The 57,671-nt window shown below is 61.9% G+C and carries 53 protein-coding genes (2 of these 53 cut by a window edge); 40 read left to right on the top strand and 13 right to left on the bottom strand.

From position 1 onward, the window contains the following. A protein-coding gene (locus tag P3C39_RS29065; protein WP_032899521.1) for a LysR family transcriptional regulator crosses the window boundary here: on the bottom strand, positions 1-470 show its 5' portion. Its footprint begins 415 nt before the window's first position; the window shows 470 of its 885 coding nt (coding positions 1-470); the start codon lies at positions 468-470; the stop codon falls past the left edge of the window. Positions 471-732: 262 nt separating this feature from the next. Here P3C39_RS29065 and P3C39_RS29070 point away from each other — a divergent pair, with 262 nt between their 5' ends. After that, entirely contained in the window at positions 733-1,485 is a 753-nt protein-coding gene (locus P3C39_RS29070) for an SDR family NAD(P)-dependent oxidoreductase (protein WP_275954822.1), read from the top strand. Positions 1,486-1,549: 64 nt separating this feature from the next. Next, the gene (locus P3C39_RS29075; RefSeq protein ID WP_275954821.1) at positions 1,550-2,788 is read left to right on the top strand and encodes an amidohydrolase family protein; all 1,239 of its coding nucleotides are present in this window, start codon (positions 1,550-1,552) and stop codon (positions 2,786-2,788) included. 579 nt (positions 2,789-3,367) lie between these two features. On the opposite strand, the gene P3C39_RS29080 is transcribed toward P3C39_RS29075, so the two are convergent. From P3C39_RS29080 to P3C39_RS29105, 6 genes are all read right to left on the bottom strand, one after another. Then, positions 3,368-4,204, bottom strand: coding sequence for an SDR family oxidoreductase (locus P3C39_RS29080; RefSeq protein ID WP_275954820.1), 837 nt, complete (start codon positions 4,202-4,204; stop codon positions 3,368-3,370). Positions 4,205-4,531: 327 nt separating this feature from the next. Further along, positions 4,532-6,031, bottom strand: coding sequence for a tripartite tricarboxylate transporter permease (locus P3C39_RS29085; protein WP_275954819.1), 1,500 nt, complete (start codon positions 6,029-6,031; stop codon positions 4,532-4,534). Between the two features lie 26 nt (positions 6,032-6,057). Continuing rightward, positions 6,058-6,576 (bottom strand): tripartite tricarboxylate transporter TctB family protein, encoded by a 519-nt coding sequence (locus P3C39_RS29090; protein ID WP_081714390.1) that lies wholly within the window; start codon positions 6,574-6,576, stop codon positions 6,058-6,060. A gap of 180 nt (positions 6,577-6,756) precedes the next feature. Then, complete coding sequence (locus P3C39_RS29095) at positions 6,757-7,725, bottom strand: tripartite tricarboxylate transporter substrate binding protein (protein WP_164752848.1); 969 nt, start codon at positions 7,723-7,725, stop codon at positions 6,757-6,759. Between the two features lie 403 nt (positions 7,726-8,128). Beyond that, on the bottom strand, positions 8,129-9,067 hold the full coding sequence (gene trxB, locus P3C39_RS29100) for a thioredoxin-disulfide reductase (RefSeq protein ID WP_275954818.1): 939 nt from the start codon (positions 9,065-9,067) through the stop codon (positions 8,129-8,131). A gap of 157 nt (positions 9,068-9,224) precedes the next feature. Continuing rightward, positions 9,225-9,992, bottom strand: a complete 768-nt coding sequence (locus tag P3C39_RS29105; RefSeq protein WP_275954817.1) for a glutaredoxin domain-containing protein — start codon at positions 9,990-9,992, stop codon at positions 9,225-9,227. Between the two features lie 483 nt (positions 9,993-10,475). Here P3C39_RS29105 and P3C39_RS29110 point away from each other — a divergent pair, with 483 nt between their 5' ends. From P3C39_RS29110 to P3C39_RS29205, 20 genes are all read left to right on the top strand, one after another. Beyond that, positions 10,476-11,222 (top strand): SDR family oxidoreductase, encoded by a 747-nt coding sequence (locus P3C39_RS29110; RefSeq protein WP_024504883.1) that lies wholly within the window; start codon positions 10,476-10,478, stop codon positions 11,220-11,222. Positions 11,223-11,693: 471 nt separating this feature from the next. Next, positions 11,694-13,091: a 3-isopropylmalate dehydratase large subunit gene (leuC, locus tag P3C39_RS29115; RefSeq protein ID WP_245265389.1), complete on the top strand. Its 1,398-nt coding sequence runs from the start codon at positions 11,694-11,696 to the stop codon at positions 13,089-13,091. A 2-nt stretch (positions 13,092-13,093) separates the two neighbouring features. Then, positions 13,094-13,708 carry a 3-isopropylmalate dehydratase small subunit gene (gene leuD, locus P3C39_RS29120; RefSeq protein WP_024504881.1) on the top strand — a complete coding sequence of 205 codons (615 nt, stop codon included), beginning with the start codon at positions 13,094-13,096 and terminating at the stop codon, positions 13,706-13,708. 150 nt (positions 13,709-13,858) lie between these two features. Then, on the top strand, positions 13,859-14,701 hold the full coding sequence (locus P3C39_RS29125; protein ID WP_024504880.1) for a fumarylacetoacetate hydrolase family protein: 843 nt from the start codon (positions 13,859-13,861) through the stop codon (positions 14,699-14,701). 421 nt (positions 14,702-15,122) lie between these two features. After that, positions 15,123-16,016 (top strand): LysR family transcriptional regulator, encoded by an 894-nt coding sequence (locus P3C39_RS29130; protein ID WP_024504879.1) that lies wholly within the window; start codon positions 15,123-15,125, stop codon positions 16,014-16,016. 213 nt (positions 16,017-16,229) lie between these two features. Continuing rightward, positions 16,230-17,333, top strand: coding sequence for an isocitrate/isopropylmalate dehydrogenase family protein (locus tag P3C39_RS29135; protein ID WP_275954815.1), 1,104 nt, complete (start codon positions 16,230-16,232; stop codon positions 17,331-17,333). Positions 17,334-17,357: 24 nt separating this feature from the next. Continuing rightward, complete coding sequence (locus P3C39_RS29140; protein WP_032899540.1) at positions 17,358-18,107, top strand: SDR family oxidoreductase; 750 nt, start codon at positions 17,358-17,360, stop codon at positions 18,105-18,107. Positions 18,108-18,125: 18 nt separating this feature from the next. After that, a complete protein-coding gene (locus P3C39_RS29145; RefSeq protein WP_275954813.1) occupies positions 18,126-18,893 on the top strand; it encodes a hydratase in 768 nt (255 codons plus the stop codon). A gap of 50 nt (positions 18,894-18,943) precedes the next feature. Continuing rightward, a complete protein-coding gene (locus P3C39_RS29150; protein ID WP_024504875.1) occupies positions 18,944-19,999 on the top strand; it encodes an amidohydrolase family protein in 1,056 nt (351 codons plus the stop codon). A gap of 174 nt (positions 20,000-20,173) precedes the next feature. Beyond that, the gene (locus P3C39_RS29155) at positions 20,174-20,845 is read left to right on the top strand and encodes an amino acid ABC transporter permease (RefSeq protein WP_024504874.1); all 672 of its coding nucleotides are present in this window, start codon (positions 20,174-20,176) and stop codon (positions 20,843-20,845) included. 10 nt (positions 20,846-20,855) lie between these two features. Then, entirely contained in the window at positions 20,856-21,512 is a 657-nt protein-coding gene (locus P3C39_RS29160; RefSeq protein WP_275954812.1) for an amino acid ABC transporter permease, read from the top strand. Positions 21,513-21,575: 63 nt separating this feature from the next. Continuing rightward, on the top strand, positions 21,576-22,379 hold the full coding sequence (locus P3C39_RS29165) for a transporter substrate-binding domain-containing protein (protein WP_275954811.1): 804 nt from the start codon (positions 21,576-21,578) through the stop codon (positions 22,377-22,379). 79 nt (positions 22,380-22,458) lie between these two features. After that, entirely contained in the window at positions 22,459-23,175 is a 717-nt protein-coding gene (locus tag P3C39_RS29170; protein ID WP_032899517.1) for an amino acid ABC transporter ATP-binding protein, read from the top strand. Between the two features lie 145 nt (positions 23,176-23,320). Further along, positions 23,321-23,833: an alcohol dehydrogenase catalytic domain-containing protein gene (locus tag P3C39_RS29175; RefSeq protein ID WP_275954810.1), complete on the top strand. Its 513-nt coding sequence runs from the start codon at positions 23,321-23,323 to the stop codon at positions 23,831-23,833. 66 nt (positions 23,834-23,899) lie between these two features. Further along, positions 23,900-24,103 (top strand): hypothetical protein, encoded by a 204-nt coding sequence (locus P3C39_RS32945; protein ID WP_346016458.1) that lies wholly within the window; start codon positions 23,900-23,902, stop codon positions 24,101-24,103. A 280-nt stretch (positions 24,104-24,383) separates the two neighbouring features. Next, positions 24,384-25,097: an HAD-IA family hydrolase gene (locus P3C39_RS29185; protein ID WP_024504868.1), complete on the top strand. Its 714-nt coding sequence runs from the start codon at positions 24,384-24,386 to the stop codon at positions 25,095-25,097. A 426-nt stretch (positions 25,098-25,523) separates the two neighbouring features. Beyond that, positions 25,524-26,765, top strand: coding sequence for a sugar ABC transporter substrate-binding protein (locus tag P3C39_RS29190; protein ID WP_024504867.1), 1,242 nt, complete (start codon positions 25,524-25,526; stop codon positions 26,763-26,765). An 84-nt stretch (positions 26,766-26,849) separates the two neighbouring features. Next, positions 26,850-28,403 (top strand): sugar ABC transporter ATP-binding protein, encoded by a 1,554-nt coding sequence (locus P3C39_RS29195; RefSeq protein WP_024504866.1) that lies wholly within the window; start codon positions 26,850-26,852, stop codon positions 28,401-28,403. Beyond that, entirely contained in the window at positions 28,400-29,383 is a 984-nt protein-coding gene (locus tag P3C39_RS29200) for an ABC transporter permease (RefSeq protein ID WP_024504865.1), read from the top strand. The genes P3C39_RS29195 and P3C39_RS29200 overlap by 4 nt, the downstream gene beginning before the upstream one ends. Before the next feature lie 24 nt (positions 29,384-29,407). Beyond that, the gene (locus P3C39_RS29205; protein WP_275954808.1) at positions 29,408-30,418 is read left to right on the top strand and encodes an ABC transporter permease; all 1,011 of its coding nucleotides are present in this window, start codon (positions 29,408-29,410) and stop codon (positions 30,416-30,418) included. A gap of 148 nt (positions 30,419-30,566) precedes the next feature. Here P3C39_RS29205 and P3C39_RS29210 read toward each other — a convergent pair whose 3' ends face one another. The 3 genes from P3C39_RS29210 to P3C39_RS29220 form a co-directional block, all read right to left on the bottom strand. Continuing rightward, the gene (locus P3C39_RS29210) at positions 30,567-31,334 is read right to left on the bottom strand and encodes an SDR family NAD(P)-dependent oxidoreductase (protein ID WP_275954807.1); all 768 of its coding nucleotides are present in this window, start codon (positions 31,332-31,334) and stop codon (positions 30,567-30,569) included. A 79-nt stretch (positions 31,335-31,413) separates the two neighbouring features. Further along, positions 31,414-32,415, bottom strand: coding sequence for a LacI family DNA-binding transcriptional regulator (locus tag P3C39_RS29215; protein WP_024505477.1), 1,002 nt, complete (start codon positions 32,413-32,415; stop codon positions 31,414-31,416). Between the two features lie 36 nt (positions 32,416-32,451). Further along, positions 32,452-33,450 carry a 4-hydroxythreonine-4-phosphate dehydrogenase PdxA gene (locus P3C39_RS29220; protein ID WP_275954806.1) on the bottom strand — a complete coding sequence of 333 codons (999 nt, stop codon included), beginning with the start codon at positions 33,448-33,450 and terminating at the stop codon, positions 32,452-32,454. A gap of 86 nt (positions 33,451-33,536) precedes the next feature. On the opposite strand from P3C39_RS29220, the gene P3C39_RS29225 reads away from it, so the two are divergent. From P3C39_RS29225 to P3C39_RS29280, 12 genes are all read left to right on the top strand, one after another. Then, entirely contained in the window at positions 33,537-35,048 is a 1,512-nt protein-coding gene (locus tag P3C39_RS29225; protein ID WP_275954805.1) for an aldehyde dehydrogenase family protein, read from the top strand. A gap of 16 nt (positions 35,049-35,064) precedes the next feature. Then, positions 35,065-35,994, top strand: a complete 930-nt coding sequence (mmsB, locus tag P3C39_RS29230; protein ID WP_082826745.1) for a 3-hydroxyisobutyrate dehydrogenase — start codon at positions 35,065-35,067, stop codon at positions 35,992-35,994. Next, a complete protein-coding gene (hisD, locus tag P3C39_RS29235) occupies positions 35,991-37,298 on the top strand; it encodes a histidinol dehydrogenase (protein ID WP_024505473.1) in 1,308 nt (435 codons plus the stop codon). Before mmsB ends, hisD begins: the two co-directional genes overlap by 4 nt. A 92-nt stretch (positions 37,299-37,390) precedes the next feature. Next, entirely contained in the window at positions 37,391-38,275 is an 885-nt protein-coding gene (locus P3C39_RS29240) for an amidohydrolase family protein (RefSeq protein ID WP_275954859.1), read from the top strand. Next, a complete protein-coding gene (locus P3C39_RS29245) occupies positions 38,262-39,185 on the top strand; it encodes an NAD(P)-dependent oxidoreductase (RefSeq protein ID WP_275954804.1) in 924 nt (307 codons plus the stop codon). The genes P3C39_RS29240 and P3C39_RS29245 overlap by 14 nt, the downstream gene beginning before the upstream one ends. Next, a complete protein-coding gene (locus P3C39_RS29250; RefSeq protein ID WP_275954803.1) occupies positions 39,175-40,089 on the top strand; it encodes an NAD(P)-dependent oxidoreductase in 915 nt (304 codons plus the stop codon). Before P3C39_RS29245 ends, P3C39_RS29250 begins: the two co-directional genes overlap by 11 nt. 23 nt (positions 40,090-40,112) lie before the next feature. Then, positions 40,113-40,862 (top strand): SDR family NAD(P)-dependent oxidoreductase, encoded by a 750-nt coding sequence (locus P3C39_RS29255; RefSeq protein ID WP_275954858.1) that lies wholly within the window; start codon positions 40,113-40,115, stop codon positions 40,860-40,862. A 57-nt stretch (positions 40,863-40,919) separates the two neighbouring features. Further along, complete coding sequence (locus P3C39_RS29260; protein WP_275954802.1) at positions 40,920-41,540, top strand: hypothetical protein; 621 nt, start codon at positions 40,920-40,922, stop codon at positions 41,538-41,540. Between the two features lie 25 nt (positions 41,541-41,565). Further along, a complete protein-coding gene (locus P3C39_RS29265) occupies positions 41,566-42,453 on the top strand; it encodes an N-acyl homoserine lactonase family protein (protein ID WP_024505467.1) in 888 nt (295 codons plus the stop codon). Positions 42,454-42,495: 42 nt separating this feature from the next. Further along, positions 42,496-43,542, top strand: coding sequence for an ABC transporter permease (locus P3C39_RS29270; protein WP_024505466.1), 1,047 nt, complete (start codon positions 42,496-42,498; stop codon positions 43,540-43,542). An 88-nt stretch (positions 43,543-43,630) separates the two neighbouring features. Then, complete coding sequence (locus P3C39_RS29275) at positions 43,631-44,824, top strand: substrate-binding domain-containing protein (protein WP_275954801.1); 1,194 nt, start codon at positions 43,631-43,633, stop codon at positions 44,822-44,824. A gap of 79 nt (positions 44,825-44,903) precedes the next feature. Beyond that, a complete protein-coding gene (locus P3C39_RS29280; RefSeq protein WP_275954800.1) occupies positions 44,904-47,456 on the top strand; it encodes an ATP-binding cassette domain-containing protein in 2,553 nt (850 codons plus the stop codon). Between the two features lie 85 nt (positions 47,457-47,541). On the opposite strand, the gene P3C39_RS29285 is transcribed toward P3C39_RS29280, so the two are convergent. Genes P3C39_RS29285 through P3C39_RS29295 form a run of 3 tightly spaced genes read right to left on the bottom strand, consistent with a single transcriptional unit; the run spans position 47,542 to position 51,300 of the window. Next, the gene (locus P3C39_RS29285) at positions 47,542-48,543 is read right to left on the bottom strand and encodes an ABC transporter permease (RefSeq protein ID WP_275954799.1); all 1,002 of its coding nucleotides are present in this window, start codon (positions 48,541-48,543) and stop codon (positions 47,542-47,544) included. Positions 48,544-48,545: 2 nt separating this feature from the next. Then, positions 48,546-50,192 (bottom strand): sugar ABC transporter ATP-binding protein, encoded by a 1,647-nt coding sequence (locus P3C39_RS29290; protein WP_275954798.1) that lies wholly within the window; start codon positions 50,190-50,192, stop codon positions 48,546-48,548. Further along, positions 50,116-51,300 (bottom strand): ABC transporter substrate-binding protein, encoded by a 1,185-nt coding sequence (locus tag P3C39_RS29295; protein WP_275954797.1) that lies wholly within the window; start codon positions 51,298-51,300, stop codon positions 50,116-50,118. Before P3C39_RS29295 ends, P3C39_RS29290 begins: the two co-directional genes overlap by 77 nt. Positions 51,301-51,513: 213 nt before the next feature. Here P3C39_RS29295 and P3C39_RS29300 point away from each other — a divergent pair, with 213 nt between their 5' ends. The 6 genes from P3C39_RS29300 to P3C39_RS29325 all read left to right on the top strand — a co-directional run. Then, a complete protein-coding gene (locus P3C39_RS29300; RefSeq protein WP_275954796.1) occupies positions 51,514-52,377 on the top strand; it encodes a DeoR/GlpR family DNA-binding transcription regulator in 864 nt (287 codons plus the stop codon). After that, positions 52,364-53,458 (top strand): four-carbon acid sugar kinase family protein, encoded by a 1,095-nt coding sequence (locus P3C39_RS29305; RefSeq protein WP_275954795.1) that lies wholly within the window; start codon positions 52,364-52,366, stop codon positions 53,456-53,458. Before P3C39_RS29300 ends, P3C39_RS29305 begins: the two co-directional genes overlap by 14 nt. Positions 53,459-53,685: 227 nt before the next feature. Further along, complete coding sequence (gene pdxA / locus P3C39_RS29310) at positions 53,686-54,717, top strand: 4-hydroxythreonine-4-phosphate dehydrogenase PdxA (protein WP_196815418.1); 1,032 nt, start codon at positions 53,686-53,688, stop codon at positions 54,715-54,717. A 41-nt stretch (positions 54,718-54,758) separates the two neighbouring features. Next, entirely contained in the window at positions 54,759-56,249 is a 1,491-nt protein-coding gene (gene aldA / locus P3C39_RS29315; RefSeq protein WP_024505181.1) for an aldehyde dehydrogenase, read from the top strand. Positions 56,250-56,325: 76 nt separating this feature from the next. Continuing rightward, positions 56,326-57,468 carry a substrate-binding domain-containing protein gene (locus P3C39_RS29320; protein ID WP_275954794.1) on the top strand — a complete coding sequence of 381 codons (1,143 nt, stop codon included), beginning with the start codon at positions 56,326-56,328 and terminating at the stop codon, positions 57,466-57,468. A 65-nt stretch (positions 57,469-57,533) separates the two neighbouring features. Then, positions 57,534-57,671, top strand: partial view of a sugar ABC transporter ATP-binding protein gene (locus tag P3C39_RS29325; protein ID WP_024505179.1) — the start only. 1,446 nt of this gene lie beyond the right edge of the window; only the first 138 of its 1,584 coding nucleotides appear in the window; it begins with the start codon at positions 57,534-57,536; the stop codon falls past the right edge of the window.

The raw sequence follows: 57,671 nt of genomic DNA on the forward strand, positions 1-57,671 counted from the left end.
AAACCGCGACGGGGCACGACGCCACCGAAGACGCCGATATCCGCAGCGTTCTCGGCCACCGCGTCCACGGCCTGCTGGCTGGTGCCCTCCTCCAGATCGATTCGAATGGCCGAATGCGTCCCCAGAAAGTTGCTCAGATCCGACGGCAGATGCTGGATGATCGTCGAAACACTCGCAAAAATGCGGACCTGCCCGCTGACGCCACTGGCGTGATGGGCAAGCTCAATCTCCATCTGCTTCAAGTCGCGGAGCACGACGCGCGCATGGTGGAGCAGCGCCTGCGCTGCCGCGGTCAGCTCCAGTCCCTTCGAGCTGCGGTGAAACAAAGGCGTACTGAGGCGTATCTCGAGATCGGAAATCCGCTTGCTCACCGCCGATGCCGCGATGTGCTCGCGATCGGCCGCCTTGGCGATACTCTGCTCTTCGCAAACGGCGACAAACAGCTGAAGCGAAAGAAGGTCAAAACGCAATGTAGCTCCCCCTCTCCGGCATATTCCATCCATGCCAGGCCTGCGAAACACGCAGCCAGTCACTGCTAATAGCTGTTGACCGCACGGATGCAACTGTCGCAAGGGCATCATCGCGGATCGCGAAGCAGCCATTCCAAACGAAGTCTTTTGCGAAAGGCCATCGCAGTCAATACGTTCTGGCACGCGCTTGTCGCGAAATCGCCACCGGTTCCCCCGTGGAACATGCTTTAATCAATAATTCAATCAGAGTGCGTCTTCGACCATGAATCGATATGATCTTGAGCAGCGCGTAGCGATTGTCACGGGCGGAGCGCAGGGCATCGGGTTCGCAGTCAGCGAGCGGATGCTGGCATCCGGTGCCAGGATAGCGATTTGGGATCGCGATGGCGCTGCGTTGCAAAAGGCTCTCAATCAGCTTGGACGAACCCGCGACGTGCTTGGGATTGAGACTGACATTGGCGACCTCGCGTCGGTGGAAGCGGGCTTTGCACACACGCTGGAACGGTTTGGCAAGATCGACATACTGATCAACAATGCGGCGTTGGTCGGGCCGAACATGCCGACCTGGGAATATCCACTCGAGGCCTTCGCACAGGTCCTGAGTGTGGGATTGATAGGGACTTTCAACTGCTGCCGCGCCATCGTCCCTCATATGCGGGAGCTTAACTACGGGCGCATCGTCAACCTCAGCTCCATTGCCGGCAAGGAGGGCAACCCCAACGCGGTCGCCTACAGCTCCATGAAGGCAGCCGTGATCGCCTTGACGAAGTCACTGGGCAAGGAACTCGCAGGGCAGAACATCGCAGTCAACTGCGTCACTCCGGCGGTTGCCAAGACGCCTGGGGCAATGGAGCAGTCACCGCAACACATCGAGTACATGCTTGCCAAGATTCCGCGCGGCCGCATGCTCGAACTTGGCGAAGCCGCCTCCATGATCTGCTGGCTAGCGTCAGAGGAGAATTCCTTTACCACCGGCGCGGTGTTCGATCTTTCCGGCGGCAGGGCAACCTACTGACCGTAGCGCCCGTCAAATTCCGCGGCGCACGTGGCGGCGCACCGATCCAACAAGGAGACTGCTGATGCCTTCCTACATATTCGAAAACGCGCGGATCGTTGACGGCTCCAATGAGGACGGCGAGCACGACCGTTTCGTCCGCGTCAGCGGCAATGTTATCGACGAGGTTTCAGACAAGCCGATCCGGGATAGCAACGCGCATCGCTTCGATCTGCGCGGGAAGACTTTGATGCCGGGCCTGATCGATTGCCATGTGCACATCAATTCCGGAGTTGCCGATCCGGCCGAAAACTCGTTTCTGCCAAACGAACTCGTCGCCTATCATTCGGTGCGGATATTGAAGGGCATGCTCAATCGCGGTTTCACCACCGTGCGCGACCTCGGCGGCGCGACTGTGGCTCAGGTCCATGCGATAGAGCAGGGTGTTATCGAAGGTCCTCGCCTGGTCATTTGCGGCAAGGCCATGGTGCAGACCGGCGGCCATTCGGACTATCGGACGCGCTACGACATGATCAGTGGCGACCGTCAACTCGACCAACTCGGCTCGGTAGGACGCATCGTTGACGGCGTCGACGACTGCCGCCGTGCCGCTCGCGACGAGGTTCGCAAGGGTGCCAGATTCATCAAGGTGATGGCCAATGGCGGCGCGGCATCCTCCCATTTTCCTCGGCCATATCTCGGCTATTCGATGGATGAGCTGCGCGCGTTCCAGGACGAAGCCGACAAGGCCAAGATGTATGTGTCGGTGCACACCCACACCGACGAGGCCGTCGCACGTGCACTCGAATGCGGTATTCATTCGATCGAACACGCGACACTTATTACCCCTCAAACCGCTGCCACCGCTGCGAAGCAAGGTGCGATCGTCACGCCGACGATCGCCGCCTATGAAGCGCAGATCCGCGAGGCCGATGCGCTGAAGCTGGATCCCGGCTTTGTGGAACGCCTGAAATGGGTGCGCGCAAGAGGTCCCGAATCGCTGGAGACGATGCGGGCAGCCGGCGTCAAGCTGGCTTACGGCACCGACGTGTTGGGCTCGATGCACAGCTATCAGTCCGAAGAGTTCCTGATCCGCGCGGAGGCGCTGCCGGCGATCGAGGTGATCAAATCGGCAACCCTTACCGCCGCCGAACTCGTCCGTATGGAAGGCAAGGTCGGCACGATCGCGGCAGGCGCCTTTGCCGACCTCCTCGTGGTCGACAAGGATCCCGTGAAGGATCTGTCTGCGCTGGGCAGTCAAGGCCGCTACATGTCCGCCATCATGAAGGATGGTGCATTCGTGAAGAACCAGCTCGCAGCCTAGGCTCACGCTGGGACCAATCACGCCGCCATCCTTTTGCCAGTCTTGAGATGTCCGCTCCGGGGGCGGACCGGCTGTGTCACTTGGATATCGACAAGTCTTCCGCGTTCACGCCTTACATCGTGGAATGCGACGAGGTCCATCCCATCGAAGGCTCTGAGCGCGCGTCCAGCCAACTATCCCAATGCTGAATTCGACCGCCCTGGTGTCCGCGCATCGCTGGAGGTCGCGCATTTGAGCGAAGTTTCAGTAACTGCTGAGTGGAAGGACATAGCTCGTTCGAAGAGGCGACGCCAAAGCTTTGAAGGGCTGCCCTATTTGCTGTTGGCGCCGATCGCCATACTTCTGGTTCTGGTGATCGTTTATCCGCTGGTTGAGGCCGTGCGGTCTGCCATGACGGACGCATCTTTTGCCCAACTGGGCACGCGCCCGCTTCAGCGGTTTTCAGAACTTCATCAAGCCGGTCAACGACCCGGCCTCCCTCGAGGAGAGCTGTCTTGCCGGAAAGAGGCAAATCCCTTGTCTGGCTGGTTGTTCCCCTCCCGCCACGCTGTACATGGGAGGTTAGTCCATGGAGGACATTCACCCCTTCTTCGGCGCCAACGCTGCGAGCGGAGTGGCTAGCTCCGGCCAGGCCGCGGTCCGGTGGGTCTGAAGCTGCGGGTCGCTGATCGTATTGTCCCAATCGACCGCGAGGAAGCGTTTGCCGGTTATTTTGTCGCCCTCGCTGGTCAAGAGCGCCAGAATCATCGGAGCCATCATCTCGGGGCGGATAAGCGTCTCGCGATCAAGGCCATCCCTATCGGGAACCATGGCCGTGTCTACCGGCCCGCCCGGCAACACGACGTTGACGGTGATGCCTGATTCATCGAGTTCGCGCGACAGCATCATCGACCATGCTTCGAGAGCCGCCTTTGACGGTCCGTAGGGGGAAAAGCCCGGCCGCATCATGGTCAAGTAGCTCGTGCTGACGTTAATGATGCGGCCCCATTTCTGCGGACGCAGGCGCGGAACGACCTGGCGCGACATGTTGAACGTGCCGCAGACATTGGTCAGCATGAATTTTTTCCACAGTTCTTCGCTGACGTCTTCGATCTGCAAGGGGAGAGTCTCGTAATGTGGGTGCACGGCGTTCATGCCGAGCGCGGCATTGTTGATGAGGACATGCAATCCACCGAAATGCTCTGCAGCAGCATCCACGCCCCGTTTGCAATTCACCGGATCAGTGATGTCGACCTGCAAGGCAAGGAACTTGTCTTTCCCAACGCGCTGCTCAACCCGGCTCACACCATCCAGATTGATATCCATGCCAGCAACACGCACCCCTTCCTTGACAAGCGCTTCAGCAATGGCAAGGCCGATACCTGCACCGGCCCCCGTTATGATCGCAACCTTCCCCTTGAAATCCGAATACGGCATAAATCCTCCCAATTGCGTGGCTTAGTCCGTCGATCGGGAACGTTCCGATGACAACGGGCCAACTAGTCGCCCAGGAGGCGACGCAGTTCTGATAATGATACGACGGCGTTAGCCCCAGTCGCGATTGGGAAGTGATGCATCGTCTCGGACGATGCCACCAGCGCTCATCCTTGGCCACGGCGTCACTTGCCAATCGCGTCGGTCGACCGTCCGCAATTCGGATAGCTCCCATGCAACTCCGTCAAGACCTGCGCGACACCATTTTTGGAAGGACTCAATCGCTGGCTGAGATGCCTGAGGCGCCGGGTTTTTCCCTCCTACCCGAAGTCACTCCTGAAACGCTTCCTCGCGCTTCGAGCGTATGCTGGGCAACAGCACCAGGACCAACAGTATCGCGGCCAGAACGATCAGCATGAGGCTGCCGGGCCGGGTGAGGAACACGGTCGGGTCGCCACGGGAAAGCACCATTGCCCGCCGCAGGTTCTCCTCCAGCATCGGTCCCAGCACGAAGCCGAGCAGCAGCGGCGCTGGTTCGAAGTCGAGCTTGATCAGGATGTAGCCGACGAGGCCGAACAGGGCCATTGTGTAGATGCTGAACGAGGCGTTGTAGACGCTGTAAGCGCCGATGCAGCAAATCGCAACGATCGCCGGAGCGAGGTAGTGGTACGGCACCATCAGCATCCGCACCCATATGCCAATCAGAGGCAGGTTAAGCAGGACCAGCATCAGATTGCCGACCCACATCGAGGCGATCAGACCCCAGAACAGGGCCGGCTGCTCAGTGGCGACATTCGGGCCAGGTGTAATGCCCTGGATAACCAACGCGCCGATCATCATCGCCATTACCGGATTGGAGGGGATGCCGAGCGTCAGCATCGGGATGAATGAGGTCTGCGCGCCGGCATTGTTGGCGCTTTCTGGCGCCGCGACCCCTTGAATAGCGCCCTTGCCGAACTGCGACCGGTTTTTCGAGACACGGCTCTCGACCGCATAGGCCGCGAACGATGCCAGGACTGCGCCACCGCCGGGCAAGATCCCAAGCACGGTGCCGATGCCAGTCCCTCGCAAGACCGGGGCTATGACGCTCTTGAGCTCCGCAGCCGTCAACATGAGTTTGCTCACCTTGCGAACAATTACGTTGCGCTTCTGCTCATGCTCGATGTTGAAGATGATCTCGTTGATACCGAATACGCCCATGCTGAGCGCGACGAAATCGAGCCCGTCGGCCAAGCTCGGTATGCCGAACGTGTATCGCAGCGTGCCGCTCTCGACATCGGTCCCGACCAGGCCAAGCAGCAGGCCCAGCACGATCATCGCGAACGCCTTGAGCAGCGAACCTGACGCAAGCGTAACTGATGCAACGAGGCCGAGCACCATCAGGGAGAAATACTCTGCCGGGCCGAACTTCAGCGCAAAGCCGGCCAGCACCGGAGCGAACAGCGCCAGGATGAGCGTTGCGACCGTTCCGGCGAAGAACGAACCCAGTGCCGCCACCGCCAACGCCTGACCCGCCCTGCCCTGCTTGGCCATCTCGTAGCCGTCAATCGCGGTCACGATCGAGCCGGCTTCGCCCGGCAGGTTGATCAGGATGGCGGTGGTGGAGCTTCCGTATTGCGCACCGTAGTAGATGCCGGCCAGCATTATCATCGCCGTGTCGGGCGACAGGCTGAAGGTCAGCGGCAGAAGCATGGCAATTGTTGCCACCGGCCCGAGACCCGGCAAGACCCCGACAGCTGTGCCTAGCAGGCAGCCGACGAAGCAGTACAGCAGGTTCCACGGGTTCAGTGCCGTCTGGAAACCAAGTTCAAGATTGGAAAAGAAGTCCATGAAAAATGTTCTTCAGCTGGTGATTTTCACGGGCTGGGGGAAGCCGAAGGCCACCAGTAACCGAAAGATAGCCATTGCCCGATGATCGGGATGGGCAATCCGAGCGCATAGACGAAAAGGAAGGCGCAGACGAGAGACAGCACGAGGGCTAGCGTGATGGAGGGGATCCACTTCGTGTAGCTGCTGGCCATGGTCGTCGCCAGAATGCAGAGCGCCAGCGAGATGAACAGGCCGAGCCCTTTGAGGGTTAGGGCGAAGACCATGATCGAGCCCAGGACGAGGACAAGCGCACGCCAAGGGATCGTCAGCGCCTCGCCTGCCCCGCTTTTTGAACGCAATGCGTTAACGATGATGGCAAGCCCCAGAACGACCATCAGCAGGCTCAGAACGATCGGAAAGTAGCCCGGCCCCATTCGCGAAGCGCTGCCGACCGTCAACCCGCGACCGAAGTAAAGGAACGCTGCACCGGTGGCGAGCACCAGCGTCCCACTGATCACGTCTCTCGGCTTTTCAAGTTGAGATGGCATCGTGAGGACCCGGTGCATAAATCATAGGCCGAAGCAGCAGGAGCCATGGCAGGTCAGAACCTGCCTGGTTCGGGGTGCTTGATGCCGCTTGGCGATATGGGGCTAATGGCGGATTTCGCATCGAAACTCCATTCCGCGAGCAACGTTCATGCCAGACTTAGGGCGGCCCAAAACGAATGAGCCGCCCGCGACGAACCGTCAATCGGTAATCCGGATGTTCTGCTTTTCGGCGATGGTCTTGAACGTGTCGAGTTGCTTGACCACGAAATCCTTGAACTCAGCGCCGGCAAGCGGCGAAGTATACAGGCCAGAGTCAGCCAGACGCTTTGCCACTTCCGGCTTGACCAAGGCGTCGGCGACGGCCTTGCTCAGCTTGTCGGTGACTTCCTTAGGCATGTTCGCGGGACCCATGAGGGCGAACCAGCCCGTGACGGTGGCGTCGCCGAGGCCGGCTTCGGCCAAAGTCGGCACATCCGGCACTACCGGTACGCGCTCGGGAGAGGTCACGGCCAGCAGCTTGATGGTGCCAGTGTTGAGATGGGCGGAGATGTCCTTCACCGTGCCGAACATGCCGTCGATCTGGCCTCCGACGAGGTCGGTCACAGCACCGGCAGCACCTTTGTAGGCGACGTGGGTGATGTCGATGCCTGCCGCCAGGGCCATACGCACACCCTCAATGTGCAGCGAACCGCCAACACCCGAAGAGCCGTAGTTGAACTTGCCGGGATTGGCCTTCGCGTATTCGACGAAATCTTTCATGGCGTTGAGCGGCAGCTTCGTGCTGACAGCGAACACCAGTGGAAACTCGACGACCCGGGAAATGAAGGTCAGGTCGTCCGGGATCTTGTAGGCCACGTCCGGCTTGACGGCCGGCAGTATCGCAATCGCGTCGTTGTTGCCAAACAGAAGCGTATAGCCATCTGGATCCGCGCGCTTGACGGCATCAACGGCGATCGCCGAAGAGGCGCCGGGGCGGTTATTGACGATCACCGGCTGTCCGAGGCTGGTCGACAGTGACTCGGCGAGGACGCGGGCGGCGAAGTCGGTTGCGCCACCGGGGAGGTAGCCGACGATTACTTCGATCGGCTTGTTCGGATAGTCATCAGCCGCCTTGGCGCAGTTGGCGCCAGCGAGCGACAGCAGTACCAGCGACAGCGCTGTCAGCATGGCATGGGCTGATTTTTTGTAGGATCCAATCATTCTTCTCTCCCTTTTTCTTGCTTCTTCGAGGCTTCCATCCCGCAGCGAGACTTTGCTAGCGTCACGTCCCAAAGGAGCCGTAGACAGCGCACCCGAATTCCTGCCGCCAACTAAAAGCCCATCACCGTTCCTCTTGGCCTCCCGCGGCACTTCGCGACGGCATGGCCGACGGCGCAGTACGGCGACCTTATAAAAAGAAACGGCGCAAAAAGGTGAGTCGTAGATTCTTATGCCGGCATCGCACACTGCGAGGATAAGGCTTCTGCTCGGAGCCAGGTGCCGCGGTATGCTTTACCGATAGACGGCGGAGCGGAGAGAATATGGCAAAGCATGGTAGAGCGAGCCAGGCCCGGTTGCGCAGCCGCAAGCATTACGAATGAGGGTGAGCGAGGAACCGTTCCGCTTCGATGGCGGCCATGCAGCCGAGGCCGGCAGCGGTTACCGCCTGCCGATAGACATCGTCGCTTACATCGCCTGCCGCAAAGACGCCCGGAACGCTGGTGCGCGTCGATCCAGGCTCAACCCAGATGTAGCCACCGGGCTTCTGTCGGAGCTGGTCGCCAAAGACCCGGACGGACGGGCTGTGGCCGATCGCGACGAACAGCCCGTCGGCAGGCAGGTTCTGCACAGCAACCGTTCTGGCATGCCTGAGGCGAATGCCTTCGACGGAGAGCGCCGGTTCTTCGTTGCCCAGAACTTCATCCACTACATGCTCCCAGACGACCTCGATTTTCGTGTCGTTGAACAGTCGTTGCTGCAGGATTTTCTCCGCTCGCAAACTGGCACCACGGTGCACGAGCGTGACCTTAGACGCATATTTGCTGAGGAATAGCGCTTCCTCGGCCGCGGTGTTGCCCCCGCCAACCACCACGACGTGCTTGCGGATGAAGAATATGCCGTCGCATGTAGCGCAAGCGGAGACACCGAAGCCGCGGAAACGCTCTTCCGAAGGCAGGCCAAGCCACCTGGCCTGGGCGCCGGTCGCGATGATGAGCGCCTCGGTCTCGTAGCGCTTGCCGGACGACGTGATTACCCTGAACGGCCGCTCGCTGAGATCGGCGGTTTCGACATGGTCAGTGACGATAGTCGCCCCGCAGTGTTCCGCCTGTTTCTGCATCTGCTCCATGAGCCATGGGCCCTGGACGATGTCGGGGAATCCCGGATAGTTCTCGACATCCGTGGTTACCGTCAGCTGTCCACCAGGTTGCGGCCCACAGATCAGCACGGGATTGCACAGCGCGCGTGCCGCATAGATGGCGGCGGTGTAGCCCGCCGGCCCCGACCCGATAATGATGACCCGTGTGCTCATTCGTTCGCCCAGGATTGCTGGTGGGTTTGCCCGGCTCGACGGTATTGCCCGCCCGCCTCGGTTATCCGCTGCCTCGCGCCCGCTCCGAAAAGCAGCGGTCCGACGTAGCCATCAGCTGGCATGGCGGGAGAGGCCGTCGTTGGCAACCGCGGCGGCGCTATTCCCAGAGGGCGACCGGCATCGGCAGACCGTCATAGAGTTTCGCGTCGACAGTCTTGGAGAGAGGAATATCAAAGCCTTCGAGTACCGCCTGCAACTGGCGCGTATGCTGCGCCGAGTGCCAGGTCTGGCGCTCAAGTACCTCCCAGCCCGAACGCACGCCATAATAAGTCCGGACGGTCCATAGGCAGGCGCGGTCCTGCAAGCCATCCCACCAGCCCGTCAGGGTCGCGATCGATGCGTCGGCAAAAGCAAGGATGTCGGCATTGTTCTTCATGTCATCAGGCGCGGGAAGATTGACGTAGTGCGCCCAATCCTCGAATTCTCCCGCGACGTTGCGGACGAACACGTCAGGTATCTGGAAGATGTGATAGGCAAGGCCAAGGACCGTTCGCTCCATGCGGTTCGGAATGGGATGGTGGCCGAGCTTGTCCACCGGAATCTCCACGATCAGTGATCTCGCTACCGCGAGAAATTCCTGCCAGCGCCGATGGAGCTCTTCAGGCGGCAGTCGCTCGACGCCGTCTCGCTTCCTGCCGACGAACTCGGCGACCTGGTCGAGCGACTGGGCAAAGGTGAACTTCTCGCCGCGCGATACTACAGGCAAAGACTTCGCGCCGAGCTTGGCGAGGTCGGCTGCGCCTTGCTCGTTCTCGAGCAGGTTCACGGATTCGAACGGCACGCCGAGACTGGTCAGGAACTCCTTCGTCTTGACGCAGGCCGAGCATCCAGGCACCCAGAAAACCCTGATCGGATCAGTGTACATGTATAAATCTCCTGCTCTTGAACCGAGAATCTTGAAATCCTTCGACTTGCGTGCGGCGCGGCGGACCACGCGATCCCAGTCGGGATCAGCCGGCAAACTGTAGCGTCCCCGGATTGTCTAAAGCGTCGTGGGCAGCAACTGAAGACGCCATTCGGGAAGGGGGGCATCGTGATCGGCGATGTGCCGGGCCGCGGCATCGTCGGGCACGATGCTTTCCTTCCCGTTTGCGACTTTCGATCATGGAAGCCTGCTTTTAAGAGAGGCCGAGACTGGCGCCACGTCCGCGTCGGCGCTCTCGTCTGAACCATGAAGGGGCAAAGAGAGCATTCAATGCCGAGCAGCCGGTCAAACGCTATCAGAGCGGGGCATGCTCCATTTGGCCCGGGGGTGTGCCGGCGAAGATGAGCTGGGCTCCTACCACCCGCCGTTCCCGTAGGTTCTCACCACCAGACGGATGCGGGCGCCAACATTGAGGGATTGTGAATGCGACTTGCGGGTAAGACTGCGCTGATTACCGGCGGAACGAGCGGCATCGGGCTTGCTGCGGCGCGGACATTCGTCCGCGAAGGCGCGCGTGTGGCGCTCTGCGCACGCGACGGCAAGAAAGCCCAGGCGCTGGCAGCCGAGCTGGGTCCGGGCAGTGTCGGCGTCCATATGGACGTCTCCGACCTGGACTCCATCGCGGCTGGTGCGGTGCTTGCCTCGGAAGCGCTCGGAGGCATCGACATCGTCTTCGCCAATGCCGGCATCACCGTGTTCAAGCCGTTCGCCGACTGGACCGGCGAGGATTTCGATAAGCTTTTTGCTGTCAACACCAAGGGCCAGTTCTTCACGGTCCAAAAGGCAGCACCCTTCATGCGCGATTGCGGCGTGGTGATCCTGACGGGGTCGATCGCCGCCAAGACCGGTCAGCCCAATATGGCACTGTACGCGGCTTCGAAGGCTCCGGCCTTGGCCCTAGCCAAGGCGATTTCGGCAGACCTCTTGTCGCGCCGCATCCGTGTCTTCTGCCTGTCGCCAGGACCAACCAAGACCGCCGTGTTCACAAGCGAAGGACCGTTCGCCAACGGCGCCGAAAAGGCGCTGGCGACCGTTCAGGCACGCGTGCCGATCGGCCGCGCCGCCGATCCATCCGAGCAGGCGGAAGTGGCGCTTTTCCTCGCCTCCGACGCCTCGTCCTTCATGCTGGGCACCGAGATCGTCGTTGACGGGGGCAAGAGCCAGCTTTGAGATGACCGCTCGGCGGGCCTGTCCCTTGAAAGAGATGCGGCATCGTTAGGAGCCAGCTAACTGCACTGGCTTCCAAGCCCCAGGGGCCCCCCGTGTTGCTTGAAGAGAAGTAGTTTGGACGGTCTGTTCGGATCGACGCCCGTTGCAGGGAGTCGGGTTGGATGCGCCCGTGGACGAGCGTCGGGAGGGGAAGCTGTCCACCCGACACGCCTTGGCCAGAATCGATGGTGAGCCGATCAACTCGGTGCGACAATCGCCAGTCATCGCGCGTTGCGATGACACCCTTCCCAACAAAGACTCCTTGGGGCGGACGTCACTACGTTAGAAAATGGCCCCGAACGTATCGGCGGGCGCCATGCTACTCACCGGCTGCGGCTGAGCATCACCGCCTTTGGTTGCTTGCTTCGTTTGATCTGCTTCCTATGGGAGAAAAATATGATGAGCTTAGGCCGGCCTCGCGCGGCTCTCACCATGCTGGACAAGATCTGGTCGCAGCACAGCATCCTCGACCGCGCGGACGGTGAGACGCTGCTCTATGTCGACCGGCATCTCATCCACGACGGTTATCAGCCAGCATTCGAGTTCCTGCGGGCGCGCGGCTTGCGCCCGAGAGCTCCTCATCAAATTTTCGGCACGCCCGACCACTACGTGCCGACTGACGTGCGTCAGGTTGCGCGCATTCCCAGCGCCGAGCGCCGCGGCATGGTCGAGTCGCTGATGGAGAACGCCAAGGAGCTCGGCTTCACCGTGTTTGAACTTGCCGACAGCCGGCAGGGCATCGTGCATGTCATCGGCCCCGAGCAGGGCATCAGCCAGCCGGGCATGACCATCGTTTGCGCCGACAGTCATACCTCGACGCACGGCGCGCTGGGCGCTCTGGCGTTCGGCGTCGGCATGACGCAGGCAACGCAGGTGTTGGCCACCCAAACGCTATGGCAGCGCAAACCGAAATCCATGCGGATTTCCGTCGAGGGCGAACTGGGCTTCGGCGTAAGCGCCAAGGACGTCATTCTCGCCATTATCCGTAAGATCGGCGCCGCTGGCGCGGTCGGCTATGTCATCGAATATGCCGGCTCCGCCATCCGTGATCTGACCATGGAAGGCCGCTTGACTGTCTGCAATATGTCGATCGAGGCCGGCGCGCGCGCCGGCATGATCGCGCCAGACCAGGTGACGTTCGACTATGTGAGGGGCCGGCCCTATTCGCCCTCGGGAGAAGCCTGGGACAAGGCGGTCGAGCGCTGGTCGCAGCTCGGCTCGGATCCCGACGCCGTGTTCGACAGGGAAGTCACACTCGACGCGGCCGAGATCGCGCCGATGGTAACCTGGGGCACGAGCCTTGAGGACGTCGCTCCAATCGACGCGCTAGTGCCAGACCCGGATCGCGCCAACACCGCCGAGCGCCGCGAAGCCATGTCGAAGGCGCTTACATATATGGGACTCGAACCCGGCACGTTGCTGGCTGAAATCCCGGTCGACCGGGTATTCATCGGCTCGTGCACCAATGGCCGGATCGAGGACTTGAGATCCGCCGCGGCGGTCGTCAAAGGCCGGACGGTCCATCCGAGAGTCGAAGCTTGGATCGTGCCTGGGTCTGGCCTGGTCAAGGCTCAGGCGGAGGCTGAGGGGCTGGACAGCATCTTCCTCCACGCCGGTTTCGAGTGGCGCGAGGCGGGCTGTTCGCTTTGCCTGGGAACCAATGGCGAGACCGTGGCTTCCGGCAAGCGCTGCGCCTCGACCTCAAATCGTAATTTCGTCGGCCGACAGGGCCGCGGCGCACGTACCCACTTGATGAGCCCGACCATGGCGGCCGCAGCCGCTATCACCGGCCACCTCACCGACGTTCGCCAGTTTCAGCGAGGAGAATGACCATGGAACCGTTCAAGTCGGTCACGGCGACAGCCGTTCCCTTTCCTGGCGTCAATGTCGATACCGACCAGATCCTGCCGGCGCGCTTCCTTTCGAAACCCCGCGCCGAGGGCTTTGCCCAATATCTCTTCCACGATCTGCGCTTCGACGACGGCGGCAAGGAGCGGGAAAATTTTGTACTCAACACGCCACCCTATCGCCACGGCGAGATCTTGGTTGGCGAAGATAACTTCGGTTGCGGCTCGTCGCGCGAAAATGCCGTCTGGGCGGTTGCGGACTATGGTTTCCGGGTTGTCGTCGCGCCAAGCTTTGGCGACATCTTCTTCTCCAACAGCTTGAAGAACGGTCTGCTGCCAGTGGTACTGAAACGCGACGCAATCAGCAGCATCATGATCCAGCTCAAGGAACAACAGGGGGCGACCATTGAGGTCGATCTCGCCGCACAGACTCTGACCGCCCCGAACGGAGCGGTCCATTCCTTCGAGATAGATGAGTTCTCCAAGCACTGCTTGCTAAACGGCATCGACGAACTCGACTACACGCTGTCACAGAAGGACCAAATCGATGCCTTCGAGAAGCGCCACGCGGCCGAGCAGGGCTGGACCGTTCCGGACTGATAAGCGCGAATGCCTTCATCGCCCAAATGGCAGGTTTGGCGTAGCAAGGAACTTGTTGTCTATCGGCCGCGACCTTCCGGCTTTTGCGGCCGCCACGACTGCCGACTACGTCTTTAGAACGAGAAGTCATGTCGAGGAGTGACCCCTAAAATGAAGTTGTTGCATTATGGCCCGTTGGGCCAGGAAAAGCCCGGAATGCTCGATAAGGACGGCCGCATCCGCGACCTATCTGGCAAGGTGGCCAACTTTGCCGGTAGTACGTTGCTTCCGGAAAGTCTTGACGCACTACGCGCCATCGACCCGATGACCTTGCCCTTGATCGAAGGCAACCCGCGCCTCGGTGCCTGCGTTGCCGGCACCGGCAAGTTCATCTGCATCGGCCTGAATTATTCCGACCACGCCGCAGAGACAGGCGCGACGGTGCCGCCGGAGCCGATCATCTTCATGAAGGCCACGTCGGCCATTGTCGGCCCCAACGATCCGGTCGAAATCCCGCGTGGATCACTCAAGACCGACTGGGAAGTCGAGCTCGGCGTCGTCATCGGCAAGACCGCAAAATACGTGTCGGAGGCCGAGGCGATGGACTATGTCGCGGGCTATTGCGTCATCAATGACGTTTCCGAGCGCGCCTTCCAGGCTGAACGTCAGGGCCAGTGGACCAAGGGCAAGTCCTGCGATACGTTCGGACCGACCGGCCCGTGGCTGGTGACGGCCGACGAGATCGACGACCCGCAGAACCTCAAGATGCATCTCGAGGTCAACGGGCGCAAATTCCAGGACGGCTCGACCAAAACGATGATTTACGGCGTCCGCTATCTGGTGTCCTACCTGTCGCAGTTCATGAGCCTGCTGCCGGGAGACATCATCTCCACCGGCACCCCTCCTGGCGTCGGCCTAGGCCAGAAACCGAACATCTTCCTCAAGGCAGGCGACGTCGTTACGCTCGGCATCGAGGGCCTCGGCATGCAGCGTCAGGAGTTCTACCAAGGCTGACAGGGGCACACGCCCTGCACAGCGGCAACGGTTCGGGAAACTCGGCTACGACAACGTCGCGGTGCGCGCGGGCGACGCACCATGGGCTGGCCGGACGCCGCGCCCTTCGACGCCATCCTGGTGGCGGCTGCCGCGCCCCCCCGCCGCCCGCCCTGCGCGAACAGCTCGACATCGGTGGCCGGCTCTTGATCCCGTCGGCGAAGACCCTACAGCCAGCGTCTCGTCAGGACCGCACGAAGGGCAGCCGCGACCTACAGGGAGGAGGATTTCGGCGGCGGCCGGTTCCTCCCGCTCATCGGCGAACAAGGCGGGCCCGAAGAGGACTGACGCGCGGCGCCAACCGTTCCCAATCCGGCCGCGCTTGACGCTGCCGGATTGTCGCTTAAGGACTAGCGGTTCCACCCAACAAAGGCAGAACGGCATGTTCCATCCCGATTTCACGACGCTCAGAATCTTCCTTGCCGTCTACAATCTGGGCAACATCAGCAAGGCGGCGGCGCGCGAGAACATCGCGTCGTCGGCGATCAGCAAGCGCCTCCACTCGCTTGAATCGGAACTCGGGGCGCCGCTGTTCTATCGGCATTCGCGCGGCGTCGAGGCGACGCCCGCCGGCGAGATGCTCGCCAAGCACGCGGCGACCCTGTTCAGCCAGATCAACCGGATGACCTCGGAGATGAGCACCTTCGCCTCCGGCGTCGCCGGCCAGGTGCGCATTCACGCGCACACCTCGGCCATCGTTCAATACATGCCGAGCCAGATCGCCAGCTTCACCAAGGCCTATCCCTCGGTGAAGATCATCCTGGTCGAGGATTCGAGCCTCGGCGTCCTGCAGGCGACGATCGAGGGCCTGACGGACATCGGTATCCTGGCGGGCAACATGGCCTTCCCGGATGCGCTGGATGTCTTCGACTACAGGCACGACAAGCTGGTGGTTCTGGTTCCGGCCGGCCACCCGCTCAGCACGTCGGGCGGGGTGCGCTTTGCCGACACGCTCGGCTTCGACCATGTCGGGCTCGCCGTCACCAGTTCGCTCGGCACCCTGCTCGCGGGTGCGGCCGACGCGCTCAGCATGACGCTGAAGACGTGCATCGAGGTGAAGACCTTCGAATCGGCCGTGCGTATGGTCGAGGCCGGGCTCGGCATCACTATCCTGCCGGACGGCGTGCTGGCCGACAAAGTTGGCAACGACCGGGTCTGCGCCATTCCGCTGCTCGACGAATGGTCGACGCGTCCGCACGTCATCTGCGTCCGCAACGACCGACAGCTGACGACCGCGGCGCTGTTCATGCTCGATCACCTGCGGTCCGTCCCATAGCGGTGATCGCCAGCCGCCGCCGATCGTCGCTGTTTGATAAGGGGGGCCTGCCGAACCGATACTGTCGCGTCGGCGGCAGCCATCATAACGTCGCGCCGTGTTCACCAGCATCGGGTCCAGGATCGCAAACCGGTCTTCGGCAAGCGCGATGCATCCATTCAAAGCGTGGGCGTCCATCCCCGTCGGGGAGATACGGCGCTCCGGGAGAATTTCATGAGAGAGAACTCTTTTCGGCTCGCGATCATGCCGGGCGACGGCATCGGCGTCGAGGTTATGGAGGCGGCGACGGCGGTGCTGGAGGCGATCGAGAAGCGTCACGACATCGGCTTCAAGATGGAGCGCGTCAATGGCGGCGCCCGCCATTATCAGGAGACCGGCGTCGCCATGACCGAAGAGGGATTCGAGGCGGCCGAACGGGCCGACGCCATCCTGTTCGGCGCCATGGGTTCGCCGGACATCCGCCATCCCGACGGCACCGAGCCAGCCCCCCAGCTCGACATGCGCTTTCGCATGAAGCTCTACGCGGGCCTGCGCCCGATCCGGGCCATTCCCGGCGTGCCGCTGGCTCTGGCTTCGCCGCGCGCTTCCGAGATCGATTTCGCGCTGGTGCGAGAATCGACCGAGGGGCTGTTTGCCTCGCGCGGCAAGGGCATCGTGACCGACGACAAGGTCGCCACCGACACGATGCGGATCACGCGCGACGTCACCGAGCGGGTGTCGCACTTCTCCTTCAAGCTCGCCGAGCGACGCGCCCGGCGGCGCAAGCGCAAGGGCATGGTGACGCTCATCGACAAGTCAAACGTGTTCCGGTCGTTCGCCTTCATGCGCAAGATCTTCTTCGAGGTCGCCTCGCAGCATCCCGACGTCACGGCGGCCCAGCATTCGATCGACGCCACCGCGCTCGACCTCATCCGCCGGCCGTGGGATTTCGACGTGATGGTCACCGAGAACATGTTCGGCGACATCCTGTCGGACCTGGGGGCCGGGCTCGTCGGCGGAATGGGCTTCGCGCCGTCGGCCGATATCGGCGACGACCACGCTTTGTTCCAGCCCTGCCATGGCACCGCGCCCGACATTGCCGGCCAGGGCATCGCCAATCCGGTCGCGATGATCCTGTCGACCGCCATGATGCTCGACTGGCTCGGCGCCCGCCATAGCAGCGAGGCCTGCCTGGAAGCAGCCGACGAGATCGAGACCGCCGTTGACGCGGCGTTTGGCGCCGGCTCGGTTCGTCCCTATGACATTGGCGGCAGCGACGGCACGGGCGCGATCGCCCGGGCGATCATCGAGCGGCTGGCACCGCGCGCCAGGGTCTGAAACGCCAGCTTCAGGGTGGAATTCATGGCACTATCTCTTCCCGAAGCGCTCGACCTCAGCGGCCAGCGCATTGTCGTCACCGGCGCGGCGAGCGGGATCGGCCGGGCGACGGCAAGCGCTCTCGCCAGCCTCGGCGCCGACCTGCTGCTCGCCGATGTCTCGAGCCTCGACGCGACCTGTGCCGATCTCATCGCCCACAACGTCGTTCCCGAAACGGTCCAGGGCGACCTCCTGACGCCCGGCGCCATAGCCCGGCTCTTCGCCTCCGGGCCGGTCCGCGCGGTCGTCCATTGCGCGGGCATCGTTCCGACGCAGATTCCCTGGGACCAGGACCCAAACTGGGAAGCCCGCTTCGCCCGGACCATGGCGGTCAACGTCCGGCTGCCGATCGAACTCGGTCACGCCGGCATCGCCCACATGGCCGGGAACGGCGGCGGCCGGTTGATCCTCATCGGCTCGCTGGCCGGCTGGCACGGCGGCACGCTGACGACGACGCCGCCCGATTACGTCACCTCCAAGGGCGGGTTGCACGCGCTGGTCCGCCTGCTTGCCCGCAAGGCTGCGCCGGGCGGCGTTCTGGTCAACGGCGTCGCCCCCGGACCGGTCGTGACGCCGTTCAGCGCCAACATCGACTTTCCGCGCGAAAACTTTCCGCTCGGACGCATGGCCACCGCCGAGGAGATCGCCTGGCCGATCGCCTTCCTATGCACGAAGGGGGCGAGCAATTTCTGCGGCGAGATCGTCAACGTCAATGGCGGCGTCTTCTTCGCCTGATGACGGGCCGTTGACAACATGAGCGACAGCTTCGATCCCGACCGCGCGGCAGAGGGACTGGCGAGCGCATGGCGCGCCGGTGCGCAGCCGGCCGGATTGCGCGCCGACGTACGGCCGCGCAGCCTCGCCGAAGGCTACGATGTCCAGGACCGGCTGATCGCGCTCCTCGGCCATGCGGTCGTCGGCTGGAAGATCGGCCTCGCCGGGCGCAACTTCTATCGCGGCGCCGGTCTCTCCCGCCCGATCTTCGGGCGCATCCTGGCGCCGCGCCGCCACGTCAGTGGCGAAGACGTCATCGTGCCCCGCGATGCCAGCGTCACTATCGAACTGGAGATCGCGCTCGTGCTGGCGTGTGACGCCGGACCCGTCGTCACCCCAGACCTGATCGAATCCGCGCATATCGGCTTCGAAATCGTCTCCTCGCGCCTTCCCGACCGCCAGCGCATCGGCGTACCGGCCACGATCGCCGACAATTGCGTGTCGCATGCGGTGGTCCTGGGCCAAACCGTCGATCTTGACGCGATCGGCGACATCGCCGCACATGCCGGCGTCACGGTCGACGGCCATTTGCGCGCCCGCGGCCTGCGCGGCGACGATCTGCCCGATACGCTCGCGGTGCTCGGCCACCTGATCGCGCATCTGCGCGAACGGGGACAGGTCCGGAGGTGTAGCGGCGTGGTCTTCACCGGCACGCTGACGCAACCGTTCGACGTCGCGGCGCCGTGCGAACTCGCCGTCACCGGCACGGGATCGGCATTGCGTTGCCGGCTTGTGCCCGCTCCGTGAGGCCGCCGGCTTCACGGTCCACGGACAAAAAATGAGACAGGGGAATACCGATGCGTTCGTCCAGACTGCCCACCCGATACGGCCGTATTTTCCCGCCGGACGAAGCCTGGCTGGCGACGGCAGAGCCGGAGGTCATTCTCGACCCCGAATTGGAGATCATCGACACCCATCATCATCTCTGGGACCTTCGCACCACCAGCGGCCACCGCTACATGCTCGACGAGTTCCTCGCCGATGCCAACAGTGGCCACACGGTCGTCGCCACCGTTCACATGAACGCTTACGAATGGGATCGCGCCTTCGGCCCGAAGGAGATGCAGCCCGTCGGTGAGACCGAGGTCGCCGCCGGCATCGCCGCCATGTGCGACAATGGCATCTACGGGCCGATCCGTGTTGCGGCCGGCATCGTCGGCTTCGCCGACCTGATGCTCGGCGACGGCGTCGCGCCGGTCCTGGAGGCGCATGTACGGGCCGGCGGCGGTCGTTTCCGAGGCATCCGCCACTCAGGCGGGTGGGACGCCGACCCGATCATCGGCAACAGCTTTCCGGGCATCGCGCCCGGGCTTTACGGGCAGCCGCATTTCCGCGCCGGATTTGCCCGGCTCGTCGCCATGGGCCTATCCTTCGACGCCTGGCTCTACCATCCCCAGCTCGCCGACGTCACCGACCTCGCGCGCGCCTTTCCGGAGGCCAGCATCGTCATGGGCCATTGCGGCTGCCCGCTCGGCTACGGCCCCTATGCCGGCCGCAAGGACGAGGTCTTCGCCGCCTGGAAGGCGTCGATGGCCGAACTCGCCACCTGCCCGAACGTCTCGATCAAGCTCGGCGGCATGATGATGCGGCTTGCCGCCTACGACTACAACACCCGGCCCGCGCCGCCGACCTCGGCCGAACTCGCCTCCATGTGGGGTCCCTACATCGAGACCTGCATCGAACTCTTCGGAGCCGACCGCGCCATGTTCGAGAGCAACTTCCCGGTCGACCGGATGGGCATCGGCTATGCCGCCCTTTGGAACGCCTTCAAGCGCATCGTTTCCGGCGCATCCGACGGCGTGAAACGCGGGCTGTTTGCCGGCACCGCGAGGCGCGTCTACCGGCTGGATTGAACCGCCGCGCGGGCGGCGCCAGCCAACACATTTGGCGAGGTGGGGGGAACCGAACCGATAATATCTCTGCATCGCGCCGCCGGCTTAAGCTTCCCCGATAAGGAGGCGCGCGCGGTCGGCGGATCGGAGCGTGGCGGGCAGGCATTTCTGGAGCAGCCGGAAGTTAGGGAGGTCATGCAGTATCAGCTCCTATTCGCGCCCGTGTTCGCGAACATGGACCATCTTCTAACGGGCGCGTGGATCACCATCCAGCTCTCGTTCGTTGCCATGATTCTCGGCCTGATCGTCGGCGTCGTGCTGGCCTTTGCCAAGACCGGCGGGCCGCCCCCGCTGCGCTGGCTGATCGACGCCTATATCGAGCTCGTCCGTAACACACCCTTCCTGGCGCAGATCTACTTCATTTATTTCGCGCTCCCGGAATTCGGCATCCGCATGACGCCGAACACCGCCGCCATCGTGGCGCTGGTGGTCAATGTCGGCGCCTTCGCCACCGAAATCATCCGGGCCGGCATCGAATCCATCGCCAAGGGCCAGGTCGAGGCCGGCGTCGCGCTCGGGCTCAACCGCCTGCAGATCTTCCGCTACATCATCCTGAAGCAGGCGGTGCGTACCATCTACCCGGCGCTGACCAGCCAGTTCGTCTACCTGATGCTGTCGACCAGCGTCGTCTCGGTGATCTCGGCGACGGACCTGGCCGCCGCCGGCAACGACATCCAGCAGCGAACCTTCACCGCCTTCGAGGTCTATCTTGTCATCACCGGCATGTACCTCGTCATGTCGCTCGGCTTCTCCGGCCTGTTCCGCCTGATCCAGCGCCTCGCCTTTAACTATCCCTTAAGCCGGTAGGAGCGAGGTCATGATCCGCCCCTTCGGCATACAGGAATTCTGGTTCATCATTCTGGCTGTCCGGTGGACCATCGCGCTTTCGGCCGCCGCCTTTGCCGGCGGCGCCGTCGGCGGACTCGTGGTGGCGCTGGCGCGGGTGTCGAAATACCGGCTGCTCTGCCTGCCGGCGCTCGGCTTCATTCGCCTGTTCCAGGGCACGCCGCTCTTGATGCAGCTTTTCCTCACCTATTTCGGCCTGCAGATCATCGGCTTCGGCGTCAGCCCCTGGGTGGCGGCCGCACTGGCGCTTACCGTGCACGCCGCCGCCTTTCTCGGCGAGATCTGGCGCGGCTGCATCCAGGCGGTGCCGGAAGGCCAGAGCGAGGCGAGCTGGGCGCTTGGCCTGTCCTATTTCGATCGGATGAAATCGGTGATCCTGCCGCAGGCCGCGCGCATCGCCTTGGCGCCGACCGTCGGCTTCCTCGTCCAGCTGATCAAGGGCACGTCGCTCGCCTCGATCATCGGCTTCGTCGAGCTGATGCGCGCCGCGCAGATCATGAACAACGCGACCTACTCGCCGCTCAAGGTCTACGGGCTGGTGACCATCATCTACTTCTGCCTGTGCTGGCCGCTTTCGGTCTACGCCCGGCGCATGGAAGGGCATTACGCCGCTCTGGCGACACGCTGACGTCTCGAATTGTCCGGACCCTCGATGTCGGGGATCCATTTTTTGAAAGGGAGGATACACCTGATGACACTCTGGAAAAATGCTCTGACGTTCGTCGCGAGCGTCGCGGTCGCGGCGGCCGTCACCGTGATGCCGGCTTCAGCCCTGACCTTGAAGGAAATCAAGGACAAAGGCACGATCACCGTCGGCTCGCTGGTCGATTACCCACCCTTCGGCCTGCTCGATTCCAACGGCCAGGCCGTCGGCTACGATCCCGATCTCGCCAAGGAGTTCGCCGACAGCATCGGCGTCAAGCTGACCATCCTGCCGGTGACCTCGGCCAACCGCATCCAGTACCTGCTGTCGGGCCAGGCCGACGTGCTGATTGCCACGCTCGGCATCACCGAGGAACGCCTCAAGGTTGTCAACTTCTCGGTGCCCTATGCCGGTCTCGAGCAGTTCGTCTATGGCGACAAGGATATCGCCATCACCGACAAGGCGGGCCTCGCGGGCCAGACGATCGGCGTCACCCGCGGCACCACGCAGGACACCGCCGTGACGGCAATCGCCGCGGCCGACACCAACGTCCAGCGCTACGACGACGACGCCTCCTCCGCGCAGGCACTGATCTCCGGCCAGGTGCCGCTGCTCGGCGTTGCCGACATCGCGATCGGCCAGATCGAAAAGACGGCGCCGGACCGCTTCACCAAGAAGTTCCTGCTGCGCCAGCAGGCGCAGGGTATCGTCGTGCGCAAGGACTCGCCCGAGCTGCTTGCCGCCGTCAACGACTTCCTGAACGGGAAGAAGAAGGACGGAAGCCTGGGCAAGCTGCACGAGCAATGGATGAAGGCGCCGTTGCCGGACTTCATCGAAAACGCCGAGAAGTAGGTTCAGGCACGGCCGGCCGCAGGGAGATGTCCACGTGAGTTCAGAACAGGTGAAAGCAACCGTCTCGCTCGCGGTGAGCATGGAAAACGTCGAGAAATACTACGGCGCTTTCCATGCGCTGAAGGCCGTCAACCTGACGGTCCGCACAGGCGAGCGAATCGTCCTTTGCGGCCCGTCCGGCTCGGGCAAGTCGACGCTCATCCGCTGCATCAACCAGCTCGAGCAGGTCCGCAGCGGCAGGATCGTGGTCGACGGCATCGAACTCACCGCGGGGCCGAAGAACGTCGAGGCGGTGCGCCGCAACGTCGGCATGGTGTTCCAGCAGTTCAACCTGTTCCCGCACATGACGGTGCTCGAAAACTGCACGCTAGCGCCCATGAAGGTTTCCGGCATCGCCAAGGCGAAGGCGGAGGAGACCGCGCGCAAATACCTCGCCCGCGTGCGCATTCCCGAACAGGCCCACAAATATCCCGCCCAGCTTTCGGGCGGCCAGCAGCAGCGCGTGGCGATCGCGCGCGCGCTCTGCATGAATCCCAGGATCATGCTGTTCGACGAGCCGACCTCCTCGCTCGACCCGGAGATGGTCAAGGAAGTCCTCGACACCATGATCGAACTGGCCAACGAAGGCATGACCATGCTCTGCGTCACCCACGAGATGGGCTTCGCCCGCCAGGTCGCCGACCGCGTCATCTTCATGGACCAGGGCGAGATCGTCGAGATGGGCGAGCCGGGCACCTTCTTCGACAATCCGAGGGAAGCCCGCAGCAAGGCGTTCCTCAGCCAGATCAGCCATTGAACATGGCGTGCGCCCTGTACTGAAGCGGCGACGGCAGATGCTGCCGGATACGAGGATTTGAACATCATGCGCGCCGTGGTTCTGCATGCCGAGAGAAGACCTGCGCGTCGAGGAAAGGGCCAGGCCCGAACCTGGCCCCTAACAGGTGCTGGTGCGGATCGCCAATGGCGGCATCTGCGGCTCCGACCTGCATTGTTACAACCATGGCGGCTTCGGGCCGGTCCGAGTGCGCGAGCCGATGATCCTCGATCACGAGATTTCCGGGCATGTCGCGGCGCTCGGCGCCGGTGTCGTGGGCGTGCAGTTGGGCGCGATGGTCGCCGTCAGTCCGTCGTCGCCCTGCGGCCCTTGCGGCTTCTGCCCCAGCGGCCAGCCGATCCACTGTTCCGACATGTGCTTCCTCGGCAGCGCGATGCGCACGCCGCTCGTGCAGGGCGGGTTTGCCGACTACATCGTCTGCGACGCCGCCAACGCCGTCGCCATGGCTGCCGGCGTCGACGCCGCGATCGGCCTCCTCCTCCTGCTTTCGGCGCGACTGGCGCGCGCGAAGTGGTGGTCACCGACATCCTCGACAAGCCGCTCGCCCTCGCCCCTTCGCTCGGCGCCGACCATACGGTCAACGTCGGGCGGTCGGGCCGGATGCGCTGGCCGGCTATGAGTCCAACAAGGGCTATTCGACGTCGTCTTCGAGGTCGCCGGCCAGTCGCTGACCATCGCCCGGGCACTGCGCGCGACACAGCCGCGCAGCACCATCGTGCTCGTCGGCCAGGGCGCCGTCCCCGAACTGCCGATTTCGACCATCGTCGGCAAGGAACTGGTGCTGCGCGGCAGCTTCCGCTTCGCAGGCGCGTTTTCTCGCCGCCAAGCTCATTGGTTCGGGCCGGATCGACGTGGCGCCGCTGCTCAGCGCGACCATGCCGGTCACTGATGCCAATGACGCCTTCCTGCTGGCAGGCGACAAGAGCCGGGCGATCAAGGTACAGATCGCCTTCGCCTGAACGCAGTCGTCGCGCGGCGATCGCCTTCCGCCGCGCGACGCAGGCTGCCGCCACGTTCCGCGAGGTGGGGGGTGCCCAACGGATACTTTCCTTCGCCGGGCTCTCCGTTAGTTTCGATGGGAGGAAGACCCTCGATACGATGCGCCTCATAGCACGCACCGCGAAACCCGCCGGTGCTCCCCTTTTTCCAAATTCGAAGAGAAGACCGCCATGTCCAGCAAGAAACCCGTAGCCATCGTCTTCGACACATTCGGATCCGTGGTGGACTGGCGCGGCAGCCTGGTCGCCGAAATGAAGGAACTCGGTGGCAAGCGCGGCGTCAACGGCGACTGGGCCGCCGTCGCCGACGCATGGCGCCACGGCTATCACCGGATGCTCGATGAAGTAACCACGGGCACGCGGGACTACGGCCTCCTCGACGACCTGCATCGCGAACTGCTCGACGAGGCCATGCGCGATGTTGGCGTCACCGGCTTCAGAGAGGACGACCTGCGCGACATCAACCTCGGCTGGCATCGCGTCAAGGCCTGGCCGGATGCCGTGGCGGGCCTGACGCGGCTGAAGACCAAATACATCGTCGGCTCGCTTTCGAACGGCAACGTGCGCCTGCTGGTCGACATGGCCAAGGGCGCGAACCTGCCGTGGGACGTGGTCTTCGGCTCCGACATGTTCTCACGCTTCAAGCCGCATCCCGACACCTACCTGGGCAGCGCCCGGCTGCTCAATCTCGAACCGGGCGAGGTCATGCTGGCGTCGGCGCACAATGGCGACCTCGCCAACGCGCGCAAGTACGGTTTGATGACCGGCTTCTTCCTGCGTCCCACCGAATTCGGCCCCAACCAGGCGATCGACCTTGCCGCCGAGGCGGATTGGGATGTCATCGCCGACGACATCGAGGACATGGCCACCAAGCTCGACACCTGACGGTGGCGGTCGCGCCATTGGCGCCGGCATTCTCCTTCTCGGTCGTCCTAGGCTCGCCCGCTTCCTACCTCATCCTGAGCTTGTCGAAGAACACTGTCCCGATTGCGAAGGCAGGGCGTGGTGACGACAAAGCGCGGCCATCCCTCCACCCGAATATCACCGTTTCCTCGCCGTTCGCGATGCCGACATGGTGAACAACGATTTGAGCCCTCTTGCCGGGGCGGCTAGGACTTCGGTTGGGGATTTGCCTTAGGACAGTGCTTCCAGCCAATATTTGTTCGGCTGCATGCTTCTATAATTCATCACCCCTATCACCGAATAGCTTCAGCAAACGAATTGGAGGTCTTCTTTCGCAGCAGGGAGGCAATGCCGGTACCCCAGGTACCGCATTCGCGAATGGCAGGAAGAGTTTGGAGGAGGAATTCAATGAAGAAATATATAGCGGCAGCTTTATTCTCGCTGTCCCTGGCATTTGCCGCGACGGCCCAGGAAGCCGCGCGACCGGACTTCATACCCGAGGCCGACTGGGGCAAGATCAAGGGTCTGATAGATCCGAGCCGTGTCCAGTGGCAGCCTTACAAGGGGATCGCCGTCAAGCAGGACGGGTCGCCCTACAAGGTGCTCTATTTGCCGGTGTGGATGGGCGACGACTACCAGGTCATCGCGCAGCATCTCCTGCAGACCCAGCTCGAGGAAGCCGGCGCGACCTTCACCACGAGCTCGGCCGAATTCGACGTGCCGACGCAGACGCGCCTGATGGAAGACGCCATCGCCACGCACGCCTACGACGCGATCGTGCTGCATCCCATCGACCCGACCTCCATGGCCACCACCATCGACAAGGCCATCGCATCCGGGATCGACGTCTACAACTGGGTGCTTCCGGCCAACACCGACAAGCTCACCGGCTTTGCCGGCTATGATGCCGACACGATGGAAGGCAACGGCCAGATCGGCGTGAAATTCTCCGAACTCGCCAAAACGGCGGGCGCTACCGCCGAGAAGCCTTATCGCGTGCTGGAGATCTGGGGCGCACGCGCCCTGCCGATCTGCCAGGCCCGTCACCACGGCGTCGGTCTGGGGCTGGCGGGAGATCCCGCCGTCGAGATCGTGGAATCGGTCGACACGTCCGGCCAGCCGGAGTCGGTGATCAAGGCTATCCAGGATGCCTTTGCCCGCTATCCCGACATCAAGGCCATCTATCCCCAGTTCGGCGATGCCGGCGCCATCACAGAGGGCCTGCGCTCCGTCGACCGTCTGGCGCCCGCCGGCGATCCGAACCACGTCGTCGTCATCCTCCAGGATATCGACAAGGCGATGCTGGCACCTTTGCGCGACGGCACCTTCGACTTCACGGTGTCGAACAACCCGTGGCACCAGATCGATGTCGTCGTGAAGCAGTTCCTCTGGCACACCGTGCTCAAGCAGCCGTTGGGCGACGGCGATGCCAATTCCGGAACGGTCAAGCTGCCGCGCCGGGTATTGCTGCCGATGCCGCTCCTGACGGGTGCGACGATCGACACGGATGCAGCGCATATGTGGGGCGGAACCGTCGCCTTCACCGACATGCCGCTCGGGAAGTGGAACTACTGGCCAGTCCTCGACACCAAGGAGATCGGCCTCCCCGTCCCGACGCTCGCCGACCGCAAGAGCCTCCTCGGCTATTGAGGCGCATCCGTTCGTCGCGCGGGTGGCTGCAATTCCACCGCGCGACAGACGCCGGGCGGTATCCAGGGAACAGGTGAGACACGCGTGGGTGACATCGTCCTGAGCATGGTGGGCATCACCAAGTCCTTCGGGAGCATCAAGATTCTGAGGGACGTGGCGCTCGAATTGCGCGCCGGCGAGGTCCACGCCCTTCTCGGCGAGAACGGCGCCGGCAAAAGCTCATTGATGAAGATCCTCATGGGCGTGCTGCGGCCCGACAGCGGCGAATACACGGTGCGCGGCAAGCAGGCCCAGTTTTCCAATCCATCCGAGGCGCAGCGCAACGGCGTCTCGATGGTCTATCAGGAGTTCGGCCTGGTCCAGTATCTGAGCGTCACCGAGAATATCCTTCTCGGCCGCCTGCCCGCCCGCTGGGGCAAGGTCGACTGGCCCAAGGCGCGCCAAGAGGCCGCGCAGATCCTGCAGCGGCTGGGCAGCAGAGTGTCGCCCGATGCCACGGTTGGCGACCTGAAGGTGGCCGACCAGCAGGAAGTGGAGATCGCGCGCGCCCTCTCCTACGATCCGGCCGTCTTCATCATGGATGAGCCGTCCTCCGCCTTGTCGCGCGTCGAGATCGACAATCTCTATGGCCTCGTCAGGGTGCTCAAGCAGCGCGGCGTCGCCATCGTCTACATCTCGCACAAACTCGAAGAAGTCTTCGCGCTCGCCGACCGGGTGACGATCCTGCGCGACGGCGCCGTCGTCAAGAGCTGCGGCATCGCCGAAATCGACATGGCGACGCTGGTCGAGCGCATGACCGGCAAGCCGGTTGACAGCACATCAACGTTGCGGCAGGCGGCCGGACCGGGCGCCGGCAGGCTCCTCGAACTCTCCGGATTTTCCGCCGACGGCCTGTTCGAAGGAATCGACCTGACCATCGCGAAGGGCACCATCGTCGGCATCGCCGGCGTGATCGGCGCGGGCAAGAGCGAACTCGCGCGCGCCATCGTCGGTGCGCTGCCGGACGGAACCCGTGTCAAGGGCGGCCTTCACTTCGATGGCGTGGCGGTGAACGTCGCCACGATGACGCCGAGCAAGGCGCGCCGGCTCGGCATCGGCTTCGTCAGCGAGGATCGCCAGGCCGAAGGCATCGTCCAGGAGCACTCGGTCGGCTTCAACATCGTGCTGCCGGCACTGAGCCGAGTGACGACTGCGGGCGTGCTCGTCGGCCGCCGGGTGCGCGGCCTGGTGGCCCGAGTGATGGACGATGTGGGGCTGCGGCCGCGCGAACCGGGCAAGCTCGTGCGACTGCTCAGCGGCGGCAACCAGCAGAAGGTGGTCATCGGCAAGTGGATCGCCGCCGGTTCGAAGCTCCTCATTCTCGACGAGCCGACCCGGGGTATCGACGTCGGCGCCCGCCAGGAGATCTACGACGTCATCCGCAGTCAGGCGCGGGAGCGGGGCGTCGGCGTTTTGCTGCTGTCATCCGACATGCGCGAGATCATGGTGGCGTCGGACCGCATCCTGATCATGGCGCAGGGCCGGATCACACGCGAAGTCGCGCCCGATCGGGTCAGCGAGCGCGACTTGCTCGAAATGGTGCTCGTGCGCGGCGACAAGGGCGCCGATATCGCTGGCGTGCCGGAGGCGCACGGATGAAGAGCTTCCTGCGCAACGACAACGTGCTGCGCGCGCTCATGCTCGTGGCGCTGATCGTCGTGTTCGGCCTCTTAACCGGAGGCGTTACCTACAGTGCGCGCGGGCTGTCCAACATCCTGCTGCAGAGCTCCATCATCGGCATAGCCGCTATCGGCCAGACCTTTGTCATCCTGACGGGAGGCATCGACGTGTCGCTCTACGGCATCGGCGTCTTCGCAAGCGTACTTGGCGCTTCCACGCTGACCAGCCGCTTCGACCTCAACATGGTCGGCGGCGATCCTTGGCCAGTTCCCGTCGGTATCGCGATTATCCTGCTCGTCGGCATCGTGATGGGCGCCGTCAACGGCCTGCTGGTCGCGCGGCTGCGCGTGCCCGCGCTGATCGCGACGCTCGGCATGTGGCAGATCGGCCTGGGTCTCGCCCAACTCGTCGGCGGCGGCTACACGATCACCGATCTGCCTTCGAGCCTTAGCATGCTGGGACAGGGCTCGATCCGGGGCGTGCCCGTGCCGGTCATTGAGATGCTCCTGCTCTTCGCGCTGGCGCATTTCGTGCTCAGCCACACGTCCTTCGGCCGGGCCGTCTATGCCGTCGGCGGCAATTCCGCCAGCGCGTATCTCTCCGGCATCAAGGTCCGGCGCGTGCAGTTCCTCGTCTTCGTGATCTCGGGACTGATGGTCGCACTCGCCGCCCTGTCGATCGAATCGCGGATGATGTCGGTCTCGATCAGGACGCTGAGCGGGCTGCAGCTCGACAGCATCGCCGCTGTCGCGATCGGCGGCGTCAGCATCTATGGCGGCCGCGGCACCGTGCTCGGCGTGTTGTTAGGGACACTGATCCTCGCCGTCATCGACAGCGGCCTCGGCGCCATGGGCGCCAGCACCGACGTCCAGAACACGGTCAAGGGTGCGGTCATCATCCTGGCGGTGTCGATCGAATTCTTCCGCCGCCGCGAGCGGCCAACCCGCATCACGGCCTGACATGCAATTGCGGAGGCAACCAGAGTGATCGTCGACCAACTTCGGGAAGCGAATACCGGGCCGGGCCGCCGAGGCTTTGGCTTCGGCGTACTGACCAGCGACGACTTCGTGCGCCTGCTCATCCTCGCCGCCTTGATCGCGGGGTTCGCAATCGTCACGCGCGGCGCCACAATCGGCACCGAAAACCTCGCGAACGTGCTGATCCAGTCGTCCATCCGAGGCATTGCCGCCTGCGGGCAGGCGTTCGTGGTGCTCACGGTAGGCCTCGATCTCTCGGTGAGCGGCATCGTGGCGGTGACGCTGATGGTCGGCGGCAGCCTCGTCACCACCAACCCGCAATTCAGCCTTCTCGGCGTCGCGATCTCTCCGCTTCTCGCCATCCCGGTGATGCTCTTCGTTGGCGTCGCGTTCGGCACCGTCAACGGTTTCCTCGTGGCACGGCTGCGGTTGCCATCCCTGATTGTGACGCTTGGCGTCTGGCAAATCGGCGTCGGGCTCGCCTATCAGGTGACCGGCAGTGGCTTCGTCGACAGCATCCCCTCGAGCATTGCCTTCATCGGCCAGGGCAGCCTGCTCTACGTGCCCAACCCGGTCATCCTGTTCTTCGCGATCGTGGCGCTCAGCTATTTCGTCCTGCACCGGACCGCTTTCGGGGCCGAAATCTACGCCGTTGGCGGCAATTCCCGATCGGCCTTCATCAGCGGCGTGCGCGTGGTGCGCGTGCGCATCATCGTGTTCGCCATTGCCGGCAGCTTCTATGCGATCGGCGCCGTAATCAGCATGTCGCGCTACATGAGCGCCACGATGGCGCAGACGACCGGCCTCGAACTATCGACGATCGCCGCGGTTGCCATCGGCGGCGTCAGCCTGTCGGGCGGCAAGGGCAGCATCGTCGGCGTGCTGCTCGGTACGCTGATCATCGGCGTCGTCGACAATGGGTTGAGCATCACTGGCGTCGGACCCGCCCAACAGGCGATCCTGAAAGGCGCCATCATCATCTTCGCAGTGATGCTCGACGGCTTTTCGCGACGCTGATGGCGCGCCCGGCTCGCCGCCGATCCGATCAGAACACCGCCCGCCAAACCTCGGGCACGAAGGCTTACGAGCGCCGTTCCTGAAATCGCGCTCTCATTCCGGGGTTCGCCTGTCCGGCATCCAGATCATGCGCCCCTCCAGCAGGTTCCTAGTCCGCAGTCCAACCGCCGTCGATGACCATGGACGATCCCGTCATGAGAGAGGATGCATCGGACGCCAAGAAGACAACCGCCCCGGTTATGTCGCCGACATGACCTATGCGGCCAAGCTTTATCTTGGACAGCACCTCCGCCTTGAAGGCCTCATTCTTCAGGAAATTCTGAGCCAGCGGCGTTTCGACAAACGTAGGGCAGACGGTGTTGACACGGATCTTGTGTGGCGCAAGGTCGATTGCCACCGCCTTGGTCATGCCCTCCATGGCCCACTTCGAGGCGCAGTAGACGCTGCGCGTCACGGCACCGACATGGCCCATCTGCGACGACATGTTTATGATGCTGCCACTCACGCCTTGCTCGACCATGCGTCGCGCGACGATCTGCGCAACAAAGAAGGAAGCACGCAGATTGAGGCCCATGATATCATCGAAATCGGCCTGCGTTACATCAAGGAATGGGTTGGTGCGGTTCATCCCGGCATTGTTGACCAGCACATGAAATGCCGGCCTGTGTGAAACAGCTTCACTCACTGCCGAAACGTCCCGGATATCGAGAGCGATGGCTTCGGCTCGTCCGCCCGCGCGAGTGATATTGGCCGCGGCAGCCTCCACCTCGCTCAATGTGCGGGCGGCCAGAACAACCTCGGCACCAAAGTGGGCGAGCGCATGGGCAGCGGCCAGTCCCAGCCCCCGCCCAGCTCCCGTAATGAGCGCTCGTTTTCCGTCCAGCCTGAAATTTGGCGCGACTTGATTTTCCTCCATAAATCTCTCTCCATTTGTTTGAAATTGGGAATACGTATGCGCACGCATTTGCTAAATTAGTATCCTGGCGTTGATCAGTTCAGGCGGTTGCAGGACCAATGTTGGTAGAGCCGCGAATGATCAGTTCGCCGGGTATGCGAATAGCCGCTGGTGGAAAGTCTGCCGGATCAAACAGCAGGGAGAGCGACCGCCCCACCATTGCCTCGATCGGCTGGCGGAAGGTGGTGAGGTCGTATGCCGGCCAGGCGGCCGAGGGAATGTCATCGAAGCCTACGATGGAAACATCGCGCGGAACTTTCAACCCAAGCCCGAAGCGCGCGGCATCCAACGCGCCAAGCGCCATGACATCGGCGATACAGAAGATGGCGTCCGGGGGAGTCGGGCCGGACAGCAGATTGATCGCTGCCCTGTAACCCCCGCCATAGGTGTTTTCGCCGAATTGCTCGCCAATGATTTGGACTCCATGGCGCCGCAATTCATCCTGAAAGCCGGCGCTACGTTCACGGTGGGTCGACGTATCAGGGCGGCCCCCTATAAGGGCTATACGCCTATGCCCTGCGGCAACAAGAAGGGCGGCAACTTCCATAGAAGCGGACCTGTTCTCGCAGCACACTGAATTGATCGAAAAGTCGTCGACGGAGCGGTTGAACAGAACCACCCGGGTGTTCCTGTTGTGCAGGATGTCGCGCATTCGCGACGACAACACAGCTGACGTGACGATCAAACCGTCGATCTCGTACTGAAGCATCGATGGCAGCACGTCATCGACTTCGAAACCCTTGGGCACGGAAAGCAACAGGAGCTGCTTGCCCATGGCGTTGAGCTTCTGGGTGTAGATTTCCAGGACGGCCGGGTAGAACGGATTGAGGATATCGGCCATGATCAGGCCAACCATATTCGTCTTCTTCGTCTGCAGGCTTCGCGCGATCCCATTTGGCGTATAGCCCAAGCGCTCCGCCGTCTTGCGAATCTTTTTCTTTGTCTCCTCTGAAATCCTCCCGTCGCCGGCGAGTGCGCGAGACACTGTCGATTGCGATACGCCAGCCTCCCGCGCGACATCCACCGAAGTTGACCGTCTCATGCATTGGATCCTTGCGCAAATCAGCTTTTGCGCCTGTTATGCTGCCTTGCGCGTAGCAATAGCAAGACGATGCGCGAGATCAAACGCTGCTGTCAGGCCGGCGGGGTCGGCGCGATTTTGGCCGACAATGTCGTAGGCTGTTCCTTGCGAGGCGGTAACGATTGGCAGCGGCAATCCGCCAAGAACGGTCGAGGTGTTGGCGAAACCGAGTGTCTTCAGCGCGATCTGGCCCTGATCGTGGAACATGGTGATGATCAAGTCGAGCTTCTCCGGCCCCACACGCAGAAAGACGGTATCGGCCGGATAGAGGCCGGCGACATCGTATCCAAGCTCCTTTAGCCTTTCGATAGCGGGGAGGATAATCTCGATCTCCTCAGTGCCCATTGCGCCGCCTTCTCCCAAATGCGGGTTAAGGCCGGCAACGGCTATTCTCGCACGTTTGCCGCTTGATGATTCGACCGCCTTGGCGCCGGCCACCGTGGCCGCAATGATGGACTCCACGGAGATGTTGTCGGCCACGGCGCGAAGCGGGATATGCGAGGTTACGCGGGCCGTCCAGAGAGCCCCCTGGTTATTCATTTCGCAACAGAAGCCGGTAACCCCGAGGCGACTTGAGAAAAAATGCAGTTCGTCGATCGCCTTGTGACCGGCCAGCCACATCGCCTGTTTGTTGAGCGGACCATAGACAATCGCATCGAGCTGCCCTGCCCCGGCCGCGTCCGCTGCACTCTCCAGCGCCGCGAGCGTGGCAGTTCCGCCCTCCGCGCTCGCCACACCGGGTTTGTAGCCGTCTCGATCCAGCCCTGAAATCAGCGCCACGCCGCCACGCTCCGGAATCGATGAGACGCTATCGACGACCGGGATTTCAGCATCGAGACCAGCGATTCGCATTCCGTCGCGAAAGCTCCCTTTCCCACAAAAGACGGCAACGCGAAGGTTACTCTGGCGCCCTTTTGCATTGACCAATTTGGCACAAAGTTCCGGACCGACACCGGATGGGTCTCCAGCGACGAGGCCGATTGTTGTCACAGACATTTCTCACTCCTGTTTGACAAACTCATTTCAAATGTCTAACAGAGTGCATACGTATGCTCAATCAAAAACGACAGAAGCCATTTCGTATGAACGCCTTTGCAACAGACTCCCTTGAAGCGCGCATCGGCGCGCAAACCACGGAAGCGAGACGACTTTCGGGCCAGATCGTCTGCGGCGGCGGCTTGAGAAAAGCGCTCACAACCGCGCAATTCGATATCGAGAATCCCGCCACCGAAGAGATCATCGGCTCTGCGCCACGCTGCGGCATAGAGGATGTCAATTCTGCGGTGGATTCGGCTTCCCTTGCGTTCCGGTCTTGGTCGGCAACGCCGGCGAGAGAGCGCGGCGCCCTGCTCATGCGGGCAGCCGATCATCTCGACGGCTTCCGTGAAGACATTGCCCGGCTCTCGTCGCTGGAGACTGGTAACGCACTTCCAACCCAATCGCGCAATGAAGCCGGCACCATGGTCGACATCCTGCGTTATTTCGGTGGCCTGGCTGGCGAGATCAACGGCCAGACCTATCCGCCCGATCCTGGCCGGCTGCTCTATACGCGACGCGAGGCGCTTGGTGTCGTTGGCGCGATCATTCCGTGGAATGCACCGCTGATGCAGCTTGCCAGCAAGATCGCCCCGGCACTCGCCGCAGGCAACACCGTCGTGCTAAAGCCGGCCGAGCAAGCACCCTTGGCAGTGCTTCGAGTGTTCGAACTGCTGCAGGCGGTTCTGCCACCCGGCGTCGCGAACGCAATCACCGGGCTCGGCGAGGAAGCAGGTCGCCTGCTTTGCCAACATCCGGCTGTACGCAAGATCAGCTTCACCGGATCGAGCGCCGTCGGCGCTTTGATCATGCACTACGCCGCCGACAAGATCATACCAGTCACAGCCGAACTCGGTGGCAAGAATCCGAACATCGTCCTGGCTGATGCCAATGTCGATCGCGCGGCGCGTGGCATTCTGCAGGGGCTTCGGCTTCAACGTCAGGGCCAGTCGTGTTCCGCCGGTACGCGGATCTATATCCACGACGCCATCTATGATGCGGTGATCGAGCGCGTCCTGGCCGGCATTCCGTCTTTCCGGGTGGGAAACCCGCTGGATGAAGCGACACAGGTGGGCTGTATCGTATCGCGCAAGCAGTTCGATCGTGTCGAACGCTATATTGAAATGGCGCGGCAGACGCCGGGCGCCCGTATCCTTTGCGGCGGCCAGCGTCCCGAAGGTCTGGACAAGGGTTACTACTACTCGACGACGCTGATCGAGGGCGTTCCCGCAAGCTCACCCGTTTGCCGTGACGAGATCTTCGGGCCGGTCGCGACTGTCTCACGCTTTACCGATTTCGAGACCGTGCTGCAGGAAGCCAACGACACGCCTTACGGCCTCGCGGCAACGATTTTCACGGAAAACCTCCCGGCGGCGTTCGACTTCGTGTCGCGCATCGACGCCGGCTTCGTGCAGGTCAACCAGTTTGCCGTCGCGGAAGCCAACATCGAATATGGGGGGACGAAAATGAGCGGCATGGGACGTGAGCTCTCGCTAGCAAGCATGGTCCAGCATTTCACCTGGTCGAAGACCGTCATCGTCAACACGTCGGCTGCCTGACCGGGAGAATGCTCAAGTGAAAACCGTCGCTTTCCTTGGCCTTGGCAATATGGGTCAACCAATGACCCGCAATCTGGTCCAAGCAGGCTTTCCAGTCATTGGCTTCGACCCGTCTTCGGCCGCACAGGACGCTGCTGAGAAGCAGGGCGTGAAACGTGCCACCTCCGCCGCCGAGGCGGCTTCATCGGCCGATGTGGTTATCACCATGCTTCCGACCGGAGACAATGTCCGCGACGCCTATCTTGGAGCGTCGGGTGTCATCGCGGCATCCCGCAAGGGTGCGCTCTTGATGGATAGCAGCACGATTTCATCGACCGTCACCGTGGAAATCGCCGCTGCCGCCCGCGCCGCCGGCCGGCGCATGATCGATGCACCGGTTTCAGGCGGGACGCCGCGCGCCCATTCCGGCACTTTGACTTTCATGGTCGGCGGCGAGGCCACGGATGTCGAGCATGCCCGCCCTCTGCTGGAAGCAATGGGACAGCGCATCTATCATGTCGGGGCTTCGGGAGCGGGCCACACGGCGAAGCTCTGCAACAACATTCTGTCCGGAATATGCATGGCGGGAACTGTCGAGGCGCTGGCACTCGGTGTCGCCAATGGTCTCGACCCAGCAATCCTCAGCGATGTGATGCGCAACTCCTCGGGCAACAACTACGCGCTCGAGCGCTATCACCCATTCCCGGGCCTGATGGAGAATGTGCCCTCTGCCAACGGTTTTGCCGGCGGTTTCCGCTCGGATTTCCAGTTGAAGGACATGCGGCTCGCCAAGGAACTGGCGAACAGCTCGAAAGTCCTGGCAGCGATGGGAAATCTGGCAACAGAGCTCTTCGCCATCCATTGCCAGAATGGACATGCCGGCGAGGACTATTCGAGCATCATCAAACTGGCGCTCGATCTCGACAGCTACTTCGAAGGCAGGACGACGGAAGGGGCGACCAAGTGATCCGCAAACTCAAAGAGGGGCGCGATCCGAGCGCCGTGGCAGCCGATCAGGCCACCGTCAGAGCCACTGTAGAGGGCATCATCGCAGATGTCCGTGCGCGTGGTGATGTTGCGGTGCGCGAGCTTTCGATCCGCTTCGACAAATGGGACCGCAAGGATTTTCGCCTTACCGATGCGGAAATACGCGCCTGCCTTGCGGAACTGTCCGAACAGAACCTGAGCGACATCCGCTTCGCGCAGGAACAGGTTCGCAACTTCGCGCAGCATCAGCGCGAAGCGTTGCGCGACATCGAGATCGAAACCCTGCCGGGCGTTGTTCTTGGGCACAAGAACATCCCCGTTCAGTCCGTCGGCTGCTATGTGCCAGGCGGAAAATATCCATTGCTGGCCTCGGCCCATATGTCGGTCATCACGGCCAAGGTTGCCGGCGTGCCGCGCATCTTCACGGCTGCGCCGCCTTACGAGGGGCGCCCTGCCGCGGCGATCGTTGCGGCCCAGCACCTGGCAGGCGCGGATGAAATCTACTGTCTCGGCGGTGTGCAGGCCGTAGCCGCCATGGCACTGGGTACACAAAGCATCCAGTCCGTTGCCATGCTGGTCGGTCCAGGCAACGCCTTTGTGGCGGAAGCCAAGCGCCAGCTCTATGGGCAGGTCGGCATCGATCTCTTCGCCGGTCCGACGGAAACCCTGGTCATTGCCGATGACAGCGTCGACGCCGAGCTATGCGCGACCGACCTTCTCGGCCAAGCCGAGCATGGTCCCAACTCACCGGCAGTCTTGCTGACCAATTCAGAGGCCCTCGCCAAAGCCACGATCGCAGAGGTTGAAAGGCTGCTGAACATCCTGCCGACCGCCGTCGTCGCCCGTCGCGCATGGGAGGATTACGGCCAGGTGATCCTGTGTTCGACAGAGGACGAAATGGTCGGTGAAGCAAACCGCATCGCATCGGAACATGTGCAGGTCATGACACGCGATCCGGATATCTTCCTCGAGCGGATGACGAACTACGGGGCGCTGTTTCTCGGGCCGCGAACCAATGTCGCCTATGGCGACAAGGTGATTGGAACCAACCACACGCTGCCGACGGCGGGAGCCGCCCGCTACACCGGCGGCCTTTGGGTCGGCAAGTTCCTGAAGACCGTTACCTATCAACGCGTCCTGACCGATGAGGCCTCGGCAATGATCGGCGAATACTGTTCGCGCCTTTGCATACTTGAAGGGTTCGCCGGCCATGCCGAGCAGGCAAACGTTCGTGTCCGTCGCTATGGCGGGCGCAACGTCCCCTATGCGGCCGCCGCTGAATAAATCGCGGCGACGACTGCGGATGCCGGAAGAGGAGCTGGCATCCAATCTGAGACGGGTCATCCCGAGACGGAGAGGAGACAGACGTGACTGATATGCCGATGGTGGATGCTCACGTCCACTTCTGGAATCCCGAGCAGAACTATTATCCGTGGCTCAACGATCGGCCGCTGATCCAATTCCGCTATGGCGACTACTCCTCGATATGCCGGCCGTATCTGCCGGCCGACTACAAGCGGGACGCTGCCGGCCACCACGTCGTCAAGACGGTCTATATCGAAGCCGAGTGGGATCCGAGTGATCCAATCGGCGAGATGGATTATATCGCCTCCCTTCGTCGTGAGACGGGGTGGCCTAACGTCGCTGTCGGCCAGGCATGGCTCGACCGGGACGACCGCGCCCGGGTGTTGGAGCGGCTGGCCGGTTTCGACTTCGTACGCGGACTGCGTCACAAGCCGAAATCCAATCCCAAGCCCGGCTCAGCCGCTCCAGGCAGCATGGTCGACCCGCATTGGGTCTTAGGTTTCGCCATGCTGTCCAGCTATGGTTTGCGGTTCGATCTGCAGACACCATGGTGGCATCTGCACGAGGCGAGCACGCTCGCCGACCGCTTCCCGCAGACGCAGATCATCCTGCTGCATTCAGGGCTGCCGGCCGATCGCAGTGCCGAGGGGATTGCCGGCTGGAAGGCGGCAATGACCGAATTCGCCAAGCGGCCGAACGTGGCGGTGAAGATCTCCGGCATCGGCCTGCCTGGCCAGCCATGGACGGTCGCCAACAACCGCGACATCGTGAGGTCGATCATCGAGATTTACGGCGTCGATCGCTGCATGTTCGGGAGCAATTTCCCGGTCGACAGTGTGTGCGGCACGCTCGATAAGATCTTTGGTGGCTACAAGGAGATCACGGCGGATCTCGGACCCGAAGCGCAAAAGCGCCTGTTCCACGACAATGCGGTCCAATTCTATGACATCCGGTAAGCCGCGCCTTGCCTATATCGGCGTCGGCCTGATGGGCGGACCCATGGCCGCGCGCCTTGCAGGGCTTGGCTACAAGCTACGAGTCTTCGACGCGGATGCCGGCCGGCACGCTGCGGCTATGGCTTCGGGTGCAGTTGGCGCTGCGTCGGCAAAAGACTGTGTCGACGACGCGGATTTCGTGCTCCTCAACCTGCCGTCGCAGGCGGCAGTCGAAACCGTGGTGTTTGGCCAAGGGGGCCTGTCGGATGCTCTGCTGCCACCGCAGATCGTGGTGGATTTCTCAACCGTGTCCCCGGATTTCTGCCGGTCCATCGGTTCGCGCGTCCAAGCGGGCACGGGATGCGAATGGATCGACGCTCCGGTTTCGGGTGGTCCCTCGGCGGCAGGCGAAGGCAATCTGACGATCATGGCCGGCGGCTCGGATTGGGCGATCGCACGCATCCGTTCCTTGATCCAGGACGTCGGCAGGCAGTTCACCCATGTCGGACAGACAGGCATGGGTTCGGTTGCCAAGATGATCGCGCAGCTCGTGGTCGGCACGAATTACGCTGTTCTGGCCGAAGCCGTGCGCCTCGCTGAAGCGGCAGGAATGGATGCTGCGCTGCTGCCCGAATGCGTGAAATACGGCCATGCCGACGGCGTTCTGATGCAACAGCTCTATCCACGTATCGCCGCACATGATTTCGCGCCGCGGGCCTATGCGCGTCAGCTGCTGAAAGACCTCGACATGGTGCAGGAGCTCGCCCGTAGTTCGGGCACGGCAACCCCAATGTCCGGCCAAGCCGCCCAGCTCTTTCGTCTGCTTATCACCGCCGGCCACGGCGACATCGACGGCACCGGCATCTATCGCCTCTACGAAGGCGCGCCGTCACATCTTACAGCGATCGGGGAGAGCGCGCGTGCCCAGTAATTCTTACGGATTCGTCGGTCTCGGTGCGATGGGCATGCCCATGGTCAGCAAGGCTCTGGCAGCCCAGCTCGACGTCCACATTTTCGATACCAACGCTGCGGCCGTCGACGTCCTTGTCGCGCAGGGAGCAAAGCGGCAAGACAGCGCCGCCGCGGTCGCCAATGCGGTCGAGACGGTCTTCGTCAGCCTGCCAAACGCACCGATCGTCGAGGCCGTCGCGCTGGGTGAGGCCGGCCTTATCCAAGGCAAACGCATCAAGCACTATATCGATCTCTCGACCACCGGCCCGACTATGGCGCGCAAGGTCGGTGATGCGATGGCGGAACGCGGCGTATCTGTGCTGGATGCGCCCGTCAGCGGCGGACCAATCGGCGTCCGCAACGAGACGCTGGCGGTCATGGCGTCGGGGTCGGAGCAGACACTGGAACGGGCACGAGCGTTCCTGGCGACATTTGCAAAGACTTTTGTCCATCTCGGCCCGGACGTCGGCAAGGCACAGATCCTCAAGCTCGCCAATAATCTTCTCACCGCAACCAACATGGTGATCGTCGGCGAAGCGCTAGCATTCGCCGAAAAGGGCGGTATCGAGCCCGAGGATCTGTTCCGGATCATCAATGCCGGCTCAGGCCGGTCTTGGGTGTCGGAGATCGCCTATCCAAAGCATGTGGTGACACGCCGCTACGACCAGAATTTTCGCACCGAGCTCATGCACAAGGACGTGACGCTTTGCATGCAGGAAGCCGAGCGTATGGGCGTGCCAATGTGGCTCGGGGCCAACGTCCGCCAGTTCTGGCAGTTCGCTATGACGCAAGGCATGGCCGACGCCGATTGCTCGCGCATCGCGGCCCTCATCGAGGGTTGGGCAGGCCTGAATATCGAAGACGCGGCCGAGGCCGCCGAATGAATTCATATGGGGAGGAGTACACCGTGATGCTGAACGACAAGACCGCCATTATCACAGGCGCCGCCTCGCCGCGCGGCATAGGGAAGGCCACGGCCCGTCGGTTTGCCGCGCAGGGCTGCCGCGTGGCGATCTTCGACCTCGACGAAGAGGCCGCCATGAATGCGGCCCGCGACATTGGCTCCGAACACATCGGCGTGGCTTGCGATGTCCGGGATCCTGCTTTTTGCCGCAAGGCAGTTGGTGACGTCATGGCCCGCTTCGGACATGTTGACATCCTGGTCAACAATGCCGGCATCAGCCAACCAGACCGGCTGATGGATATCACTCAGGAGAATTTCGACCTGGTCATAGATTCCAGCCTGCGTGGCAGCCTGAACATGGCCCAGGCTACCGTGCCTTCGATGATCGAACGGCGCTCCGGCGCGATCGTTTCGATCGGCTCGATCGCGGCTCAGATCGGCGGCGGCATTTTCGGCGGACCGCATTATTCCGCCGCCAAGGGCGGCATCCACAGCCTCACCAAGTCGATGGCGCGTGAACTGGCGCAGCACAATATCCGCGTCAACGCGATAGCCCCCGGCACGATCGACACGGACATCTTTGGCGACAAGCTGACCGAAGACAAGCGACGCGACATCGTCGTGAACATCCCGCTGGGCCGGCTCGGGACGGCTGACGATATCGCAAAAGCCTGCCTGTTCCTGGTCTCGGACCTGTCCGACTACGTGACGGGACTCATTCTCGACGTGAACGGCGGCCGATTCATGCACTGAAAAGACAGTCCGCACGGGCCTGCAGATCGATGCGATGACGAACATTGGAGGCGACGCATGATTACGATCAATTCCGGACAAGACGAGGCTCCGCTTGCGGGTGGGGCGGTGCCTCTACCGTTTTGTCGCGAATTTCCAGCGCCTTCTTCAGGGATCGAAAGCGTGCATCGTCCCACCTGTTCCATATGGGACACCCCCCGAGAGTACCAGCCCGATGCCTTGTTGAAGTCAGGGATCAAGGATGAAGTGCTTGCCTCCTACCTGTCAGACACACGCCCGCTCTATGACGCCGCCAAGCGTTGCGTTGGCCAGCTTTCGGGAATCCTGCTTCTGCTCCAGACCGACAGCCTCGACCGCAACCGCAACGATCTCTTGCTGGCGTCTGTGACAAGGCAGTTGCGCGAGGCAACCGACCGCCTGGGTGCGGTGAAGGCGCCACCGAAAGCGGCCCGCCACCAAGTCGCGCTAGCCGATCTGCTTGTGCTTCTCGTCCGGATACTCTCGCGGCTTGATCGTCTTGCCGATCTCATTGATCCGGCAAGTCCCGATCTCAATGCCGTCGTTGACGCGCTTTTTTTCGCGCAGCGGTCGCTGCGGATGGTTTCGGAACCTTCCGCCGGACTGACGCCCGTGGATTTCACGGCGGCCTGCTGCAACTGCCGACCCGCGAAAAATTAACCGTCTGGATCAAGGGAGGAAACCGGTGTCACTCTATTCGATCTACGTCCTCGAGTACGGCTACGTGCCCGAATACCACAAGAGCGGCGTCATCTACGGCGCTCACAATGAAGGCTATGTCAAGCTGCCCTACTGCTACGCCGTCATCAAGGGAGACGGTTGGGCCGCGATGGTCGACGTCGGTTACAACGACCGCGACTACGGGAACTATCTTGGCACGCTGTTCAATGTCCAGAACTGGCGCGGACCGCGCGAGGTTCTTGCCGAAATCGGATTGACGCCGGAAGACATCAACGCGGTCTTTATCACGCACGCGCATTTCGATCATTTCGGCAATGTCGACGCATTTCCCAATGCCACCTTCTACGTCCAGAAGAAGGAACTGCAGGAATGGATCTGGGCGATGTCGCTGCCGGACCGCATGCGCTGGATCCTGTCCGGCATCGATACGGCGGATATCCTGCGCGGTGTGCAGCTGGCGCGCGACAAACGCCTCATCGCGGTCGATGGCGCCATGGAAAACGTCTTCCCCGGCATCGATCTTCACGTCGCCTATGACAGCCACACCTTCGCATGCATGTGGGTGACGGTGCGCAATGATGGCAAGACGGATTCTCAGGACACCTGGGTGCTTGCCGGTGATCTTGTTTACCAGTTCGAGAACCTGAACGGCGCCTCCGAACAGCTCAAGATCGACGACATGTATCTCCCGGTCGGCCTTGCCACCGGCAGCCAGATCAATCTGATTATGGCCACCGAAGCCATGATGAAACAGGTCGGCCATGAGTCTCGACGGGTCATCCCCGTTCACGAGTCGCGGCTCGAACAGACATTCCCGTCCCGGCTCTCCAGCCAGAAGCTGCGCATCAGCGAAATCTGTCTGGCCAGCGGAGCAAGATCCGCACTGCTTTAACCAACAGGTTCAATGCCGCGAATCCGCAGAAGGACAAGACACGTGGAAAAGCCTTCAGAGAAGCCAAAGCCGGTCACGGCCTTAGGAGAAGGTGCATCCGGACCGAGCAGCTGGTTTGCCTCAGCTGGCGGGCCGACCGCGGGTATCGCGGCGGCAACGCTGGTCCTGTTCGTCTTCGGCGGCCTGATCGCCCCGCAAAGTCTTGGCACCGGAGCGATGAGCGGAATGCTTCCCTTTGCCGCGATCCTGGCCCTGGTCAGCCTTGGTCAGACACTCGTCATCCAGCAGGGCGGCATCGATCTGTCCGTGCCGGGGATGGTTTCGCTCAGCGCTGTCATCGTCTGTTACTTCTCAGAGAGCCAACCGAATGCCGAGGGCAGTGTCGTCCTGGCACTCTTTTACGCTTTCGCCGCTGCAGCTGTAGCGGGGCTGATTAGCGGCCTGCTCGTCAGCAAGGTTCGTGTTGCGCCCATCGTGGCCACGATCGGCATGAACGCGCTGCTCTATGGCATGAACGTCAAGATTTCGGGCGGCACGCCGGTGTCTGTACCCGGGTCGATAGCGGCATTCGCCAACGGCAAGATATTTGGCATCACGCAGCTTGCCTATTTGGCAGTAGCGATGGCTATTGTCGTCATTTTCGTCGTCAAGGCGACGACCTTCGGGCGCAATTTCGAGGCTGTCGGCGCAAACAGCCGGGCGGCACGCGCGGCGGGTATCGTCGCTGACCGCTACCAGATCGCCGCCTATGTGGGCGCGAGCCTGCTCTATGCGGCCGGCGGCATTCTGCTCGGTGGCCTTATGCAACTGCCAAGTCCGCAGCAGGGCGACAACTACCTGATGCCGTCGATCGCCGCGACGGTTCTGGGTGGAACCTCGCTGTTTGGCGGCAAGGGCAATCTGGCGGCAACCGTAATCGCCGCTCTCTTTCTCACACAGCTCCAGCAATTGGTGCTGACGACGGGCGCCAGCATCGGCGTTCAATACCTTTTTCAAGGTGCCGCGATCCTGGTCGGGGTCGGCATCTATGGTCTTAATTTTCGCAATCTCAGGCGTGCAATCAGCTTGAGGAACAGGTCGACCGCATGATGTCGGCGGCCAAGGGAATAAACAGTTTCAACGCTGTCCATCACGGGCAGGTTGGAGAACAGCAACCAAACTTCGTTGGGAGGAAATGATGAAGTCTTATCTTGGATTAAACGCGATATCGGGCGCCGCGCTCGCCCTGTCGGCCTTTGCGACTGTCTCACCGCTGTCGGTCACACAAGCCGGCGCCGCGGGTTGGTGCAAGGGCATCGCCGGCGGTGTCTTCTGCGCCGAACCGGCGGCGACGCCGCCGAGCTTCTGCGGAACGAAGGAAATCTCCGTCGCGCTGGCGGATGGCTTCGCCCAAAACCCCTGGCGGCAAATGACGACGGCCGCTGCGATCAACGAGGCCAGCCAGTGCCCGAATGTCACCGGCTGGGATCATACCGACGGACAGGGTAACACCCAGAAGGCAATCTCCGACCTCAGCGGTCTCGCGGCACGCGGCGTCAATGCCATTGTCGTGTTCCCCGATGCCGGACCAGCCATGTTGCCGGCGATCCGCGATGCCTTCAAGCAAGGCAGCACCGTCGTCCCCTACCGGGCCCGTGTCGGCGGCGAGGAAGGCAAGGATTACAGCGTTTTCGTCGGCACGAACTTCCACCAGGACGGCGTCGACTGGGGAAAATGGATGGCGAAGGCCCTCAACGGCAAGGGAAATGTCGCCTATCTCGGCGGACCTGCCGGAACCAGCCAGAGCCGTGAGCGCGCCGATGGAATCATCGAAGCGTTCAAGGACTATCCGGGCATTGTCCAGATCGGGCAGAAGCCGTTCGAAGTGACGAATTGGGATTCCAGCATGGTCGCCAAATCACTGGGCGCGCTGATTGCCCAGTATCCGCAGATCGACGGTGTCATCGCCGACCTCAGCATGGGCGTTGTCGCCTCGGGCGTTTTCGAACGGGCCGGTCGGCCGCTGCCGCTGATCGCCGGTGAAGACGCCAACGTGTTCGGCTGCACCTGGAAGAAGCTGCACGACGGCGACGCCAAGTCCACCTTCCAGTACACGACAAACAGCGCCGAGCAGTGGAATGTTCGCCTGGCCGTGCGCTGGGCGATTGCCGAGGCCGCCGGCGGCAAGATGGATCAGCCGCTCGTCATAACCGATCCGAATGGCAGCAAGCATACGGTGGCCGAGGCCGGCGTGAAGGAAGTAACGAACTTCCAGCTGGAGGATTCGCTTGCCGGAACGGTGTTGTGCAATCCGAAGCTCCCGGAATCCGCTTCGAATGGCACCAGCCTGACGGACGAACAAGTCCTGGCGGCCCTTAAGGGCGGTCTCTGACCTCGAGCAAACGGGGCGGGCTCTGCCCGCCCCTTCATCTCCTCAAGGAGGATGATGGAGACACTTAGGAGGATCGAGCATGGCCACCGTCGAACAGCTTCAGCCTGACATGGCACCCCCGGCCGACGCGGTATCGGACGCCCCGTTGGGATTGCGCATGCAAGGCGTGTGGAAGCGTTTCGGCAATGTCGTCGCCGTGAAGGACATCTCGTTTGAGGCGCGATGTGGCGAGGTTCATGCGCTTCTGGGAGAAAATGGCGCAGGCAAGTCGACATTGATGGGCATTGCCTCCGGGAATTTGAGCTTCGATCAGGGTTCGATCGAAATATGCGGACAAACTGTAGATCGCTTGAGCGCGGCACAGGCGCAACGGCTCGGGCTCGCCATCGTGCATCAGCACCCGGCAGTGCTTCCTGATCTGACGGTGGCTGAAAACCTGTTGCTTGCAGTTCCAGCAGCGCTTCGAAAGGATTATGCGAATGCCAATGACTGGGTAGTCGCCCAACTCCGTCGTGTTGGCTCTGCCGTTCACCCCAAGACCCGGCTGTGTGATGTCGACATAGCACAAAGCCAACTGATAGAACTTGCCAAGGCGCTTGCGATCGACCCGAAAATCCTCATTCTTGACGAACCCAGCGCGGCTTTGACAGCCGACCTTGTCGATATCCTGTTTCGCAACGTGCGCCAAGCCGCGGCTCGCGGCGCGGCGGTCATCTACATTTCGCATCGGCTGCAGGAAATCAGACAGATCGCAGACACTGTCACCGTCATGCGTGACGGTGAAGTGAAGGGATCGGCACCGGTGCGCGATGTCAGCGATGACCAGATCCTCAACCTCATTGTCGGACGCACCGTTACCAAGCAATTTCCGCCCAAATCATCCGGTGTCATGAGTGGCGCAAGTGTTCTTGAGGTCAAAGGGCTTTCGGGCGCTGATTTCGTAGACATCAACATGTCGGCGCGTGGCGGCGAGATCGTTGGTATCGCCGGCATTACCGGAAACGGCCAGAGCGACTTCCTGCGTTCGCTGGCAGGTCTTGGAAATGCCCGTGGAGCCGTCACTCTGGATGGGAAGACCGTGCCGCTCGGCAACCCGGGTGCCGCTCGTAGTGCCGGCATTATCTATCTGTCTCCCGACCGCCAGCATGAAGGCCTTTTTCCCAGTCTTTCCGTGCGCGAAAACGGCACCATCTCGGCCCTGTCACGTTTCGCGAACTTTGGCATCATGGACCGTTCGCTCGAACGGCGGCAAATGGAAGCGCAGCGAATGGATCTGAACATTCGCGCGGCATCGATCGAGCAGAATGTCGCCACGCTTTCCGGCGGGAACCAGCAAAAGACGATCCTGTCACGAGCTCTCCTGGCAGAGGCTTCGCTCGTGCTGGCAGAGGAGCCGACAGCCGGGGTTGACGTGGGTGCCCGCGCCGAAATCTATCGCATCCTTCGTGACGTCGCTTCGCGCGGGACATTGGTGGTTATCGTCTCCTCCGATATCGTCGAGCTTGAGGGCCTATGCGACCGCGTGCTGGTCTTCTCCCGTGGGCACGTCGTGGGCGAATTCTCAGGCCAAGACGTCAATGAGGCCAATATCGGCCGGACCATGATAACGGCCACCACCCATCGCAAGACCGACCAGCAAGGACGAGACAGATCCGGCGCTTCGCGCTCTTGGCTGCGAATGGTTGCCGCCGGCGACTATGTTCCAAGCTTTGTGCTTGCCGGGCTAATCGTGTTGCTGGGCTTGGTAGCGTCTGGCCACAACATTCGTTTCGTCTCAGGCTTCAATATCGAGAAAATCCTGTTCCTTTCCGCTGCGCTGGCGTTCGTCTCGTTTGGCCAGATGTGCGCAGTGTTCACCGGCAGGATCGATCTGTCGGTCGGCCCGTTGATTGGCTTGAGCCTCGTCATCGCGTCATTCTTCCTGAATGAAGGTGCCGGCATGGGAACGATAATCGTTGGCGTGTTGGCCGTGTTTGGCGCCGCAGCCCTCGTCGGCCTGACCAACGGGACCTTGGTTAGGTTCGGAAACTTCACCTCCGTCGCCGCGACGCTAGGGGTCTACATCATCATTCAGGGCATCTCGGTGTTGCTGCGGCCCTATCCCGATGGGGCCATCAGCGCCACCGTTATGGATACCATCAAAGCCACTATCGGCAGCATTCCGGTCGTGTTCATCGTCGCGTTGGTCCTGGCAATCATCCTTGAAGTCGGTTTGCGCTACAGCCGTTGGGGGATGAGCTTGCGCGCCGTTGGCTCTAACGAGAAGGCGGCGGCGCATATTGGTGTGCGCACAGGCTGGACTGTCGTCGGCGCTTTCATCGCCTGCAGCTTGCTCACGGCGCTGGGTGGCATGATGGTGGTGGCGCAGCTCGGTATAGGCGATCCCAATCAGGGCATCGAATACACGCTGGGCAGCATTGCCGCAGTGGTCCTCGGCGGAGCCAGTCTCTTCGGCGGACGCGGCAGCTTCATCGGCGTGCTGCTTGGCGCCGTCCTGATCCAGGAAGTCAATTCGTCGATGGTTTTCCTGGGCCTGTCGCAAGCCTGGCAATATTGGTTCATCGGCCTGCTGACGCTGATCGCAGTAGCAGTCTATTCACAGGCCAGGTCAGCGTCCATCGAGAGGCCGTGAAACGAACTGCCGCAGACTGGAGATACAACGTCGAGTGCGCGAAGATCCGAAAAAAGGCGCGAGATCTCGCCCAGCAGGTCGACGCTCACTTGATGATGCCGATCTTCTTGCGATCAATGGTCACGAATACGGCGCAGACCAGAACCGTACCCTTGACTATATTCTGAAGGTACGGATCGACACCAGCCATGTTCATGCCATTCGAAAGCAGTGTGATGATCAAGACGCCCAACATGGTACCGACGACGCTGCCTACGCCTCCGGTCAATGGTGTTCCGCCGACCACCACCGCGGCTATGACGTCCAGTTCAAGCCCCTCCCCGAGTTGGGCGGTGGCGGCCATGGCGCGCGCGGCTTGCAGCAAGCCACCAATGCCGCACAAGGCACCGAGAAGCACATACATATAGATTTTCACGCGAGCGACCTGAATGCCCGTTAAAATGGCGACACGTTCCCCGCCGCCGATGGCACGAACTTCCCGCCCGAACACCGTCCTGTTGATGATGCCATACGCGACAACCATCAGCACCAGGCCAATGATCACGGAATGCGGAATGCCCAAAGTCCGATTGGTATAGACATTCAGGAATTGCTCATCCTCGATCGAGACAGGCGCGCCGCGGGTGAAAAGAAGCACGACGCCGCGGTAGACCACCATCGCTCCCATGGTTGCGATGAAGGACGGCACCTTGCCCTTGGCCAGGAGAAATCCATTGATCAATCCGGCAGCAGCACCGACGGCAATGGCGGGAATGATCGCCGCAGCGCCAAGGCTGTCAGCTGTCAACGCGGCTGCCAATGCCGCGAGTGCAACAATTGAACCGACCGACAGATCGATTGAACCGGCCATGATGACGAAGGTCATGCCTAGCGCGGCAACCAGCAGCACCGTGCCTTGTTGAAGCACAATTAGAAGGTTACTGAAGGTCAAGAAGCGTGGCGACGATATCGAGAAGATCACAATGAGCAGAACGAGCATGGCAAGCGGAAAGCCGCGTTTGACGAGTTCGAACCTGCCAGCATTGACGGTAGGTTCTCCGATTGCGTTCGGTGTTTTGGTGGCACTCGAGGTCTCATTCGTTTCCATGGTCAGGCCATATGTCCAATGATGTCATGCTCGGTGGCATCGGCTGCCGTCTCGATGCGATGCGTAATTTGTCCTTGCCGGAGCACCAGCAAGCGGTCCGACATACCGATCAGTTCGGGCATGTCTTCTGAAGACAGGATCACAGCGAGGCCCTGCGCCGCCTTCTGCCGAATGATGCGATAGATTTCCGTGCGGGCGCCGATATCGACGCCGCGTGTAGGATTGTTGAGCAGGAGCAGACGTGGGTGGACAGCCAAGCATTTGCCGATCACCACCTTTTGCAGGTTGCCTCCCGAGAGTGAACGGCAGGACGCATCGACGCTTTGCGTCTTGATGCCTATCTGGGCGATGAGGTCACGCGCGATGGCAATGGCAGCGGCGCGATCGAAGAACGGCCCACGATGCGGTGGGCGGGCCATCACCAGATTGTCGAGGAGACTGAAGTCGGCGATCAGGCCTTCATTGTGACGGTCACCAGGCAAATGAGCGACGCCCTGTCGCCAGGCGAAAGTCGGACTCGACGGCGCGTATGAACCATTTTCAAGCTTCATCGAGCCACTGCGCAAAGGCAAGTCGCCGCAAATGGCTGCGAACAGCGCTTCGGCGCCAGCGCCTTTCAATCCGGCAAGGCCGAGGATTTCGCCGGCATGTACATCCAGGCTGACGCCGTCGAGTTCGCGCCCAACGGCGACCTCGCAGGCTTCGAAGACAACAGGACCCCGTCGCGGCTTGCCTGGATCTTTCGGCGGCCGCGGCGGATAGATGCTTTTCGCGAGTTCGCGCCCCACCATGCGGCGATGAATTTCATTGGGCTCGATCTCGGTCGTGCGATAGGTTCCGACATACTGCCCGTCTTTCAGGATCGTCAATTCATCGGCGACGGCGAGCACCTCGTCGAGATGATGAGAAACGAAGGCTACAGTCATCCCCTGCCCCTTGAGTTCGCTGATGACGCGAAGGACGGCCTGAACCTCTCGATGATCGAGATAGGCGGTGGATTCGTCGAGAAGGAGGATTTTCGGATTTGTAGACAGCGCTCGGGCGATCTCGATGCATTTCAGCTCGCCGAGATTGAGGCGGCCTGTGTCGGCAGAGACCGATATTTGCGCGCCGATCCGTTCGAGGATCGTTTGCGACGCGGCTTCCATACGTCTGCGGTCGATAAAACCGAGAGGGCCGGCGAAATGCCGCAGGCGATCGATGAAGATGTTTTCGGCAACGGTCAGCGAACGGTTGATCGTGATTTCCTGGTATACAAGCGAGACGCCAAAGGCCGCCGCACCGATGACACTTGGTGGCGCATAGCTTGCTTCATCCAAGGTCATGACGCCACTGTCAGGCCGTTCCGCGCCCGCAAGCATACGCAAGGTCGTCGATTTTCCGGCTCCGTTTTCGCCGACGATGGCGTGAACCATGCCGGGCCGAAGCACCACGGATACGCCATCCACGGCACGTGTGTGGCCGTAGCTTTTGCGCAGGTCTCTCGCAGCAAGTGTCATGAATTGACTACGCCCAAATGCCAGGCAGGGCCTGCCTGCAACCTTGGGATTGCAGGCAGGCCCAATCGGACGTTCAGTTGCTATACTGCATCTCGAAAACGGCCGGCTTGGCGTCCTTGTTGTAGAAGCGCGAGTGCTGCCGGAAATCATATGTCGGCACGCCGCCGGGAAAGTCCTTCTCGAACTGCGCAACGCGATCCTTGGTTAGCGGCAGCAGCTTCAGCTTGACATTGTCGGCGTCCGCGGGAACCGGAATACCCTTAATGTGATCGAATAGGGCGACAAGGGCGAAGCCGCCCTGAAGCCAATGACCGCCAATATCGAAAAGCAGGTCACCGGACTTTACCGCATCGACGTTCTCAGGGTTGAGATCCATTCCGACGACCATAACGTCCTTGCCGGGCGCTTTCCCGTGATTCTTGAGCGCAGCCATCACGCCGGTCGCAGTGCCGCCGTTCGCGGCCCAGACGCCGATGATGTCCGGATTGCCCTGGAAGAGCGATTCAAACGCGGTCTGTGACGTATCACGGACGAAATTCCCATCGACTTCGCCGGCGACGCGCACATCGGGCGCTTCCTTGAGAGCGTCTTCCAGCCCTTTGCGGCGATCAATGGCGACCGAGGTGCCGGCGGTGCCGTTCACCACGCCGATCACTTTCTTGCCATCCGACCCCGGCTTGATCGCGGCGAACAGCGCCTTGGCCATTTGGTATCCGGCATCCTCATCGCTCGGCCCGATAAAGGCGATGTAATTCGGGAAACGCTCGGTTTGAGGCGAAAAATCCGGGTAGCTGTCGGTGAGGATGACCGGTATCTCGGCTTCCTTCGCCAAGGTAAGCCCGCGAGCGGCAGTGGCCCAATAAGGTGTGAAAACAATGCCGTCAACTTTCTGGGCCACCAGGTCCTCAAGCGACTTGACCATCTGGTCGGGCTTGTTGTCGGCATTGAGCACGACGAGCTTTACCCCAAGCTCATCCGCTCCCTTCTTCATGAAGGCGACATAGCTGTTCCAGAATTGCGCATCCAGGGTCGGCACGACAACGCCGACCGTGGGTTCATCGGCAGCGACAGCCGCCGTTGACAAGACGGCCGCGGCAGCGGCGCCGACAAGGGCCGATTTCAGCTTCGACAAGAAAGACATGGTTCCTCCAACCCGGTTCGCAACAGAGCCAAGCGCTCTGAATCGCTGACTTAATTTCCCATTTTTTGACAAGAACTGCGCACTTGTCAGCTTCAATTGACCACAATTGACGATCATGCCTTATCACATATGGTCAAAATCAGTCAAAATAATTCTAATAAGGCCAAAAGCGATAGGAATTCACTCATCGCCATGACAAACCAGTGGGCTCGCCGAATGGATTCGTGATATTCGCGATGCTGGGCTCGCCATGATTCCGGCGAGCGTGTTGCTGCACTGTGCGGAGATAGGAACGTGGCAAGGAATGTTCGAAAATCAACGGTGGAAGATATGGCGCCGTCAGCGTCCGCCGGGTCATGGGAAGACGATGGCGGGCGTGGACGGGTCGATCTTATTCCGGCCAAGCGTCATGCTTTCATTCTCGAATGCCTTAAACGGGAAGGAACCGTCGGCATTCAGGAACTCATCGATCTCATCGGGGCGTCACCTTCAACCATCCGGCGCGACCTCGAAACACTGGAACGGCAAGGAGCATTGGAGCGAACGCATGGCGGAGCAATGCTTCACCGCACGGAACTCGCCACCTTCGAGCCGGATCTCGCCACTGCCGCACACTTCGCCAGGGCTGAGAAGGAGGCCATAGGTGCGGCCATGATGTCGGAACTTCGCCCCGGGCAGAGTGTCATTTTCGACGCAAGCACGACTGTTCTGGAAGTCGCCCGCGCCATCGCGGCTGCCCCCATCGCGCTTACGGCCGTCACCAACAGCCTGGCGATCGCCCAGATCCTCGCAACCGTGCCGGGGATACGCCTCGTCATGCTTGGAGGCACCTGCAAGCCGGGTTCTCTAACTCTGGTTGGCCAGCCTGGCGAGAATTTCCTGCGCACCATCCACGCCGATGTGGCAATTCTTGGCACTCATGCCATCACCGGAGACATGCTCACGGAGACCTCGCTTGAGGTCGCGGCGATGAAGCAGGCGATGATCGCCGCGGCGCGCCGCGTCGTCGTGCTTGCCGACAATTCCAAATTCACCACTCCGAATTTCTGCACCATCTGCCGGCTGGCCGATATCCACCAGATCATTACCGACGAGGGCATCGATCAGGCCAACCTCACCAATCTTCGGACGCTCGATGTAAACGTCCGAGTCGTTCGCGTCAGCCGTTCGGGTTCTTCCGTTGAGCGCTCTTGAGGCCGTGGATATCCGGATCGTCGCCGACGACCTGACCGGCGCCCTGGATAGCGCGGTTTGCTTCGCCTCGCCGGGCCAAGGTGTTGCGGTGAGTTGGCAACTGGATCGCGCGTTCTCGGGCCGTTTGGCTGTCGATATCGCCACACGTGAGGGCGCCGAGACAACGGCCGTCGCCAGACACTTGAAGTTCGCGCCATGGTTGGCCGCCGGACAACTGAGCTTCAAGAAGATCGACAGCCTTTTGCGCGGTCACGTCATTGCCGAAATAGAAGCCTGCATCGTCGAGGGTGCGTACCAGCGGGTTGTTCTGGCACCAGCGTTCCCATTTCAGGGCCGCGTTACACGCCTTGGGCGTCAATGGCGACTCGATCGGCCCGAAATGGTAGGTCCCGACATCGTCTCCGGACTAGGCCAGCGCTTTTCGTCCGGCCGGGCGGTACCGGGGGCGCGACCACTTCATTTCATCACCCTCTACGACGCCGAAACGGACAAGGACCTGGACGAGATCGTTGCAACGGCGGGCGCGCCCAGCACACTCTGGGTTGGTACGGGCGGCCTGGCTGCAGCGCTGGCGCGACACCTGAGCATACCACGCAAGCCTGCTCCGGCATTGTCCGCCCCGTTCCTGGGCCTTGTCGGCACAAATCACGAAGTCACGGCGGGACAGGTGGCCTCGTTTGCCGCCAAGCATGCTGATGGGCATATCGTTGTGGAACGCGACATCGACAAAGCGAAAAGGGATCTGGCAAAACGAATCATGCGAGGTGCGCCGTCGGTTGTCACCGTCGTTGCATCGGGCGATCGCCACGCGGTTTCAGATCATATCGGCAAGGTGTTTGCGTCGCTTCTCGACGGTTTGCCAAAGCCCGGAACGCTGCTCGTCACTGGCGGCGAAACATTGCGATCGGTGTGCTCCAGCCTCGGCGTCGTCGAACTCACGGTCGAGAGCGAGATTGAACCGGGGCTTCCGATCTCCAGAATCAAAGGCGGCGTTTTCCAAGGGCTAGCCACAACTTCCAAATCTGGCGCGTTCGGCGACAGCGCCCTCTTCTGCAGGCTCGCGACTCTCGCGCGTCGCTGATCAAGACGGTCACCGGCAAAAGCACCGGGCGGGTCCATTCCCGCCGGTCAAATGACGTCAAACGATGCTTCAGCCGCCTGCTACAACGGCCCTGCCCTCCCAGAGAGGGATTCAGGCCGGCGGATTTCGTCGCGCAGCTGATTACGAATGACCGAAAAAGAAAACTATTGCGCATCCATGGTTAGAGAGATTAGAAGATGACCACAATTGACCGATTAGAGGCGTTTATGTCTGGTCCAAGACTCGGCATCACAATGGGTGATCCTGCGGGCATCGGCCCCGAGATCATCGCCAAGGCATGCGCACGGCTGAAACCGCGCCTTGCCGACGGGTCGCTGTCCCTTCTCATCATCGGCAGCGTCACCGCGATGCGGACAATGGAGTCGATTTCTGGGCGCATTGAGGAGGAACAACCGTCAGCTTCGGCCGCTGGGACGTTTCCCGCTGTAGCCATTCTCGAAGCCGGCCCCGAACAAACACCCATTGAGACAGGCATCATGTCGGCTGAAGGCGGGCGCCTCGCCTATCTGGCGATCGAAAAAGCTGTTCGCCTGGCCCAGGCCGGTTCAATTGCCGGTATCGTTACGGCTCCTCTCAACAAGGAAGCGCTCAACCTGGCCGGCTATCACTATGCCGGCCACACCGACATGCTGGCTGAGCTGACAGGCGCGCGCGATTCCGTGATGATGCTTGCCCATGGCGATTTTCGCGTCAGCCACGTCTCGACCCACGTCGCGCTGGCCCAGGTTCCATCGAAACTGACCGAACCTCGGTTGCGGCGGGTTATCCAATTGACGGTCGAGGCGTTGCACGGCCTTGGCATTTCCCATCCCCGAATTGCGATTGCCGCGCTTAACCCGCACGCCGGCGAAGGCGGCATTTTCGGCCGGGAGGATATCGACATCACGACCCCAGTCGTCGCCTCCTACAACTCCGCCGATTTTGCCGTGTTTGGGCCTGTTCCCGGCGATACGGTTTTCGTCAAGTTGCGCGCCCGCCAGTATGACGCGGTGGTCGCGATGTATCACGATCAGGGCCATATCCCGGTGAAACTGCTCGGCTTCAATGTCGATCCCGAGACCGGTGAGTGGAAAGCGCTCTCCGGTGTCAATGTCACGCTCGGCCTTCCGATCATCCGCACCTCCGTCGACCACGGTACGGCCTTCGACATCGCCGGCAAGGGCATCGCCAACGAGGACAGCTTGGTCGAAGCGATCGAGTTCGCGGTCCAGATGGCCGCGGCGAAATCCAACCCTTAGGCGTCGGCACGCCTGCAACGCACGCAGAACCGGATTGAACCATGTCAGCAGAAGAAAAGACATCGTATCTCATGTTGATCGACGGGAAGTTCGTCGTCGGCGAAGCTGGCACGCGCTCGGTTATCAACCCGGCCAACGGCAAGGCCTTTGTCGACGTGCCCGAGGCAAGCCCGGATCAGGCTCGCCAGGCGATAGACGCCGCCCGCAAGGCGCAGAAGGCTTGGGGGCTCAAATCGCCTCTTGCCCGTGCGGCGATCATGAAGCGGATCGCGGTCTTGATCCGGCAGAACGCCCGGCATCTGGCCGAGGTGGTGGTCAGGGAACAAGGCAAACCGATCAACGAAGCAATAGGTGAAGTCGGCGGCGCAGCCGAGTTCTTCGACTACTACGCCGAATTTGCCCGTCGCATTCAAGGTGAGATCCTGCCGTCCGACTACGCGGGAGAGCAGGTCTGGATACAGCGTGTGCCGGTAGGCGTTGTCGCCGCCATCATTCCGTGGAATTACCCGAGCGCCCTGGTCAGCCGAAAGGTGGCGCCCGCCATGATCGCCGGCGACACCATCGTCCTCAAACCGCATGAAGACACGCCGCTTTCGGCGCTCGAAATGGCTCGCATCTTTGTCGAAGCGGGCGTGCCGGCCGGCGTCGTGAACATCATAACGGGACGGGGTGAAACCATAGGCGAAGTGCTCTGCAGCGAACCCGGCGTCGACCTCATCACCATGACAGGAAGCGTCCCGACCGGTAAGCGCATCATGGCGAATGCTTCGCGTAATCTGACGCCTGTTTCGCTGGAGCTTGGCGGCAAGGCGCCATTCATCGTCCTGGCTGATGCCGATCTCGAGCTGGCGGTTCGTTCGGCAGCCACGTCGCGCTACATGAACTGCGGACAGGTCTGCATATGCAACGAACGCACGCTCGTTCACCGTTCGATTTACGATCAGTTCGTCACACGCTTTGTGGAATTCTCCAAGTCGCTCGTCGTCGGTGATCCGATGCAGGCAAATACCGATATCGGCCCGAAAGTCAGCCGTGAAGAGTTGGAAAAGGTCGAGGCGGTGCTTGCGGAAGCCGTGGCGGGCGGCGCGAGGCTTGCTCTCGCCGGTGGGCGCCCGACCAAGGCGCCCATCGATGGCGGCTACTGGCTCAATCCGACCGTACTGACAGATGTGACGCCTGACATGCCGATCATGACGCGCGAAATCTTCGGTCCGGTCGTGCCGATCATGCCCTTCGACACTTTCGAGGAGGCTGTCAGCATCACCAATGCCAGCAACTATGGCCTGTCGGCCTATCTTTTCACCAATGATCTGGGCCGCGTCATGAACGCCGTCAACGAGGTTTCGTTCGGCGAGATCTACGTGAACCGGATCGGACCGGAAATGCTGCAGGGTTTCCATGTCGGCTTCCGCGAAAGCGGACTGGGCGGCGACGACGGCGTGCATGGGCTCGAGAGCTACATGCGCAAGAAGACGGTCTACGTGAACTATTCGGGTGCCGCCACGGCGGCATTGATGCCTTACGGGCGCTGAACAGCGCCCAACCAGTACGACCAGCCAGGTCGCCACCCGGCCGCTACGGCCGTTTCATATGATCGGGAGGAATGAAATGTACTATCGTGGATTTATGGCGGCCGCCTTGGCCTTGGCGCTATCGGGACTGGCCGCATCGTCGGCTCTCGCCGATGACACCATCCCACCGGAAGCAAAAGCTCTGCTCGAGCCGCTGCCCCTGTCGCCGAGGGGCCAACCCGTCCCAGGCTTCCCGGATGGTCCGCCGGCGGTGTCGCCGGACGTGCTGAAATTCTCCGATGAGGATCTTGCCAAGCTCAAGGCGGGCAAGTTTACCGCTGGACTGGTGATGCACACAATGGATGCGGGCTGGCCTCAGTTGCAGGTTGCCGGAATCAGCAACACACTCAAGGATCTTGGTATCGAAATTGTTGGAACCACCGACGCCAAGTTCCAGCCCGGTCAGCAAATCAGCGATCTGGAGCAGATGATCGCCCGTAAGCCCGACGTGATCTTCTCGATCCCGATCGATCCGAAGTCTGAGTCCGAAGCCTACAAGAAGGCGGCGGCCGCCGGCATCAAGCTGGTTTTCATGGACAACGTCCCGGTCGATATGGCGCCCGGCAAGGATTATGTGACCGTTGTCGCCTCCGACAATGAAAAGAACGCCTACTTCGCCGCGCAGGAACTTGTCGGGGCGATTGGCGGCAAGGGCGAGGTCGGCATCATCACGCTGGTTTATGACTATTACTACTCCGTCGCAGCCCGAAAGGTCGGTGCCTTGAAGGCGTTCGGCGAACATCCCGACATCAAGGTCGCGGATGTCGGCACCTTCACAGCCCCCGAGAAGGCTTACGAGGTTGCCACCGCAATGTTGACGGCGCATCCCGACATGAAGGGCATCTTCGTTGCCTGGGACACGCCCGCCCAGCAAGTCGTGGCCGCGGCGAAGACACTCGGCCGCGATATCGTCGTCACCACGAATGACATTGCCGCTGACAGCGCGCTGAACGTTGCACGCGGCGAATTTCTGGCCGTAGGCGCGCAGCGTCCCTACGACCAGGGCGTCGCCGAGGCCAAGGCGGCCGCGCTTGCATTGCTTGGACATGACGTCCCGCCATACATTTCGGTGCCGACGTTGCGTGTCAAGAAGCTCGACCTTCTCAGTGCCCTCAAGCAGGTCACCAAGGAAGATGCTCCGGCCTCGGTGGTAAAAATCTGCAACGGCGAGTGCTTCTAGCCCACTTTTTCGTCGGCGGGCTCCAACAGGCCGCCGACGCTCCCCTAGCGATCGAGAAAATCGTCATGGCCGAAGCGAAAACGTCACCGTCCCACAACGCGATCGTAGCGATGCAACGCATCAGCAAGTCGTTTGGCGCAAACCGCGTGCTGTCTGATATTTCGTTCGAGGTCATGGCCGGTGAAACGCACGCGCTGCTCGGC

Source organism: Mesorhizobium sp. XAP4, assembly GCF_029269325.1.
Lineage (GTDB): Bacteria > Pseudomonadota > Alphaproteobacteria > Rhizobiales > Rhizobiaceae > Mesorhizobium > Mesorhizobium ciceri.

Excerpts from the sequence above, each read along its gene's own strand:
- P3C39_RS29275 (WP_275954801.1), top strand. The coding sequence starts at position 43,631 with ATGAAGTCTTATCTTGGATTAAACGCGATATCGGGCGCCGCGCTCGCC.
- P3C39_RS29285 (WP_275954799.1), bottom strand. The coding sequence starts at position 48,543 with ATGGAAACGAATGAGACCTCGAGTGCCACCAAAACACCGAACGCAATC.
- P3C39_RS29185 (WP_024504868.1), top strand. The coding sequence starts at position 24,384 with ATGTCCAGCAAGAAACCCGTAGCCATCGTCTTCGACACATTCGGATCC.
- P3C39_RS29085 (WP_275954819.1), bottom strand. The coding sequence starts at position 6,031 with ATGGACTTCTTTTCCAATCTTGAACTTGGTTTCCAGACGGCACTGAAC.
- P3C39_RS29300 (WP_275954796.1), top strand. The coding sequence starts at position 51,514 with ATGGCGCCGTCAGCGTCCGCCGGGTCATGGGAAGACGATGGCGGGCGT.
- P3C39_RS29170 (WP_032899517.1), top strand. The coding sequence starts at position 22,459 with ATGGAAAACGTCGAGAAATACTACGGCGCTTTCCATGCGCTGAAGGCC.
- P3C39_RS29155 (WP_024504874.1), top strand. The coding sequence starts at position 20,174 with ATGCAGTATCAGCTCCTATTCGCGCCCGTGTTCGCGAACATGGACCAT.
- P3C39_RS29125 (WP_024504880.1), top strand. The coding sequence starts at position 13,859 with ATGAAGTTGTTGCATTATGGCCCGTTGGGCCAGGAAAAGCCCGGAATG.
- P3C39_RS29190 (WP_024504867.1), top strand. The coding sequence starts at position 25,524 with ATGAAGAAATATATAGCGGCAGCTTTATTCTCGCTGTCCCTGGCATTT.
- P3C39_RS29130 (WP_024504879.1), top strand. The coding sequence starts at position 15,123 with ATGTTCCATCCCGATTTCACGACGCTCAGAATCTTCCTTGCCGTCTAC.
- P3C39_RS29105 (WP_275954817.1), bottom strand. The coding sequence starts at position 9,992 with ATGTACACTGATCCGATCAGGGTTTTCTGGGTGCCTGGATGCTCGGCC.
- P3C39_RS29215 (WP_024505477.1), bottom strand. The coding sequence starts at position 32,415 with ATGAGACGGTCAACTTCGGTGGATGTCGCGCGGGAGGCTGGCGTATCG.
- P3C39_RS29145 (WP_275954813.1), top strand. The coding sequence starts at position 18,126 with ATGAGCGACAGCTTCGATCCCGACCGCGCGGCAGAGGGACTGGCGAGC.
- P3C39_RS29260 (WP_275954802.1), top strand. The coding sequence starts at position 40,920 with ATGATTACGATCAATTCCGGACAAGACGAGGCTCCGCTTGCGGGTGGG.
- P3C39_RS29090 (WP_081714390.1), bottom strand. The coding sequence starts at position 6,576 with ATGCACCGGGTCCTCACGATGCCATCTCAACTTGAAAAGCCGAGAGAC.
- P3C39_RS29295 (WP_275954797.1), bottom strand. The coding sequence starts at position 51,300 with ATGATCGTCAATTGTGGTCAATTGAAGCTGACAAGTGCGCAGTTCTTG.
- P3C39_RS29225 (WP_275954805.1), top strand. The coding sequence starts at position 33,537 with ATGAACGCCTTTGCAACAGACTCCCTTGAAGCGCGCATCGGCGCGCAA.
- P3C39_RS29140 (WP_032899540.1), top strand. The coding sequence starts at position 17,358 with ATGGCACTATCTCTTCCCGAAGCGCTCGACCTCAGCGGCCAGCGCATT.
- P3C39_RS29150 (WP_024504875.1), top strand. The coding sequence starts at position 18,944 with ATGCGTTCGTCCAGACTGCCCACCCGATACGGCCGTATTTTCCCGCCG.
- leuC (WP_245265389.1), top strand. The coding sequence starts at position 11,694 with ATGCTGGACAAGATCTGGTCGCAGCACAGCATCCTCGACCGCGCGGAC.
- P3C39_RS29280 (WP_275954800.1), top strand. The coding sequence starts at position 44,904 with ATGGCCACCGTCGAACAGCTTCAGCCTGACATGGCACCCCCGGCCGAC.
- P3C39_RS29200 (WP_024504865.1), top strand. The coding sequence starts at position 28,400 with ATGAAGAGCTTCCTGCGCAACGACAACGTGCTGCGCGCGCTCATGCTC.
- aldA (WP_024505181.1), top strand. The coding sequence starts at position 54,759 with ATGTCAGCAGAAGAAAAGACATCGTATCTCATGTTGATCGACGGGAAG.
- P3C39_RS29220 (WP_275954806.1), bottom strand. The coding sequence starts at position 33,450 with ATGTCTGTGACAACAATCGGCCTCGTCGCTGGAGACCCATCCGGTGTC.
- P3C39_RS29165 (WP_275954811.1), top strand. The coding sequence starts at position 21,576 with ATGACACTCTGGAAAAATGCTCTGACGTTCGTCGCGAGCGTCGCGGTC.
- P3C39_RS29070 (WP_275954822.1), top strand. The coding sequence starts at position 733 with ATGAATCGATATGATCTTGAGCAGCGCGTAGCGATTGTCACGGGCGGA.
- P3C39_RS29210 (WP_275954807.1), bottom strand. The coding sequence starts at position 31,334 with ATGGAGGAAAATCAAGTCGCGCCAAATTTCAGGCTGGACGGAAAACGA.
- P3C39_RS29080 (WP_275954820.1), bottom strand. The coding sequence starts at position 4,204 with ATGCCGTATTCGGATTTCAAGGGGAAGGTTGCGATCATAACGGGGGCC.
- P3C39_RS29245 (WP_275954804.1), top strand. The coding sequence starts at position 38,262 with ATGACATCCGGTAAGCCGCGCCTTGCCTATATCGGCGTCGGCCTGATG.
- P3C39_RS29320 (WP_275954794.1), top strand. The coding sequence starts at position 56,326 with ATGTACTATCGTGGATTTATGGCGGCCGCCTTGGCCTTGGCGCTATCG.
- P3C39_RS29160 (WP_275954812.1), top strand. The coding sequence starts at position 20,856 with ATGATCCGCCCCTTCGGCATACAGGAATTCTGGTTCATCATTCTGGCT.
- P3C39_RS29095 (WP_164752848.1), bottom strand. The coding sequence starts at position 7,725 with ATGCTGACAGCGCTGTCGCTGGTACTGCTGTCGCTCGCTGGCGCCAAC.
- trxB (WP_275954818.1), bottom strand. The coding sequence starts at position 9,067 with ATGAGCACACGGGTCATCATTATCGGGTCGGGGCCGGCGGGCTACACC.
- P3C39_RS29075 (WP_275954821.1), top strand. The coding sequence starts at position 1,550 with ATGCCTTCCTACATATTCGAAAACGCGCGGATCGTTGACGGCTCCAAT.
- P3C39_RS29290 (WP_275954798.1), bottom strand. The coding sequence starts at position 50,192 with ATGATTTCCGGCAGCACTCGCGCTTCTACAACAAGGACGCCAAGCCGG.
- P3C39_RS29135 (WP_275954815.1), top strand. The coding sequence starts at position 16,230 with ATGAGAGAGAACTCTTTTCGGCTCGCGATCATGCCGGGCGACGGCATC.
- leuD (WP_024504881.1), top strand. The coding sequence starts at position 13,094 with ATGGAACCGTTCAAGTCGGTCACGGCGACAGCCGTTCCCTTTCCTGGC.
- pdxA (WP_196815418.1), top strand. The coding sequence starts at position 53,686 with ATGTCTGGTCCAAGACTCGGCATCACAATGGGTGATCCTGCGGGCATC.
- P3C39_RS29110 (WP_024504883.1), top strand. The coding sequence starts at position 10,476 with ATGCGACTTGCGGGTAAGACTGCGCTGATTACCGGCGGAACGAGCGGC.
- P3C39_RS29240 (WP_275954859.1), top strand. The coding sequence starts at position 37,391 with ATGCCGATGGTGGATGCTCACGTCCACTTCTGGAATCCCGAGCAGAAC.